This window comes from Neisseria lactamica (assembly GCF_901482445.1).
Taxonomy (GTDB): domain Bacteria; phylum Pseudomonadota; class Gammaproteobacteria; order Burkholderiales; family Neisseriaceae; genus Neisseria; species Neisseria lactamica.
This window is the reverse complement of record NZ_LR590477.1, coordinates 691,483-749,153: the sequence shown is the minus strand read 5'-3', so window position 1 is coordinate 749,153 and position 57,671 is coordinate 691,483. Positions and strand designations below refer to the sequence as shown.

Sequence of the window (57,671 nt, the reverse complement as noted above, 5' to 3'; positions counted from 1 at the left end):
ATTGTATATTTTTATACAGGTTTTATGGGATTATTGGTTTTTTTACAGAAATATCAAATTGTTCATATTTCTAACTTTAATGAATTAATGGATTGGCTCATGCTGTTATTTGTATTGCTCGGTGTATATAGTGTGATTTCTACAGTTTTTTTAACTATTTGCCCCTATTGCCACAGATTTCAAAAACAGTTTAATGGGAAAGTAATCAGCGTCGATAATCAAGAAATAGCTTGCAATCAAGGAGTAGTTCCATTTATTCATTATTGTAATCGATGCAATGCCCCACTTTCACCAAAAGCAGTAACAGATTATTATGAAAATAAAGCCTGAACGTACATGGTAGATGGTGCTTACACCCACGCGTTCCTTGCTTTGCTTTTTACTTATTTTCAGGCAGCCTTAAAACCACTTACACTTACTTTTTTGTTTGGCTGTGTTTTAGTAATCTGTTTATTTCAATTATTTGCAAGGGAAAAGACAATTATTTTCCGGTTAGGAATAAACCTATCCTGTTGAATACCTTGAAGCCAAGTATGTCTATCAACACTATATTAAAACACAGCCAAAATAAAAAAAGCCGCCGGATTAAATTCCGGCGGCTTTTTTTCATATTGCCGTTAGGCGATGGAAGCCTCAACAAAGGCAGTCAGCTGGCCTTTTGCCAATGCGCCGACTTTGGTGGCGACGACTTCGCCGTTTTTGAATACCATCAGGGTCGGAATGCCGCGCACGCCGAAACGGGACGGGGTGGCTTCGTTGTCGTCGATGTTGATTTTGACTACTTTCAGACGGCCTTCAAATTCGGCGGCAATGTCGTCCAAAATCGGGGCAATCATTTTGCATGGGCCGCACCAAGGAGCCCAAAAGTCCAGCAGGACGGGAAGGTCGGATTTCAAAACATCTTGCTCGAAGGCGGCATCGCCGGTGTGTACGATCAATTCGCTGCTCATTATTTTTCCTTTTCGGTTGGGATTGGCACGATAGCGTGCAGGATAGGGCTTGGGCATAAAAATTTCAAGTGGGCGGGCGGGATAATAGTTTTTCTGTACCGCCCCAATCGCCTTTGCAAATTCTAAAAAAACGGTTCGGACAGTATTTTATTTCTGAAAATTACTTTTATTATCAAAATGTAAGGAATACGTTTGAGGCTGTACATAAACGCGCGGGCGGTGTATGCTCCGTTTAAATAGATTCTTAAAGTATGAATGTTCAAAACCAAACCCGAAACCCTATAAAAGGAACACTGCGATGACTGATTTTTCCGTTTGGGAAACTGCTCCCTTTGGTGCGACTGTTGATCATATCCTGCAACGCTACCACAATGTACACCGTGCACAATTTGAAGAATTGGTGCCGCTGGCGCAAAAAGTGGCCCAAGTTCATGCCGATACCTTTCCGGCGGAAATTGCCGAGCTGCTTGCCTATATGCAGAACGAACTGCTGATGCATATGATGAAAGAGGAAAGGATGCTGTTTCCGATGATTAATCAGGGTGTCGGCCGGGGTGCGGCGATGCCCATCAGCGTGATGATGCACGAACATGAAGAACACGACCGCACCATCGCACGGCTCAAAGAGCTGACCGATAATTTCCAAGCGCCCGAAGGAGCCTGCGGAAGCTGGACACGGCTTTACGCTTTGACCAAAGAAATGGTGGACGACTTGAACGACCACATTCATTTGGAAAACGATATTCTGTTTGCCCGCGTACTTGCTTCTTAAGGGACGCGTCCGGATATTTCAATGCCGTCTGAAATACGGTTTTCCGTTTCAGACGGTATTTCCACGTTTCAGCCCAACAATTCGGGCGGAATGCGGCACACGGGAATCGGGTTGATTTTGTGCTGCATGGCGCGGTGAAGCCGCGTATAGATTTCCAGAACTTCGCGCTGCCACCCTTCAAAATCTTCGGGTTTGCGCGTGCCGTACACGCCCATTGCCCACTCCAGTTCGGGATAGCTTGCGCCCATCTGTTCCTCGTCGGTGCGTTCCGTATCCCACAGGCCGTCGGTTGGTGGGGCTTTTTGAATCGCCTCGTCCACGCCCAATGCTTCGGCAAGCCGGTAAACCTGTGTTTTGGTCAGGTCGGCAATCGGGCTGATGTCCACGCCGCCGTCGCCGTATTTAGTAAAAAATCCCACGCCGAAATCTTCAATTTTATTACCTGTCCCTGTAACCAGCAGTCCGTGTATCTGCCCGTAGTAGTACAGGGTCAGCATACGCAGGCGGCTTCTGGCGTTGGCGAGGGAAAGCGGCTGATTGTCAAATGCCGTCTGATGAATGCCGACGGTTTGCTCAAAGGTCTGGAAGGTGTCGGTCAGATCGACCGTTTGCGCGCTTACATTGGCATATTGCCGTTGCAGATTGCGGATGTGCAGCCTTGCCCGCTCAAGCTGGTCGGGGTGTTGGCGTATCGGCATATCCAGAAGCAGCGTGGTGCGACCGGTGCGGGCGGCGAGTGCGGAGACGACGGCGGAATCGATGCCGCCGGAAACGCCCACGACAAACCCTTTTGCATTTGCCTGAGCGGCGTATTCGTCCAACCATCGGGCGATATGTGTGATAACTGCCTGCGTATCCATTTTTCCTCCTGTCGAAAATATCCGCATCATAGCTTGTCGGCGGTTCAATTTGAATAGATTGCAGGCAGGTTGATGAATATTTTTCCCATTCCCCGCTTAAAAAAGTCATATGGGAAAAGGCGGGCGGCAAGATGGCGCGTGTTATAATATTGTTGACAATTTAGGCGGCTCGATGCCGCCTTAGGCTTCAAAACATATTTATATTTTTTACTATTTGATTGATTCGATGTCTGATTTTTTTCATTCTGACGTATTGTCCGTTTCTGAGTTGAACGCATTTGCCAAAAGTCTTTTGGAAAACCACCTTGCCGGTTTGTGGATTGCCGGCGAAGTGTCCAACCTGACCCGCGCCGCCAGCGGACATTATTATTTCTCGCTCAAAGACAGCCGCGCGCAGGTGCGTTGCGCGATGTTCAAAGGTGCGGCGGCGCGTTTGGCGAAGCCTTTGAAAGAAGGCGACCATATCGAAGTGTCGGGCAAAATCAGCATTTACGAGGCGCGGGGCGAATTTCAGATTACGGTGAACGAGGTACGGCTCAAAGGTTTGGGGCAGCTTTACGAAGCCTATGAGCGGTTGAAGGCGCAGTTGCAGGCGGAAGGCGCGTTTGCGGCGGAACGCAAAAAACCTTTGCCCGTCCGTCCGCAATGCATCGGCATCGTCACCAGCTTAGCGGCGGCGGCTTTACGCGATGTCGTGACCACCTTAAACCGCCGCGCGCCCGAAATCCCCGTTATCGTTTATCCGACACCCGTTCAAGGCACAGGCAGCGAGTTACAAATCGCACAAGCGATTAAAACCGCATCGCAACGCGCCGAATGCGACGTGTTGATTGTCTGTCGCGGCGGTGGCAGCATTGAAGACTTGTGGGCGTTTAACGAAGAACCGGTCGTACGCGCAATCGAAGCCTGCGCGATTCCGATCGTCAGCGGCGTAGGCCACGAAACCGATTTCACGCTCGCCGATTTCGTCGCCGACGTTCGCGCACCGACACCGACCGGCGCGGCAGAGTTGGTCAGCCCCAACCGTCAAGAATCTCTACATCGCCTCGCCCAAGCCCAAGGCCGTCTGAAAACCGTTTTGGAACAACGCTATTTCGATGCCAGCCAAAAACTCGACTGGCTTGTGCGGCAAATCCGTCATCCGCGCCAAAAACTCGACGAACAGCACACCTACATTCACAAACTGGCGCAAACCCTGTCTTACTCGATGACGCAAAACGTCCGCGCCCACACCGCCCGTTTCGAACGCCAAACCCAAGCCCTGCAACATTGCCGCCCCGATATTTCCGTTTACCGGCAAGACATCGAGCGTTTTCAGACGACCTTGTCGCACGCCTTCCGCCAGCTGCTCGCCCGGCACCGCCAAAGCCTGACCGCCCAAGCCTCCCTGCTCGAAGCCGTTTCGCCGCAGCACATTCTGGAACGCGGCTTTTCCGTCGTCAAAAATACACGCGGACAAGTCATCCGCAACGCCGATGTTTTGAAGCAGGGGCAGAAGCTGCACATTACCTTTGCCGACGGCGAAACCGATGTGCGCGTAAGCAAAGAACAAGGGCAGCAGGATTTGTTTGATTGTATTTAAACCCAATCGGAAAAACCGCTCCCCCGCCGCCGTCATTCCCGCGAAAGCGGGAATCCGGAAGCGAAAAGTGGTGGGAATGTATTAGAAATGACTGAAACTCAAAAAACCGGATTCCCGCCTACGTGGGAATGACGATTGATACGTTTCGATAATTTATTGAAGATGGCTGAAATTCAAAGTTACAGAAATTTATAAACAAAAAACAGCAACCCGCCGCCGTCATTCCCGCGAAAGCGGGAATCCAGTCCCTTGATCTTAAGATAATCTTTAATTCGTCATTCCTGAAAAAGCGGGAATCCAGAAGCGGAAAGCCGCAGGAATTTATTGGAAAAAACAGAAACCTCTCCGCACACCCGAAATGTTTCAGACGGCGCATCTTGGGGAGGATAAAAACCCGACCCGATATTTTTTTATAATTTTTAATAAGTTCCATTGAGAAAATGAATTTTTATTTTTCAACTGACAGAAAGAGGATGTTATGAAGTTTTTAGACCGTGAGGCAAGCATTGCCAAGCCAGGTTTCAACCGTTGGCTCGTACCCCCCGCAGCATTGGCGGTGCACCTTGCCATCGGGCAGATTTACGCCTATTCCGTATTCAACGCGCCGCTGACCAAACTTATCGGCATAACCGAATCGGCGGCCGGAGATTGGAAGTTGACGACCGTAGGTTGGATTTTCAGTATCGCACTCGCGATGCTGGGCGCGTCGGCCGCCCTGTTCGGCACATGGATGGAACGGGTAGGGCCGCGCAAAGCCATATTTGCCGCCGCCTGCTGTTTCAGCCTGGGCTTCTTCGTATCCGCATTCGGCGTGAGTACGCACAACCTCTTCCTGCTCTATTTGGGCAACGGCGTCATCGGCGGCGTAGGCTTGGGTTTGGGCTACATCGGGCCGGTTTCCACACTGATGAAATGGTTTCCCGACAAGCCGGGTATGGCGACCGGTTTGGCAATTATGGGTTTCGGCGGCGGCGCAATGCTGGCCTCACCGCTTTCCGTATCACTGATGAACGCCTTTTCAAACGCCGCTTCGGTCGGGGTTGTTGAAACCTTTGCCGTATTGGGTCTGCTTTACCTCGTACTGATGATGTTCGGCGCGTTTACCATCCGCGTACCTGCCGACGGCTGGAAACCTGAAGGCTATACCGCGCCGAAAACGCAAAACAAGCTGGTCAGCAGCAATCATGTCAACGTGTCCCAAGCCATGAAAACGCCGCAGTTTTGGCTGTTGTTCTGGGTATTGTGCCTGAACGTAACCGCCGGCATCGGCGTATTGGGTCAGGCATCCGTGATGATTCAGGAACTCTTTTCCGAAACTTCCGTAGGCAGGCAGGCGGCAGTCGGCGCAGGTGCGGCGGCAGGCTTCGTCAGCCTCCTGAGCCTGTTTAATATGGGCGGACGCTTTTTGTGGTCGAGCGTTTCCGACAAAATCGGACGCAAAAACACCTACACCATCTTCTTCGTACTCGGCTCGCTGCTGTATTTCGCCGTTCCCTCCATCGGCGAGGGCGGCAGCAAAGCCCTGTTCATCATCGGCTTCTGCGTGATTATTTCCATGTACGGCGGCGGATTTGCCGCCATTCCCGCCTACCTGAAAGACCTGTTCGGCACCTATCAGGTCGGCGCGATTCACGGGCGCATCCTGCTGGCCTGGTCAACCGCCGCCGTCATCGGTCCGGTACTGGTCAATTACATACGCCAAAGCCAAATCGACAGCGGCATACCGGCGGCACAGGCATACGGCGTAACCATGTACATTATGGCGTGCCTGCTGATTATCGGTTTGTTGTGCAACCTCGCCGTCAAATCCGTACACGAAAAACACCACGAAAAAGACATCAAGACAGCCGCACACAGCGGCAACCCCGATGACGAAACCGCCATATCCGACGCTTACCTTGTGGGCGAAAAAGTTTCCGGCGGCGGCATATCGGTCTGGTGGCGTTGGGCATTGGCCATCATACCGCTCGCCTACGGCGTGGTGATGGTCTTTGTCAAAGCACTTGATTTATTTTCCTAAAAATCAGCACAAAAATGCCGTCTGAAGGGTGTTTCCTTTCAGACGGCATTTTTAGCCGATTAAAATAGGAAATACTTAATATCGCCATTCCCGCGAAAGCGGGAATCCGGAAGAGGGAGGCTGCGGGAATTTATCCGAAATGACTGAAACTCAAAAAATCGGATTCCCGCCTGCGCGGGAATGACGATTTATACCTTATCCGAACAGCTCCGAATGCGTGCCCAGTCTAAACAGGCAGATTTCATCGCCATCCTGTCTGTATATCAGCAGCATATCAGGTTTGATATGGCATTCCCGATAGCCGTAATAGTTGCCGGTAAGGCTATGGTCTTTGTACTTCTCGGGTATCGGCTCGCCGTTTATCAGGCAGCCTGCAACGGTTATCCAGTCGTTGCCTAGCAAAATTTGCCACTGCTTTTTTGCATCTCTTTTGAACTGGTTGGCTGGAACAAGCTCAAACCGGCTCATTCTTCAAACTCCTGAATGTCTTTCTCCATCTCTTCAAGGCTTGAATAGGCTTTCAGCCTGCCTGCTTTCCAGTCTGCTTCTGCTTCTTCAATCGCTCTGCGGGTCGCGATATTGGGTATTCTTGCGTTGTGCTCAAACGAAAGCGGGATAGTCTGCGTTGCCGCTATCTGGTTAAAAAACAGTTTAACCGCCTGTGCGGGAGTCATGCCATAGCTTTCAATCACAGGGAATGCCCGCTCTTTCAGGCTCTCGTCCATTCGGATGTTGAAATTGATTGCGCCCATCTGATTTATCTCCATAAAAGTAAAACAATAATAAAACTTATGCTTTATTTATGCAAGATTATTCTTAACTCTGCGAGGTGTTGCAGCACGCTTTCCTTTATTTCCAATTTAAAAATCAGAATAAAATGAAACAAAGATATTAGAAATAAGTGAAATCTGTTCTGCCGTTTTATCCACGACTTTCGTGCGCTCAAATTACGCCAACAATTGAGATTTTGAAAATTGCGGTTTGTCCGTATCAACAGAAACTAATAGTTCCAGCATAGTATAAGCCTCATAAAAACAGTGGCGAGATTAATTTCACAAATCTCTACACATTTGATGATTATACATATTCAGCCCGTTTATCAATCAAATCACAAAACACAGCCTTTCAAAAAACAAACCGATTGCAGGCAATCCGGCCGATATCCGGTTTCCTCAAACCTATTTAATATTTTGATAAAAAAACGATTTTATCGTATCCATTAAACTATTCTCCCGCAGTTCGAATTCCGTGCCGCCGCATTCGGTGCATTTTACCGGCGGCGGCAGAACCGCGTCGGATCCCATCGTCCCGTAATACTTGCAACCGCATCGGCAACACGTCCAAGAAGAATCCCATTTAGGTGCAAAAGCCATTTCAAATTTCCCTTACAAACGGATAAAACAGCCTGCCCCAATCCTTGCCGGCGTGTTCCTGCATCACCGTCAGAATCAGGGGCAGCAGTGCGTTCAAGATATTGCACGCATCCTTGAGCTGGTTGCGGTTGGCACTGCTTCCGAAGGTTGCGCCGCCGTGCATCATCTGGTTTCTCAGCGTATAGAGGCGATCGAATAAAACCAGCAGCACCGTAGCCGTATCCTGTGCCGCCAGGGCGGCATTCAGTTTTTTGCGCGCGCGCTCGAAATTATCTTTCCAAGACGCTTCCGGAACCTTTCCGTTGTGGAAGTCCCAAAACGGCTGGAACACAAAGCGGTTGTCCAGAAGCGAACGGATTGCGCCGGAAAACTCCTTCCAGACCAGGCCGTAAATGCGCCTGTCCGCATCCAGCGCGCACACGTCGTTTAAAAACACCTGAAAATCATTGCGGTCGGCAGACATCGTCCGCCCGTCGATTTCCCGCGCGTAGGCGGCATTGAAGGCAACCCAAAAACACTGGAACGCCATATCCGCATCGTCTGCCGCCAACCGTTCCCGCGCCTTGTCCAGCCAGCTCAAAGAACGGTGGACGCGCAGGCGGAAGGCTTCGGAATACCCGTCGCGGCGGGTTTTATAGAGGGTTTTCACATCGTCCATACGGAAGCTCCTGTCAAAAAGTGTTTACGGCCGTCGGCGTATCGGGCAAGTGCATCATATAGTGGATTAACAAAAACCACTACGGCGTTGCCTCGCCTTGCCGTACTATCTGTACTGTCTGCGGCTTCGTCGCCTTGTCCTGATTTTTGTTAATCCACTATACCAAGCCGCAAGCCGTTTGCCCAAGCATTCGAAATGCCGTCTGAAAAACCGTTCAGACGGCATGGCGCAGGCATCAGTTGAGCATCAGTTCCTGCAGGCAGTCTTGGGCGATGTTTGCCGCATCGGGTGCGGTGCACACCTCGATTTTATCCGGTGCGACCGCACGGGCGAACACTTTTTTCCCTGCCTCTGCCGCAGGAAACTCGATTTTTTTAATTTTCAGCTCGGTATGGCCTTCTTCCATATTGCCGCCGTATGCGAGGTTCGATTGCGTGTGGAAAAGGTTGAAAATACCTTTTTCCGACACCACGCCGATTTCCTTCCATTCCTGGTAGGCATCGCTGCGGTTGATGCCCGCTTGGAATTTGCGGCGGCGGATTTTGCCGACATAGTGGGCAAACGGCGCTTCTCCGCCGTCGTTTGCGTCGGCGGTATGGCTGATGACCTTTACTTTGTCCGCATCGCAAATCCGCAAAATACCTAAGGCAACCCCCGTTTTGGCGGTCAATGCCGATTCATCGTTACCTTCCGCGTCCAGCGGGCGGTAAGCAGTCATTTGCGGCGGCGCATCTGTGAAAATGCGTTTGATCGATTCCTGCGTACGCTGCCAGCGTTCTTCGGCAAGTGCGTCCCTGGTTTCGTCGGTGGACAGCCCGAATGCATCGGTAACGCGCCTGCTGCGGCTGGAATTGCCCGCCAGCAGGATATGGACGTGTTCCGGCATCCGGTCGTTAAAGGCTTTTTTCATTGCGGCGAAGAAGCTCTCGATACCGTGTGCGATACGGTTGTCCAAGTAGCGGTCGAGTTCGTCGACTGGCAGGCGCAGGGTGCAGTTGGTACGGTTGCCGTCGCGGTCGATCAGGTCGATGCTTTCCGTACCTGTTTCGCTGATTTCGCCCTTTTCCCAGTAGGCGCGCAGCTTCAACATCAGCATCAGCGTATTCGTGCCTGCCGCCTGAGTTTTTTCCAACAGCATTTCCGAGCCGGCGAAATCTTCCGCATCGAGCGGCCGGGTAAAGGAAATGCGCTTGTCGCGGCAGATGTCCAGATTGTTGCGGAACACGATATACGCCAAGTTTTCCAAGAGGTTTTCGCCGCCCAGGAATTTATCGCCCGCCGCTTCGAGGTGTTCGAAGATTTCCTCAAGCCCCAAATTTTCCTCTTCCTCATTTGCCCAGCGGTAGTAGCCGTAGTCGAAGTCGGTCGTGCCTCCGCCGAAGTCGAACACGGCATAGGCGATGCCGTCGTCGGTCGGTTCGATATTGTGGGCGTGCATGGCGACGGCGACATAAGCCGCAGGCTCGGTTGCGCATTCCTCGACTTTGAAGCCTTCCATCACTTCCGTATTTTCCGCGAGCGGCTGCGGCAGGCTGCGGAGCAGGCCGCGCCGGAAGGAGGCGAGGATTTTTTCTTTTACGTCTTTCGGATAGGCGACGGGGAAGGTCATGTAATAATTTAAGAAAATGCCCCGGCTGCGCCAGTTGATGTTCAGCCCCAAGAACCACGCATACAGCTCGATGGGGTCGAATACGTCGTCTCCGCTGACCGCCAGCATCTGCCCTTTGACCGGATTGCGTAAAGACAAAGGCGCAAACTCATGCTCGAAACCTTTTGCCTGATCGGTAATCCGCAGGCGGAAGTCGCGGTCTTGGCGCAAGGCCCACTGCTTGATTTTGCCCAATACCGAGCCGACCACGCGCGGATTGCCGTCGTTGTGGCGGAAATTGAGCTGCGCCTCGTGCGAGCAGCGCACGTCGTCCCAGCGCACCAGCGGCTGATAGGCGGTTTCCCGCCATGCCTTCAAAAACGCCTGAAAATCGATAAATTCCAAAACCGTGGGGTTTTCGTAGTGTTCGGCGCGCGGCGCGGCGTAGAAATCGTCCACGCCGATGCGCAGCAGTTTGGCGCGGTTGTTGTCGTCGGTGTAGGAAACGACGGTGCTGCTCGTGCCGAAGTCGATGCCGACGTTGCCCGGGCGGATGTCGATTTTGGGATCGCGCGCGCGCAGTTTCAGCTTGTCCTGCTGCTCGTCATCCAAGCCGTGCGCCTCCCACAAGCCCTTGTTGACATCGCTGAACCAGTTGTCTTCGAGCTTGGGCAGGCGGCAGCGGCCGTAATCGATATCGGCAAGGACTTGTTTCAAAGAAGGCGGCAGCCCGGGCAGCCGCTTTAGGAGTTCGATGCGGTCGCCATCGGTCGGAACCAGTTGCATGCCTTTTTCGTGCAGATAGCAGATAAAGGCGGGCAGATAGGTGGCGACTTTGGTGTTGACGGCGGCGATGTGGCCGGAGGATGCGTCATAGTTCCCTATTGTGTCGTAATACAAATCCGTAATCCAATGTTCGGAGCGGTTTAAACAATGCCAGTAGTCAGACCCAAACAGCCTGTAATTATCTCCTTGCCGCCAAGGGTTGAACTTGCGAGCAAGACGGGTAAAGTGCTTAAGCTCCGTATCATTTGGAATACGCCATTCTTGGGAAGACAATATCTGATATATCTTGACGATCTTTTGTGCCCGGTCTTTGCTGTAAATTGGCTTATTCATATTCGTGTACCACACGGATAGGGTTTGGGTATCCAGCAGCAGGTCGCAGTTTGCCAGGGCGTTTTGGGCGGAAATGTCGGCACCGGCAGGCAGGATGGCGCACATCCGGTGTTGCCTTATGCTGTCGCAGAGGGCTTTGATACTTTTCGCGTATCGGTTTTGCCGCTTGGCAAGGTGGTTCTCCAAGGCGGAGAAATAATGATTTGGGTGCATTGCTTTGATTTCCTGTAAAGTACCCGAGGCTTCGTCTTGCCACGGGTCGGTTGTTTCAATGGTTTCGGACGGTTCTTCAGACTCGAGGATTAGGATGACATCGCCTTCGGAGACTTTGTCGCCGACTTTGACTTTCACTTCTTTGACCACGCCTGCCGCATCGGCAGTTACGTCCATCGTAGCTTTGTCGGTTTCCAATGTAATCAGGGTGTCGTCAACGGCAATAGTGTCGCCCGCTTTGACTTCTACGGCGATGATGTCGACGTTTTCATGACCGCCGATATCGGGGACTATGATGGTATTCATTTCGCCCCCCCCTTTGAAGCTTTCGGTTTGTTTGCCTGTTTCTGTTGCGTGGAAGGCTGGAAGTTCGACAGAACAGCAGCCGCAAATGAACTATTCATACTTCCTGTACTTGACCAAAAACCCATATCTGTTTCCTTTCATTTTTGACGGCCCGCAAGCGGTTTTTAACCGGCGGACCGTAAGGTTTCAAACGGTATCCCGCAGGGCGGGACGCTGCCTATTTTGTGGCAACCAGCGCCTGACGGCTGACGATGCCGCCGGCGTTGACGAGGGCGGGCAGCCATTGTTCGGCGACGGTGTCGCCGGTCGGTGTTGCGCGGGTGTGTTCTTTCATATTGAACGCCGTGCCGGCGGCGATGTTTTTCAATGAGGCGAGGTTGTAGCCTTCGGTATAGGAGAGGTTGTGGATGTCGATGCAGCCCTTCAGGATGGCCAGCTCGCTTTCCGTGGCGGCGCGCCTTTGGGCGTCGCAGCGTTTTTTGAGGTCGTCCCAGACGCGCTCGACCTGCTTCCATTGGGAAACGATGGCGACGGTACGGACCAGCTTGGGCAGTTTTTCTATGTCGGCATATTTGCCCAACAAGCCCTGCTCCAATGCGGCATCATGCTCCAGCGCCATTTGGAACCTGATTTGTTCTTCGATTTTGTCCAGCATTTGTTTTTTTGCTTCTTCGGCGGCTTTCCCTCCTCCGGCGCGGGCGCGTTCCTGCGCTTCCTGCAGGGCGCGTTCGAGTCGGGCAGTGTGTTCGGCGTGCTGCGCTTGGGCGGCGTGAAGCTGCCGCTCCAGTTGTTCGGCGCGCTGTTTTTCTTCTTTCAGGGCGCGTTCGAGTTCGGCGGCGTGTTCGGCGTGCCGCGCTTGGGCGGTGTGAAGCTGCCGCTCCGCTTGTTCGGCATGCGCGCCGTTTTCAGACGGCATACCGGCGCGTCCTTCGGGGCGGTCGAGCTTGTTGTTGATACTGCTCAATAGTTTGATGATTTCGGGCAGACATTCTTTGATTTTCATAACTGTCTCCTATTTCGGTCGGGCTTATTCGAAGAAAAAACGCATTTCGGGGCGGATGTTCAGGTTTGAGGGCAGCTCTGCACAAAATTCGCGCAGCCTCTCCTGTTCTTGAACGGGCATGGCCTGCAGGCGTTTTTTCATTTGGGCGACGGTGTGGTTGTCGGGTTCGGGGAAGGGCGAGGGGACCTCGGGCAGGTTGTACCTTCCGGCCAGCAGCGCAAGGTCGGAAGGTTTGACGCTGTTCCAGAAGTTGCGGTACAGCACGGGCAGGTAGGTGGCCAGTTGTTCCATACTCGGACGGTCGAGCAGGGCGAGCTGTGCTTTGAGGCGGTTGATTTCGGCTTCAAGGACATGGCGTTCGCCGCCGAGTTTCTCCATGGCTTCTTTTATCTTTTCCTGTTCTTCATGATGGCGGGCCAGGTCGCGCTCGTGCTCTTTGAGCAGGGCTTCGTCTTGATAGCGCAGGCTGCCTTCGACGGTCGGAATCAGTACGCTTGCCAGCCATTGGGTGTCGTGGTGGGCGGTTTCGCCTTTTTTGAGCGGTTTGACGAGGACGGCGCGCTCTTTTGCCGATTGCCATAAAACCAGCTGCCAGCTTTCGTTGCCGAGTTTGCCGAAGGTTTCGGGCAGGCCGCGCGCGTAACCCGGCCGGTCGGCAACGATAAAGAAATCCACTTCTTTCAGATTGTCGGAAGAGTTGAGGTATTCGTTGATTTTTTCGACGATTTCGGCGGCGGTCTTGTTCTTGAGACTGTTGCGCCCTTCCCGGAAAACGGGGTAAACGCGCCAGACGGATTGTTCTTGTTCAAATACCTGTATTTCGTCTTGTACGATAATCAGGGCGAAGCTTTTTTTCATATTGCATCCTTGTCGGAAATGCCGGCATATTGCGCCGGCCTGGTTTCGATATCGGCGGCAATGCCGTCTGAAGGTTGAAGTACCCTTTCAGACGGCATACTCCGTCAGTATTTTTTAGGAGAAATTTTTCAGGTAGTTTGAGTAGTTGTCCCCGGCTTCGAGGATTCTCGTTTCGATCACTGAATCGGAATCGGGCGAACCGCTGGCTTTTTCGTGCAGAATCAGCTGTTCTTCCATGTCCATGCTGTCTGCGCCGTCGAGTTTGCGGTCGAAGTAGTCTGCGACCCTGTCCATGCTGAGGTTGCCGCTTTTGAGCCAGCCGAGCATACGCTCGCCCGTAAAGAAGCCGGAATCGCCGGCGGCAAGTATCATCATGCGCCCCGCCGTACCCGTTTGCAGGTCGAATTTTTCCTCAATGCCGCGCGCAACGACGGATATGCCCGCCCATTGCTTGTCTTTCATGGAAATCTCTTTGCTGCGCTCGGGGTCGAGCTTGAAGTTTTGAATGGCGGCAAGGTATTCGTCGTATTTCTCGAATTTTTCGGGAACGATGCCCGCCGCTTCCGCCTGGATGGCGCGGTCTCCGATATCGGGGATATCCTGCTTCTGGGCAACAATGCCCAATGCCTGGCCGATGGTTTTGGCTACCTGGCAGACGATGTCGATGGCGGAAGAGATGATGGAAAGGCTGGTGCCTAAACCTCTGGCAAATGAACCGGCGACAGAGCATACGCTGCTGACGGCTGAACAAACGGAAGACCAAAAACCCATATGAATACTCCTTTTAAGTGTTGTTTGAGATAGTAGGCCGCGCGAGGCGGATGCCGTCTGAAAATCAGACCTGACGCTTTTCAGACGGCATTTGTAGCCGACGGCGGTTTTGCTTTAAATCAGGCTGCATTTGCCCAAAGTTTTTGTTACGGCGTTGCGCAACTTGCTGTCCGGTGCGATGCGGTCGGTCAAGCTGCCGGCATCGGTTTCAAGTATGCCGATGAGGGTATCCAGCGCGGTTTGCAGTTGGGCAAAGTTTTTTTGCCCGTTCAAAATGCCGGTCGGCTGCGCGTCTTTCATGACGGCGGCGATAAGCTGTGCCGTCGTTTGCCGATCCAAAGCCGTTTCCTGCCGCATCTGCGCAATCTGTACGGCAAGGCGGCCGGCGATTTTTTGCGCCATCGTTTTGCCGGGTTCGTAGAACCGGCCGTTGTTGCCGTCTGCAAGCTGTGCGACAGATACCAGCATATTGGCAAGCCGACGGGCATATGACACGGCGCGTGCAAAGGCTTCTGGCGTGTGCAGCAGGTTCAGGCGGCGGACGGACGGAAAGAGGCGTTCGGATTGGAGCCAAAGCTGCTCCTGTCCGATTTTTTGGATTTCGCCTTCTTCAATCTCTTCGGCAACGGTGTTGACGAGCTGGTCGATTTGCGCGCGTACGGGGGCATGCCATCCGCCGCTGTAAATGACGGTTTCGCCGGGTGCGAGCAGGGGCAGGAAATCTTTCTGTTCGTCATTCAGACTCATGGTGTCGCCGATGCTGCTGCGGTCGTCGGCGGCAAAAAGGCGGTGGATAATCTTGGTATTGGTGTTTTTCAATACGTCTGATACCAGCTTGTTGGGAATCTGGTCGGCTATCACCAGGCATTCGCCGTATTTGCGGACTTCTGCCAAAAGGTTGGCAAACATTTCTACACCGAGTTTTTTGGAGCCGTCCGCGCCGGGTTCGGGCTTGGAGAGGAGGCGGTGCGCTTCTTCGACGAGGGTAATGTGCCTGAAGCGGTTGTCGGTACGGTGGCGCTGTTTCATGCATTCCGCCAAACGTCCGATAATCAGCCCCATGAAGAAGGCTTTGTCTTCTTCGTCTTTGAGTTCGTCCAATTCGATGACGACTTTCTGGTCGAGCAGCTTGTCGAAATCGAGGGAGCGGGGCGTGTTGATCATGGTGCCGCGTATGCCCTTGGTCAGGCTTTCAAGGCGGGAAACCAGCGAGCCTCTGTATTTTTCTTCAAATTCTTTGCCCATGCCGGCGGCTTTGATGACGTTGTCGAGTTCGGCAATCATTTCGCTGAAGGTCGGCCAGACGCTTTCTTCGGTGTTCCAAGGATCGTCAACCAGGTAGTTGGTGTTGTTGGCAATGTCCCAGCCTTTGAGCTGATACGACCGGATAATCGCGGTTTCTATGATGAAGGGCATGGAGGCCTCCATAGGGAATACTGCGGCCATCGTGGCTTTGAGCATGCTGATGTGTCCGGTCAGGTTTTGGTGTTTGGATACCAGCTCGAAAGGATTGAGGCGGAATGTGGTCAGGTCTTCCCGTCCGAGGCTGTAATACTGCACGCCTTCTACTTGCCGGTTGAGGGCGCGGTATTCGGTTTTCGCCGGTTCGATGACGGTAAAGGGGAAGCCTGTTTCCAAAAGCAGCTTCATGCAGGTGGTGGTTTTGCCTGCACCGGTTACGCCGGTTACGAAGACGTGTTTGTTTAATGCGTCGGTCGGGATTTCGACGGGTTTGCTTTCGAGTATCCTGCCTTCTTGTTTGACCTTGCCGAGTTTGACGGTCGGGGTGTCTTTGCCGCCGTCTACGGTATTGACGGCAAACGACACGCTTTTGCGCAGCTTGATGCCGGGCAGCTCGATACAGGGCAGGCCGGTCAGCAGCGCCAGCTCACGGGTGTTGAGCCATGTGGCGCAGGCAAGCGTGCCGCCGTCCTGTTTGGGTATGCTGTGTACGGTGGTGCTGTCTGCCTGTTCTTGGAGGTATTTGCCGTCTGAAAACCGGCGGATCTGCAAAATGTCTTCAAAAGCGGGGTGTTTCAGGGTTTCCAGCCTGTGGACGCGCAAGGGGGTAAAGGCGGCTTTCGAGCCTTGGAAAATCGCCAGTACGCTGCGGGACAGCCGTTCGTAGGTGTCGCTGTCTTCGGAGCAGAGGTAAACGGCGGCGCGGAACATGCCTTTGCTCAAGCCCAAACGGAAGCGTTCGATCTGGGTGTCGTTCAGGTGGCTTTGAATCTGCTCGTAATGTTTGTTGACGTTTTCGCGGGTCAGCGAGAACGATGTGCCTTGGTTGCGGGTGTCGCTGGTGGACTCGCTGATGCCTTTGTTGGTGGAGGTGGAGGTGCCGCTGTTTGTGCCTGTCTGTATGCTTGAGTTTGTTCCTTTGGTGTCGCTTATTCCGCTGTTGGAACTGCTGCTTGATGTGCCTGAGCTTGTCCCCTTACTCTCGGAAACCCCCTTGGTTTCGCTTCGGCTTTCCCCTTTGTTTTCTCCATGGGTTACGCCTTCGGATGTCCCTTTGGTAATGCCCCTGCTGCTGCCTTCGTTTTCCGATTGTTGCAGCGAGTATTTGGTTTTTGCGGACAGGCGGGTGGAGAGGTCGTAGATGTCGGACAGGGTTTTGTAAACGGCGGATTCGCTGCCCGGTTCGGCAACGACAACCATCTGCCATGTGCTGCTGCCCATGGTGTTGACCAGGCGTTCAATGCTTTGAAAGTCTTCGCCCTCAACGAGGTTGTTTTCTTCATTGAAGGACGGTACGCCGGTTACGATGCCGACGTTGCCTGCTTTGGCAAACAGCGCGGGGAAGCCGCCGTCGTCTTTGACGTTTTCTAATACCGCACCTAAAAAGTTGCCTTCAAAAGACTGTTTCAGCATTTTGGCATCGTCGGCAACATCGTTGCCGCGTTTTCCCGCCACGCCGATAAAGAGGTCTATGCCTTCGGGTTTGCCGGAAAGGATATAGACGATGGCGTTTTCTTTGTTGGCAAGGTTGGACAATACGTTTGCCATCGCCATGCGGTATTGTTCGGCCTTCCCTTCGGTGATTTCTTTGACCCGGTAAAAGCGGTAACCCATCCGGTCTGCGGGGAGGCCGGCCTCGGTGCTGATTCGGGAAAGGTCGGGAAATTGCGCGTCGGCAGAGGTAACTGCGTTTTGCAGTGAGTCGGATAGGGTTTTCAGGTTGCTCATAAAAGTTTCCTTTGCGGTTTGCTTTGAAAGTTACTTCCAAATCCGGTTGTTGATTTTGACTGCTGAATAAGTTAAGCCCGGTGTGGGGGCGGATATGGGTGCAAGGTTTTTTAATATTTGCGGCGTTTTGGGCCGGGGATTCTTCCGCCGGACATAATTTCTTCCTTTTGATTAGTTGTTTAAATAATCACGCAGTCTTTGTTCCAGCTTTTGCTGCAATTCAATCGGCGACACAATTTTCGCCATCGGTATCCAATATTGCACAATCGGTACGATTTCATTTTCGTGAATGTTTTTACACGCGAGCAATAGGCCGCCGTCGTCTAAGCGGCGTACGGTTTCTTGATTGGGCAACAGGTTGCGGCGCAGGAAATAGGGTGCGGCCCGGGCGGTAACTTGCACAATCACTTCGCTTAATTGGTTGCCGTGTGAAATGCTGTCGTTTTCTCTAATGGCTGCCTGAAAAACCGGATTGGGGGTAAAGGTTGTGCTGTCGGCTTCGATGCCGGACATTTGGGTGAAGCAGAAGGTTTTCTGCCGTCCGGCTTCGCAGTCGATGCCGATAAGGTACCAGATGCCGTTGCGGTTGATGAGGGCGTAGGGTTCGAGCGTGTAGTATTTGCCGCTTTCCTGCCCGGCTTTGCGGTAGTTGAAATGCAGTTTGCGGTTTTGGGCAACGGCGTTGCGGACAGTGTCGAATTCATGCTGCTTGCCTTTAATGTCTTCGTATTGGAAGCCTTTTATTTGTACGCTTTGGGTGAGATGGTCTTGATAAAATTCGCGGTCGATTTGGGGCAATAAGTCTTGAATGCTGCAGAAGTTGGCGAAGCGTTCGATGTCTTCGGGATAGAGGTGTCCGAGTTTGCTTTTGTCGAGGCTGTAATAACGCGCGCCTTGTTCGTTCCAGGCGAGAAAGCCCAGGCGTTCGTTGAGGTCGCGCTGGATGGTGCGGACGTTGGTTTGAAATTCTTGGGCAAGCTGCCGGATGTCGAGCCTTTCGCCGGTGTTGAGTTTGTGGAGGATGCGGCTCAGACGGTAGGCGAGCTGTTCGTGTTTGGTGCTCATGTTTCAGGAAATCAATGTTGTCGATTGGGCAAATTATATGGGACGGGAATGCGCGGTTGTGTCGCACTCCGGCAGCCGCTTATTATTTTTTGTAAAGATTATACCGTTTTTTTGTTATTTTTAAAGAATTTTATTCTTATTTAAGAATTTAAAGCCGTTCTTTAAAGAGGGCGAATATCGGATATTTGCCTTTTTGGAGTGTGGGCGGATATGGTGAAATCTCCTATCAATCAGACGGTCGGACGGGCGATGGCGAAATGGCGCAAGGTAAGCGGTTTGACGCAGGCGCAGTTGGCGGAGCGTTTGAATTTGAGTCTGGATGCGGTGTCTCGGTTGGAAAGGGGGAATATTGCGCTGACGGTGGAGCGGTTGGTGGAGTTGGCGGAGATTTTCGGTTGTGAAACGGCTGATTTGCTGGGGGAAGGCAGTACGCGCGTGCGCGATCAGGCAGTCCGGCTGGAATCTTTATTGGGACGTTTGGACGAGGAGGAGCGGGTCGGCCTGTTGGATTTGGTTGGGAAAATGGTGGATTGGAAGAGGGGTTAAGCAGTTTATGGGGATGCCGTCTGAAACAGCAGGTGTTTCAGACGGCATTTTTGTGTTTTGGCGGGTTTAGGCTTTTTTGCGGCGGCGTTCGCCCGGCAGCAGCATATCCGCCCATTTGAGGATGTTGGCGACTTCGGCGGGGTTGAGTTCGTAGAACTGTCCGCGTTTGAGGCGGTTGGGCAGTCCGATGGGGCCGAAGCCGACGCGCACGAGGCGGCTGACGGTGAGACCTTGGCTTTCGAATATGCGGCGCACTTCGCGGTTGCGGCCTTCTTTAATCACGACGTTGTACCATTTGTTTGCGCCTTCGCCGCCTTGTTCGTAGATGCGTTCGACTTTTGCCAAGCCGTCTTCGAGCATCACGCCTTCTTCGGTGAGGCTGCGCATTTGTTCGGTGGTCAGCCCGCCCAGTACGCGCACGGCGTATTCACGTTCAACTTCGAAGCTGGGGTGGGCGAAACGTTGGACGAGTTCGCCGGAGGTGGTCAGGATGAGCAGGCCGCTGGTGTTGATGTCCAAGCGTCCGATGGCGACCCAGCGGCTGCTGGCGGCCTGCGGCAGGCGGTCGAAGATACTGACGCGGCCTTGCGGATCGTCGCGGGAAACGATTTCGCCTTCTTGTTTGTAATACAGGATGATGCGCGGCAGGCGGTCTGCCCATTTGAGCTTGATGATACTGCCTTTGACGGTAACGTGGTCGTCGGGGGTAACTTTGTCGCCCAGTTGCGCGGTTTTGCCGTTGACCGTTACCCAGCCGTTGTTGATCCATTCTTCCATTTCGCGGCGCGAGCCGACGCCGGACGCGGCAAGCACTTTTTGCAGGCGTTCGGGTTCAAAATGTGAAAGGTCGCTGCGGCGTTCTTTCAAATCGCGCGCGTGTTCCATAATTTTTTGGTTGGGATTGCGGACGACGAGTTTTTTGGCTTTGGCGGCGCGCTGTTTGAGGACGTTTTGAGGCTTGATGCCGTCTGAAGCTTTTTGTCCGTAAGCTTGGGCGGCGGTTTTGCCCGTTTCGCCTTTGGGACGGGCTTTGCTTTTGAAAGGTTTGGCGGTTTTCTTGGCAGACGGGGCTGCGCCGTCGCGCCATTGGCGTTTGCTGGTGGGCTGTTTGGACATCATTTTTCCTAACTCGCCTGATAAGGCGGTTCTTCTGCGGCGTGTGCGGCAGGACGGGTTGATAAAATGCCGCCCTCGGTCGGACGGTTCGATATTGTACCTTATGCGGCGTGTTTGCGGATGAAATCGTTGTTGCGGCTTGGGGTCGGGGCAAAGTTTGTGCAACGGTTGAAATCGGTTTGCGTGCGGGAGTAGAATCTTTCAAATGATAAGAGGAGCGGTAAATGGATTTGCACAATATTCGGGAAGATTACAGCAAACGGGAATTGTCGGAAGCCGATTGCGCCGATAATCCGATCGAGCAGTTCGAGCGGTGGTTGGACGAGGCGGTACGCGCACAGGTCAACGAGCCGACGGCGGTCAATGTGGCGGCGGTCGACGGACGCGGCAGACCCAACAGCCGTATGGTGCTGCTGAAGGAAGTTAATTCTGAAGGTTTTGTTTTCTTTACGAATTATCACAGTCGCAAGGGGCGTTCGCTGGATGCCCGTCCATTTGCGGCGATGACGTTTTTCTGGCCGGAGCTGGAGCGTCAGGTGCGCGTGGAAGGGCGTGTTGAAAGGCTGGCGGAGAAGTTGTCGGACGAATATTTTGAGAGCCGCCCGTATCAGAGCCGTTTGGGTGCGTGGGCAAGCGCGCAGAGCGAGGTAATTCCGAACAAGGCGGTATTGGTGGCAAAGGCGGCGGCGGTCGGACTCAAACATCCTCTGCACGTTCCCCGTCCGCCGCATTGGGGCGGCTATATTGTGATTCCCGATTTGCTTGAGTTTTGGCAGGGCAGGCCGAGCAGGCTGCACGACCGCATCCAATACCGTTTGCTGGACGGCGGCTGGATACGCGAGCGGCTGTCGCCTTGAACGGGAAAAACATATGCCGTCTGAAAACCGGAATCGGGCTTCAGACGGCATTTTTTATGGGGAAAATACGGACGGGAAGTTTTTTGTGTTCCGAACGGAAAGCCCGAATCCTCTTTTGAGGTTATCTAAAACAAGATTTAATTCAGTCATAAGCTTCTCATGATGAAAAATGTAAACATGGTTTTCTATAACTTATTCTATTAATTATGTATTCAATAAACTCAAATCATCATTTGTTGGAATAGTAAGGTGATTTTCATTATTTCTAAATTCCCCATTAACATATTCTGAGAATGCACATGTTTTGCAGCAATAAACTAATCTATTAGTCTCGATTTCCTTCCATAAATCAAAACCATAGGTGCCATGGCAAATATTACATTCCATATCTGGTTCTTGAATAATAAATAAATTCTCTAAAAAATTTTGTAGCGATTGATAAATATATGAATTTTTTCTTTGCATGGAAATATCTATTTGCCGTTTAAGAGCTTTTAAATCGTAAAAACTAATTAGTGATTTTTTTATTGGATAATTAGGGATATCTAAAATTTCTATATTCATAAATTTAGAAATATTTGAACGGTGATCTAAAAATTCTTTCTCTAAACTAGGATAATCATGTAACCATTTAAGAATTAAAGTTGCGAGTAAGATATGATCTACATTATTACCTATACCCTCTATTTTTTCTTTTAAAGAAAGTATTATTTTTTTTTGCATAATTACTGCCTTTTACTATACCGGGGAATTATGATGCGGACGGCGTGAATGCGTCGGAGAAAAACAAGTTTTCCGGCAGCTTATGCTGTTGCACAAACAGATTCTTTGCCTGTTCGGTCATAGCCGGAGAGCCGCAGGCAAATACTTCGTATTCCGACAGGTCGGGGTGGTCTTGTGCCGCGATGTCTTGTACGTGGCCTTTTCTTCCCTGCCAGCCCTCTCCGGGGCGGGACAATACGGGGGTGAAGCAGGCGTTTTTCAGACGGTCTGCCAACGCTTGCGCTTCTTCGAGCGCGTACAAATCATCTTGATGACGCGCGCCCCAGTAGAAATGGACGGCGCGGCTGCTGTCTTGGCGGACAAGGTCGAGCAGGATGCTGCGGATGGGGGCATAGCCTGTGCCGGTTGCCAGCAGGATGACGGGTTTGCCGCTGTCTTCCTGCAAGGTAAACGAACCGAGCGGGCCTTTAACGCGGACGATGCCTTTTTCTTTGACTTTGGGTTCGCTGCCGAAAATCATTTCCGAGCAGACACCGTTTTCGCGCCTGCGGATGTGCAGTTCCAAAATGCCTTCTTGGTCGGGCGAATTGGCGATGGAGTAGCTGCGGCTGACGTTGCCCGGCAGCAGTAAATCAATGTATTGCCCGGCATAGAAGGCAAACGGCGGGGCTTTGGGCAGGGCAAGTTTCAGGAGGGCGACATCGTGTTTGAAAATAATACTTTCGATGCGTGCGGGCAGGGTGCGGACGGGTAGGGCATCGGCTTTGTAGCCGGGGATGTTGATGCTGATATCGCTTTGCGCGGTGGTGCGGCACATCAAAATCTTGCCTTGCGCTTTTTCTGCTTCGGATAAAGCCTGTTCCGAGTGTCCGCCCATTTGAATATCGCCGCTGACCAGTTCGGCTTTGCATTGTCCGCAGACACCGTTTTTGCAGGAATGGGGCAGATTAAGGTTTTGTCGGGCGGCGGCGGCTAAAACGGTTTCTCCTTCGCCGGTGGTAAAGGTGGTTTGGTCGGGCAGGGTAACGGTGTGGTTCATGGAATATTGTTTTTTATGCTGTTTTAATGTGGTCAGACTGTGAAAATGCCGTCTGAACGTCGGATCTGGGTTTCAGACGGCATCTTGCTTATTAGGCAAGTTTGGCTTTAATCAGTTCTTGAACTTGCGCGGGATTGGCTTTGCCTTTGCTGGCCTTCATCACTTGTCCCACAATCGCATTCAGGGCTTTTTCGTTGCCGGATTTGAATTGTTCTACGGCTTTGGCGTTGTTTGCCAGCACTTCGTCCACCATGGCTTCAACTGCGCCGGTATCGGTCATCTGCTGCAAGCCGTGTTTTTCGATGATTTCGGCAATAGTGGCTTCGGATTCCGCCCACATAGCCTCAAAGGCTTTTTTCGCCAGTTTGCCGCTTAATGTGCCGTCGGCGATTTTGCCCACCAGCGCGGCGAGGCGCGGGGCGGTAATCGGGCTGTCGGCAAGTTCTAGGCCGGCTTTGTTCAGTGCGGCGGCGAGTTCGCCGTTCATCCAGTTGGCAGTCGGCTTGCCTTGTCCGCTCTCTTTGGCGGCTTCTTCAAAATAGGCGGCCTGTGCGCGGCTTGCGGTGAGCAGGCGCGCGTCGTAGTCGCTCACACCGTAATCCGCCACGAAACGCGCTGCCATTTCTTTCGGCAACTCGGGCATTTCTGCTTTGGCTTTTTGCATTTGGGCGTCTGAAATGATGACGGGCAGCAAATCAGGGTCGGGGAAGTAGCGGTAGTCGTGCGCATCTTCTTTCAGGCGCATTACGCGGGTTTCGCCTTTTTCGGGATCGAACAGCATCGTCGCCTGCTGTACTTTGCCGCCGTCTTCCAAAATCTCGATTTGCGCTTCCACTTCGTAATTAATCGCCTGCTCCAAGAAGCGGAAGGAATTGAGGTTTTTAATCTCGCGGCGCGTGCCGAAATCTTCTTGACCTTTCGGGCGCACGGATACGTTGGCATCGACGCGGAACGAACCTTCCGCCATATTGCCGTCGCAAATGTCCAGCCAGGTTACCAAGCTGTGCAAGGCTTTGGCGTAGGCAACGGCTTCGGCGGCGGAGCGCAATTCCGGTTCGGATACGACTTCCAATAAAGGCGTGCCGGCGCGATTCAGGTCGATACCGGTCGCGCCGTTCAAGCCTTCATGCACGGACTTGCCCGCGTCTTCTTCCATATGGGCGCGGGTTACGTTGATGGTTTTCATATCGTCACCGACCACGATTTCCAATTTGCCGTGTTCGACAATCGGCAAATCCAACTGGCTGATTTGATAGCCTTTTGGTAAGTCGGGATAGAAGTAGTTTTTGCGGTCGAACACGTTTTTCCGGTTGATTTTCGCATCTAAAGCCAAACCCAATTTGATGGCTTTCTCAACGACTTCGCGGTTCATCACAGGCAAAACTCCCGGCAGCGCGCATTCTACCACGCTGGCGTGCGCGTTGGGTTCTGCGCCGAATGCGGTCGATGCGCCGCTGAAGATTTTGGATTTGGTGTTCAATTGGACGTGGATTTCCAAGCCGATTACGGTTTCCCAGGTCATAAGAGGTTCTTTCTCTAAAATATCAATTCGATAGTCTTCGCGTCAGGCTGTCCGGCGGGGCGGTTTTTCCGTTTGGATGCCGTCTGAAATGCTGCGTGCTTTTGTTTTCAGACTGTCCTTCATCTCTGCAACCATGTTGTCCAGCATTTCATAACGCTTGCGGTACATCGAGCGTTTTTTGCTTTCGATGTCGGCAAGGTCTTTGCGGGCGGGGGTTTGGGGGAGATGCCAGTAGCCGTCCCGTTCCAAACTTGCGCCGTATTCCTGCCAGAATGCGTCGTAATTCATTTTGACGCGCTTTTTAAGTTTCCAGCGTAATTTGACCTGATGTTTTTGTGCAATGCCTATCGCGCCGTCTAATTTTAATGCGGCGGCGAAATATTGCAGTGCGGTTACCATCAGTTGTTGGGGACGCAGGCCGTGGAGTTGTTTGGTGATGCGGCGGACGGTGTCTTTGGCCTCTTCGCCCGAAGGCCCTTGTACGGAGGCTGTCAGCAGGTGTGTGCCGACAAAGGCGAAGGTCGCCATATACAGCCGGTTGCCTGCTTCGTCGCGCAAAGATAAAGACCACGCGCCTTCTTCGACGCAGTTGTCGTTGCGGTTGAGCCACAAGCTGATGCCGTCTGAAAGGTGCGCCAAGACCAAATGGAAGCGGTAGTCTTCCATTTGGTGCAGGATGTCTGTGCCGAACAGTTTTTCCGCTATGAGAAAATCTGCCGTCATCGCATCTAAACGGCGTTTGCAGTTAAAACGCCTGTCAACAAATTCGCGCAGCAGCGGATAGGCATTTTGCGGGCAGTGAAGGAACAGCCCCTGACGGATAGGGGAGGCGTTGACAAACTGCTCGAAGGCGTAAATTTCTTTTTTTCCGAAAAATTTTCGCAATGTGTATTTTAAATGTTGCAGCCGATATAAAGGCGCATAGCTGTAAACGGTGCGAAAATCGGGGAAAGTAAAGGTGCGGTTCTGCTTCATTCGGGTCGTTTGCCGTGCCAATCGCTGTTGAGTTGGATTTGATGCGCCGCACCGAGGATTTTGGCTTCGGCGAAGTAGTTGCCGATAAGCTGTACACCGATGGGCAGTCCGCCGCCGCTGAAACCTGCGGGCAGGGTCAATGCGGGCAGTCCTGCGAGGTTGACGGCGATGGTATAGATATCGCTCAAGTAGGTTTCAACCGGCGAAGCATCCGCTCCGATTTTGGGGGCGGCAGTGGGTGCGGTCGGCGCGAGGATGAGGTCGCACCGTGCAAATGCCGTCTGAAAGTCATCGGCAACGAGACGGCGCAGTTTTTGGGCTTTGAGATAGTAGGCATCGTAGTAGCCGTGCGACAGTACATAAGTGCCGATCATGATGCGGCGTTTGACTTCGCTGCCGAAACCTTCGGCGCGGGTTTTGCCGTACATTTCTTCCAAATCGCCGAATTGGGCGGCACGGTGTCCGTAACGTACGCCGTCGTAACGTGAAAGGTTGGTGCCGGCTTCCGCCGAAGCGAGGACGTAGTAGGCGGGAATGGACAGCTTGGTTTGCGGCAGGGAAACTTCGACCAATTCCGCGCCTTGGGTTTTCAGCAAATCAATGGTGTTTTGCAATGCCGTCTGAACATCGGCACTGTTGCCTTCGCCGAAATATTCTTTGGGCAGGCCGATTTTCAAACCTTTGAGCGGTTGGTTCAAATCGCGGGTGTAGCCTTCTTTTTCACGTTCGAGACTGGTGGAGTCTTTGGGGTCGAAACCTGCCATCGCGTTCAACAGAATCGCGCAGTCTTCGGCGGTTTGCGCCATCGGGCCGGCCTGGTCGAAGCTGGAGGCGTAGGCGACCATACCGAAGCGGGAAACCGTGCCGTATGTGGGTTTGATACCGGTGATGCCGCAGTGCGATGCGGGTTGGCGGATGGAGCCGCCTGTGTCCGAACCGAGCGCGGCAGGGGCGAGGCGTGCGGCAACGACGGCTGCCGAACCGCCGGACGAACCGCCGGGGACGTGTTCGGGATTCCATGGGTTTTTGGTCGCGCCGTAGAACGAGTTTTCATTGGTCGAACCCATAGCGAACTCGTCCATATTGGTGCGTCCGAGCGTTACCATACCTTCGTCGAGCAGGTTTTGGACGACGGTGGCGGTGTAGGGGGAGATGAAGTTGTCGAGCATTTTGGACGCGCACGCGCTGCGCCAGCCGGTTTGGCAGAAAATATCTTTGTAGGCGACGGGCACGCCGGTAAGCGCGGAGGCGTTGCCCTGCGCGATACGTTCGTCGGCGGCGCGGGCTTCGGCGAGGGTTTTTTCGGGGTTCAGCGTGATGTAGCCGTTGAGGGCGGGATTTTTTTCGGCGATGGCGGCGAGGTATTCGTTTGCCAGTTCGACGGCGGAAATCTGTTTGGACTGCAACAGGCTGCCCGCCTGTTTCAATGTGTATTGTGTCATAAATCTTCCATCCCTAAAGGGTTTCAGGCGGTATTTCTGATGCCGTCTGAAGCGTATTCGGATTATTCTTCGATAACTTGCGGTACGATGTACAGGCGGTTGCGTACTTCCGGAGCGACCGCCTGATATTCGGCGGCGCGGTCGGTTTCGGTTACTTCGTCTTCGCGCAGGCGCAGGGCGGCCTCGTGCGGGTGCGCCATCGGTTCGATGCCGTCTGTGTTAATGGTTTGCATCTGTTCGACTATAGCGAAAATGTCGTTCAATTCCTGAAGGGACTTTTCTTTTTCTTCCGCAGTCAGGTGCAGTCGGGAGAGTCGGGCGATTTTGTCTACGTCGGCAAGTGTCAGTGCCATGAAAAGCATCCTTGTCTGATGGTAAAGATACCGTCGTTCGGGTATGATGGGGTGTATTGCTTGAATTTTTAATTATAACGGAAAAATCCGTTGCGGCGGCAATTTGCAGCATCGGATGCCTGCCGCACGGGTTTGAAGGAGGGGAAATAATGGGATTGGGTATGGAAATCGGCAAGCTGATTGTGGCTTTTTTGGCGCTGATCAATCCGTTTAGCGCGTTGTCGCTTTACCTTGACCTGACCAACGGGCACAGTACGAAGGAGCGCAGGAAGGTCGCGCGGACGGCCGCCGTCGCCGTGTTTGCCGTGATTGCGGTATTTGCGCTGATCGGCGGTGCGCTGTTGAAGGTTTTGGGCATCAGCGTCGGTTCGTTTCAGGTCGGCGGCGGGATTTTGGTGCTGTTGATTGCTATTTCGATGATGAACGGCAACGACAATCCCGCCAAGCAGAATCTCGGCGCGCAACCGGAAACGGGGCAGGCGCGCCCCGCCCGCAATGCCGGGGCGATTGCCGTCGTGCCCATCGCCATACCGATTACCATCGGCCCGGGCGGTATTTCGACCGTGATTATTTATGCATCGGCGGCTAAAACATACGGCGACATCGCGCTGATTATCGCGGCCGGTTTGGTGGTCAGTGCGATTTGTTATGCCATTTTAATCGTTGCCGGGAAGGTCAGCCGCCGGCTGGGAACGACGGGGCTGACGATTTTAAACCGCATTATGGGTATGATGCTGGCGGCGGTATCGGTGGAGATTATTGTGTCGGGACTGAAAACGATATTCCCGCAACTGGCAGGTTGATTCGATGTTTCACAGTGTCAATGTATTTACGGGCGAAACGCTTTACCGCCGCCCCGCCCAAGATTATGCGGAGTTTGAACGGCAACTGGCGGATTTGAAAATGCGCGGCAGGGCGTTCGCGCAATTGGGCGTAACCGAGCGTGCCGCGCGTCTGCAAAAATTTGCCGACCGTTTGGAGGCGGAGAAAGAGCGTTTTGCGGAAATGGTGTGCGAAGAAGTCGGACGCTGCCTGCACGAATGCCGTGCGGAAATCGGCAAGTCTATCGAGCTGATACGCTATTACGCCCGCCTCGCCCCCGAACTGCTTGCCCACAAAACCATTGCGACGCAGGCGAGTTTGAGTCAGGTAAGGTTTGAGCCTTTGGGCGTGGTGTTTGCCGTTATGCCGTGGAATTACCCCGTCTGGCAGGTATTGCGCTTTGCCGTACCTGCCGTTTGCGCGGGCAATGCGTGCGCCGTCAAACCCGCGCCCAGCGTGGCACGCGTCAGTCAGGCGTTGTTCGATTTGGTTTCAGACGGCATTCCTTTGGCAGGCGCGTGGCTGGATGAGGCAGACACGTTCAAGGCGATTAAAGATACCGATGCGATGGCGTTTACCGGTTCGACGCATACGGGGCGCATCCTTGCGGCACATGCGGGCGCAAACCTCAAGAAAACCGTCTTGGAGCTCGGCGGCAGCAACGCCTTTATCGTGATGCCCGATGCCGATTTGGAACGCGCCGCCGCAGAAGCCTGTTATTCCCGTTTCCGCGATGCGGGGCAATCGTGCAACGCCGCCAAACGCATCATCGTAACCGAAGCCGCAGCCGATCGTTTTATCCCGCTGTTTCTTGCCGAATGCGCCAAATTGAAAATGGGCGACCCCAAACATCCCGATACCACGCTTGCACCGCTGCACCGCGAAGATTTGCGGAACCGGGTTCACGGGCAGGTTGAAGATGCTGTTTCAAACGGCGCGGTATGCCTGGCCGGGGGCAAAGTCCCACAGGGGCCGGGATGGTTCTACCCCGCGACGGTTTTAGACAGGGTAAATCCTGCCTGCCGGGTTTGGCACGAAGAAGTATTCGGGCCGGCCGCCCTGATTTTGCGTGCTGCAAACGAAGAACACGCCATCGCGCTCGCCAACGATTCCCCGTTCGGGCTCGGTGCCTGCATTTATACCGCCGATACCGAACGCGCCTGGCGGTTTGCCGAAAAAATACAGGCGGGATCGGTGTTTATCAACCGCCATACCAGCAGCGATTTGCGCCTGCCTTTCGGCGGAGTCAAAGATTCCGGTTACGGGCGCGAATTGTCCGAATTCGGGCTGTACGAGTTCGTCAACGTCAAAACCTACTGGCAGAAATAAACAAACCCCGTGCCGCTTCAGACGGCATCGGGGTTTTGATAGATGGGTCAACGGCAGTATTTGTTTACGGCGTTATTGTATTTCCGGATCAAATCATCCTTGTTTTTCGCATTTGAGTTTCCTACCGCCTTCAGGTTCATTTTTGAAATCCGGCAGTTTTCTTCTTTGTTCTGCCGTTCGGTTTCGGCAATTTTTTTCTTTTCTTCCTCAAGCTGCCGGTTTTTCTCGGCAGTGTCGGGATTGTTTTCCTGTGCCGCGCCGTCTGTACGCTTCCCTGCGGCGGCTTGGACGGGTTTGACCGCCGGTTTGGTTTGGCGCGTCCGCAGGTTGAGGATTTGGCTCTGGTCGGGATGAAGGTGTTTCGGTACATCCGAATAGCTGTTGCCGCCGCCGTCCTTCCAAGTAAAGACGGCGGCTTCGGCAGGCGGGACGGGCAGGAAAGAGGCGAGGGCAAATGTGATGACGGATAAAGAAAAGTTCATTAGGGTTTCCTTGATGGTTGGCTGCCGGGCAGAATCAGGGCCGGCTCCGGCGGTGTCTTTTCCGGGTTCGGGTCAAAGCAAAGAAGAAACTCCGCCTTATATGGTGCTTTATATATTGGGGTAAAACAGATTCCCAAAAATATCATTGGAATATGCTTATGCTACCGTATATTTCGACAAAGAAAAAGAAAATTGCAGTCCGGCGCGTATAAAATCCGATGGGCGCGTGCTTCTGCCTTTGGTGTTGAATCGGTTGAATCTGCGGTATTTTGATATTTTTATAGTGGATTAACAAAAATCAGGACAAGGCGACGAAGCCGCAGACAGTACAAATAGTACGGAACCGATTCACTTGGTGCTTCAGCACCTTAGAGAATCGTTCTCTTTGAGCTAAGGCGAGGCAACGCCGTACTGGTTTTTGTTAATCCACTATAATTGATGAAATGCCGTCCGAAAGCTTTGAAAAGGGTTCAGACGGCATTTTGTTCAAACCGGTTTATTTGCGTTGCAATACGGCGGCGAAGAAGCCGTCGGTTTGGTGTTTTGCCGAATCGAGGCGCAGGTATTTGCCGGTATCCAAATCGATTTTCAAACCGGCAAGCAGTTCGGCGCAGTTGACGGGTTCAAACTCGGGATGTTCGGACAGGAAACGTTCGACTTGCAGCTCGTTTTCTTCCGGCAGCACGCTGCAAGTGGCGTACACCAAGCGTCCTTGCGTTTTCACCAGTTTGGAGGCGGCATCGAGGATGCTGTGTTGCTGTTCCAAAAGGTTGGCGACGGTCTCGGAGGATTGGCGGTATTTGAGGTCGGGATTGCGGCGTAAAGTACCCAAACCGGAGCATGGCGCGTCCACCAATACACGGTCGGCTTTGCCTGCTAGTCGTGCGATACGGCTGTCGTGTTCGCTGCCGATGCGTTCGGGGTGGATATTGGTCAGTCCGGCGCGGGTCATACGCGGTTTGAGGTTGGCAAGGCGTTTTTCGGCGATGTCGAAGGCGTAGATTCTGCCTTTGTTCGCCATTTGCGCGCCGACGGCGAGGGTTTTGCCGCCTGCGCCGGCACAGAAATCGACGATGATTTCGCCGCGTTTCGCGCCCACCAATAAGGCAAGCAGCTGGCTGCCTTCGTCTTGGACTTCCAGCGTGCCGTCCAAAAACAGTTCGTGTTTGTTAAACGCGATTTTGTTTTTCAGGCGGATGCCCCAAGGAGAATAAGGCGTGGCCTCTGCATCGGCACTTTCGGCTTGCAACAATGGCAGCACTTTATCGCGTTTGCCTTTCAAGGTATTGACGCGGATGTCGAGCGGCGCGGCTTGGTTGATGCTGCGGCCGAAGGCGAGGATTTCTTCTTCGCGCCAATGCTGTTGCAGCTGTTCCACCAGCCATTGCGGCAATTCTGCGGCGGTATTCAGGCCGTCTGAAAATTCGGTTTTACGGGCTTTCAAATTGCCGAGGAACTCTGTTTCTTCTTCATCAAGCAGGTCTTTGATTTGGCTGATGTTGGTACTTCTGCCGAGAACCAGTGCGGCGAGTGCGGCTTTGCGCGGCTGCGCGTGCGGACGGCGCAGGGCGGTACTGATTTTTTGATAGTGGCGCAGCGCGGCGAAGGCGGTTTCGGCGATTTCGTGACGGTCTTGGCGGCCGAGCTTTTTGTGTTCGCGGAAATAGGCGGAGAGGACGGCATCGGCAGGCTGTTTGAAAGTCAGCATTTCAGCCAAAACTTTGGCGGTATGGTCGAGTTGTGCGGCGTTCATCATTAATGGGTTCTCTTAAAGTGGGGAAATGGTTTCAGACGGCCTTCATGATGCGTTCGATTTCGTGCCAAAAGCCGTCCGGCCGACATTCCAAAACGGCAATCAAGCCTTGGTCGATACGGCGGATTTCGGTTTCGTTCAATGTTTCGGTTTTGGCGACACGCGCAGGCGCGAGATAGGCCATGCGGTCGAGCAGGTGATAGCGCGCTTCTCGGCGTTCAAACCCGTATTCCGCCCAATCTTGAATATAGATACTGCGCCAGCCGTATGGATTAAGCGGCGGCTCAAAGGCGTTGAAACCTTGCGGAAAAAATCCGATGCCGCGCACGATGGAAACGGGTTTTACGTCAAGCGGCAAACCGTGCCGCCGCAAGGTTCGGATGCCGTCTGAAGTGCGGAACAGGGCAAGTTGGGCAGACAGCTTGGCGGCTTTTCCCAACAGCGTGTCTTTGGGGTCGAGTCCGCGCATGTCTTCGGGTTTGCCCGTGCCGCCGTAATATTTGCAGGTCAGTTCGATGTGGCAGGGCTTGCCGTTAAGTCTTGCCAAAAAATCCGCCGCGCCTTGCGTATTGCCGTCCGAACCGGAAACCGCCAGGTTGTGCGCAAGCAGTTCGGCGTGCGGCGCGTTGGCAAACCAAAAAGCCAGCAGTTCTTCAGCGTAAATGCCCAAGCGGTGTCCGAACGGGGCGCGTCGGGCGAGGTAATCCTTCAGCGGTGCGGGATCGGCATCCAATGCCAAAAGGTAGCGGAAACCGTGTTCCCCCAATAGTTCGCGCACGCCCAATTCGCAGCCGCTTTGCCACAAAGGCGGCGCAGTCAGCAGCGAGGCGAGGTCGCGGACGGGGCGGGCGGTGAGTTTCCACCATAATGCGTCTAGGGCGTAATTCATTGTTTTCCCGTATTCTGCCTGACCGGAAATGCCGTCTGAAAAACGGATTCAGACGGCATGCGCTTAGGATTGCCCGTCTTTCAGACGCTGTTGCAGCGTATTGAAAAAACCGCGCAGGATATCGATATCTTCGGTTTGCGTGTTGGCGCGTCCGAACAGGCTCTGCATACGGCGCATCAGGCGTTCGCCGTTGCGGCGGTTGAAAAAGCCGATGTCGTCCATCACGCTTTCCATGTGGGCGACCATACCTTTGATTTGTTCGTGGGTGGCGGCGTGGTCTTCCTGTTGCAGGTGGGTCATCGGCGAACCGGTCTGGCTGAAGATTTCGTAACACACGACCTGCACGGCTTGGGCGAGGTTGAGCGAGAAATAGTCGGGATTGCCGTTGATGGTCATCAGCCGGTTGCAGGCTCGGACTTCTTCGATGCTCAAGCCGAAAGTTTCGTTGCCGAAGACGAGCGCGACTTGTTCCCCGCGTTGCGCCGCCTGCAATAATTCGGGCACTAAATCGCGCGGCGTTTGCAGCGGCGCGGTAATTTCGCGGCGGCGGCTGGTCAGGGCGCAGGCGATGGCGGTGTCGGCGAGGGCTTCGTCCAGTGTGGCGACGATTTCGGCGTTGTGCAATACGTCCGCCGCGCCCGAAGCGAGGATGAAACTTTCTTCCGGTAATTTAAACGATTGCGGATATTCCGGATCGAATACGGGCGGATTTTCCGTCATCGGCGTTGCCATCAGATTGGGGGCGACGATGGTCAGCCTGTGCAGCCCCATCGTTTTCATCGCGCGCGCGGCGGAGCCGATATTGGCGGGATGGCCGGTGCGTGTGAGGATGATGCGGATGTTGTCCAGATAAGCGGGCAGAGCGGGTTTTTCGGAAGCCATATTTTGTTTTCTGTTTGTACGGGAATCAGGTATAATGCGCCATCTTTTTGTTTTCAGACGACCTTTTCTTATGCCGTCTGAAATGTTCTTTAACAGCGTCGGAAACGATTAACAGCCTCTTGTGTGCCTTGTTCGGCGCATTGGGGCGTATTTTACCCGAATTAGGAAGAAAACCATGAATCCGTTTTTAAATACCGCTTTCAAAGCCGCCCGTAAAGCAGGGCAAATGATGATACGCGCCGCCGGCAATTTGGATGCCGTCAAAGTAGACAGCAAAGCATTCAACGACTTCGTTTCCGATGTTGACCGCAGCTCCGAGATGATTTTGGTGGAAACGCTCAAAGAAGCCTATCCGCATCACAAAATCACTTGCGAAGAAAGCGGCTCCCACGGTAAAGCCGCAGCCGAGTACGAATGGATTATCGATCCGCTCGACGGCACAACCAACTTCCTCCACGGCCATCCTCAATACGCTATCTCTATGGCGCTCCTGCACAAAGGCGTGTTGCAAGAAGCTTTGGTGTACGCACCTGAGCGCAACGACGTATACATGGCATCCCGAGGCAAAGGCGCGTTGCTCAACGACCGCCGCATCCGCGTTTCCAACCGCATCGAATTGAACCGCTGCCTGATCGGTACCGGCTTCCCCGTTGTCGATCAAAGCATGATGGACAAGTATCTGGCGATTTTGAAAGATTTCTTGTCAAAAACCGCCGGCGGCCGTCGTGAAGGCGCGGCTTCTTTGGATTTGTGTGCTGTGGCGGCCGGCCGTTTTGACGGCTTTTTCGAGTTCAACCTCAAACCGTGGGATATTGCCGCCGGTGCATTGATTGTCCAAGAAGCAGGCGGTATCGTTACCGATATGTCGGGTGAGGACGCTTGGTTGGAAAGCGGCGATATTGTCGCCGCCAATCCCAAAGTGCTGGCGCAAATGTTGAAAATCATTTCCGCACACGTTTAAATTTCAGCCCTCTCCCGGGAATGCGGGAAAACGGGCGGGTATGCCGTCTGAAGTATCGTGCCGATATTTCAGACGGCATTTTTGTTGGTAATAGGAGCAGGAAGGTGGAAACGGCTAAATGCCCAAAACTGCCGAGGATGGAAACCCATATCTGATTAAACGGAGAATCCTGTGCGATTTGTTTATAGTGGATTAACAAAAACCAGTACGGCGTTGCCTCGCCTTGCCGTACTATCTGTACTGTCTGTGGCTTCGTCGCCTTGTCCTGATTTAAATTTAATCCACTATATTTCCCTTTCAGTCGTTTAAAGGCGGTTTGATGGATGCCAAACCGGCTGTGGCGGAAAACAGACACCGGAGTATAAAAATAAACCGAGTTTTAACAGACAGATAACTTTGCCCCATAAAATTTTTTAGGAATAGTTTTGATTATCAAATATAATTTTCGCCCGAAATATCCGATAAGTTTGTTTATTTTTATCTTTATTCCCAAATACTTAAAAAAGAAAGCGTTTTTATGAACAAAAAACTTGCCTTAATGCCGCTGTTGATTTTGAGCGCGTTTTCGTCTGCCGCCGACAATACTCCGCAGCAGGGCGAACTCGGACAGGTTCATGTCCGTGCCGATGCCAAGCGCGTCAAAGCCGCTCGTTCTTACTCCATTGCCAGCGACGGCGACTTGCGCGACCGCGTGAACTTGGGTTTGTTGGGTAAGGCCAACGCCTTTACCGCGCCGATTACCGTCGTCAATTACGACGAACAAGCCCTCAACAACACCGAAGCGCGTACTTTGGTGGATGCCGTAGCGAAAAAAGACGCTTCCGTTTGGCAGTTCGGCGGCGAAAGCAACACGCTGACCGGTCTGTATTTTAGAGGTTATCAGCTTGACTCGCGCCAATTCAGCGTCAACGGTTTGGCAGGGATGTACGGCACGCAAGGCACGGCCAGCGTGCAAGTTGGTTCCGCACAACTGATTAAAGGCGCGTCCACCGCCGTAAACGGTATGGACCCCGAAGGCGCGGTCTCCGGTTCCGTCAACATCGAAACCAAAAAAGCCGCCGATGAAGGCAACCGCAAAATCGGTTTGGGCCGGTTCAGCAACAACCGCGCCCAAGGCACGTTCGACTTAGGGCAACGCTTCGGCGAAAACAAAGAGTTCGGTGTGCGTGCCAACGGCAAACTGCGCCACGGCGACACCCCGCGCCACGGTTACAGCGAAGACAACAAAGAATTTGCGGTAAATGCCGACTATCGCGGCGAAAAACTGCGCGTGGCGTTCGATTCCATCTACGCGAAACGCAAAACCAACGGCGGCCGCGCGCGTATGCAGGACATCCAAAACGCCGGCGGACGCTTGTTTGACGCGCCCGATGGTAAAACCAACCTGCTGCCTTCTTGGAACTGGCAAAACACCGTTGGCGAAACCAATATGCTGACCTTTGAATGGGATGCGTTTGACAATGCCCAAATTACCGGCGGCATCGGCTACAACAAAGCACGTTATTACGGCACGCTGATTTCCCCGACCGTTTGCGGTACAAGCGGCGCAAGCAGCCAAACCGAAACCTGCACGGCTGCCAACCAATACCACACCGGCACGGCGCGCCTGACCGACCAATATTTCCGCACATTGAGTATGAACCTGACCGCACGCGGCGAATTTGAAACCGGTCCGGTAACACATAACTGGAGTACGGCTTTCGACCGCGTTATCCGCCAGCGGAAAACCATAAACGGCAGCGGGAACGGCACTAGCAAGATAGAAGTGAAGGCAAACGAAAATATTGCGAATCAATTGGCATCGTTCAAAGCCGACTATCCCAATTCTTGGGCGAAAACCGCCAACTTGGATGCCAATATCAAAGTTAACAGTCTGGCTTTGTCCGACACCTTGGGCTTCGTGGATAACAAATACCGCCTGACTTTGGGCGGACGTTTCCAAGCGGTTGAATACACCGACAAGAAAAAATCGCAGAGCGGTAATGCCAAACGCTTCAGTCCGATGCTGATGGCGGCGTGGGTGCCGCAACCCGATTTGGTCGTGTACGGCAACTACATGGAAGACCTTGAGCCTGCCGATATCAAAACCGATGATTCCGGCGAAACGACAATGGCGAAACCGCGTGTCAGCCGTCAGTTTGAAGTGGGTGTGCGCAAAAACTGGGGCGATTTTGTAACGACGCTGAACGCATTTCAAATCAAACGCCCGGGTTATTGGAGGGGTAATACTGTTAAGAGCGGCAGCGGCACAGGCGGCGCGGCAGGCAGTACGGGCGGCAGCACAACCGGCAGTGCGGGCAGCAATTCCGATTTTGCCCGCTATAAAGCCCAAGGCGGTACGGCAGGCGACGAGCAAGGAATGGAACGCAGCCGCGGTATCGAGTTCAACGCATACGCCAACCTGTTAAACAAAACCCTGCGTCCGACTTTGGGTTTGATGTATCTGCAATCGACCGTGAAGAATTATCCGAATTCGCGCGATATGCTGGTTAACGGCGTACAAGTCGCCAATCCGCGCGTGATTGCCAAAGCGGGCGTGGAATGGGATGCACCATTTGCCAAAGGCTTGACCTTGAACGGCAACGTTTCGTATTTCGGCAAGTCTTACCAAGACACGAAAAAACAATATGCCTTCCCATCCTACACCTTGGTTGACGTAGGCGCGCGCTACAAAACCAAGCTGGGCAAAAATACTTTGACCGTCAGCAGCTCGGTGGAAAACCTGTTCAACAAAAACTATTGGCAGGTACAGCGCGGACAATTCGACCGCAGCTTCGCCGTCGTCGGTATGCCGCGTACTTACTGGCTGAAGGCGGAATTGGATTTCTAAGCTGCCTCCGTTTCCGAAAATGCCGTCCGAACAGGTTTCAGACGGCATTTCTTTTAAAGAGATATGGCGGGATACGCTTAAATAATGCTATTCTAGCGTCTTTGAAACCTGCTTGTTTGAAGTGATGAAAAAACCTTTGATTTCAGTTGCGGCAGCATTGCTCGGCGTTGCTTTGGGTACACCTTATTATTTGGGTGTCAAAGCCGAAGAAAGCCTGACGCAGCAGCAAAAAATATTGCAGGAAACGGGCTTCCTGACCGTCGAATCGCACCAATATGAGCGCGGCTGGTTTACCTCTACGGAAACGACGGTCATCCGTCTGAAACCCGAGTTGCTGCATAATGCGCAGAAATATCTGCCGGATAATTTGAAAACAGTGTTGGAACAGCCGGTTACGCTGGTAAACCATATCACGCACGGTCCTTTTGCCGGCGGATTCGGCACGCAGGCGCACATTGAAACCGAGTTCAAATACGCGCCTGAAACGGAAAAAGTTTTGGAACGCTTTTTTGGGAAACAAGCCCCGGTTTCCCTTGCCAATACCGTTTATTTCAACGGCAGCGGCAAGATGGAAGTCAGTGTTCCCGCCTTCGATTATGAAGAACTGTCGGGCATCAGGCTGCACTGGGAAGGCCTGACGGGGAAAACGGTTTACCAAAAAGGTTTCAAAAGCTACCGAAACGGCTATGATGCCCCCTTGTTTAAAATCAAGCTGGCAGATAAAGGCGATGCCGCGTTTGAAAAAGTGCATTTCGATTCGGAAACTTCAGACGGCATCAATCCGCTTGCTTTAGGCAGCAGCAATCTGACCTTGGAAAAATTCTCCCTAGAATGGAAAGAGGGTGTCGATTACAACGTCAAGTTAAACGAACTGGTCAATCTCGTTACCGATTTGCAGATTGGCGCGTTTATCAATCCCAACGGCAGTATCGCACCTTCCAAAATCGAAGTTGGCAAACTGGCTTTTTCAACCAAGACCGGGGAATCGGGCTCATTTATCAACAGTGAAGGGCAGTTCCGTTTTGACACGCTGGTTTACGGCGATGAAAAATATGGCCCGCTGGATATCCATATCGCTGCCGAACATCTCGATGCTTCTTCCTTAACCGTATTGAAACGCAAGTTTGCACAAATTTCTGCCAAAAAAATGACTGAAGAACAAATCCGCAATGATTTGATTACTGCAGTCAAAGGCGAGGCTTCCGGATTATTTACCCATGACCCGGTGCTAAATATCAAAACTTTCCGTTTCACGCTGCCGTCGGGAAAAATCGATGTGGGCGGGAAAATTATGTTTAAAGATATGAAGAAGGAAGATTTGAACCAATTGGGTTTGATGCTGAAGAAAACTGAGGCGGACATCAGAATGAGTATTCCTCAAAAAATGTTGGAAGATTTGGCAGTCAGCCAAGCGGGCAATATTTTCAGCGTCAATGCCGAAGATGAGGCGGAAGGCAGGGCAAGTCTTGACGACATCAACGAGACTTTGCGCCTGATGGTGGACAGTACGGTTCAAAGTATGGCGCGGGAAAAATACCTCACTTTAGACGGCAATCAGATTGATACGGTCATTTCCCTGAAAAACAACACCCTGAAGTTAAACGGTAAAACGCTGCAAAATGAACCCGATTCCGATTTTGACGAGGGCGGCGGGGTTTCCGGCCAACCGCATTAATGCCGTTTATGCCCAATGCCGTCTGAACGTTCAGACGGCATTTTTGCCGGTTTTGAAACGGGATGTGTTTCATATTTAAATACCGTTATTGCCCCTAATCCGATGCCCGGGCGCGTTTCCGATGTTCAGATATGAAACGCAGACGGGACGGGGGATGAGTGAAAGCCGGTTAAAATTTGCGGTGGGAAAGCATAAGGGGGAAACAAAAATGCCGTCTGAAGGGTTCAGACGGCATTTGTTCGGATAAACCTTATCGGCTGCTTAGAGCGTCAGGTTTATTTTTTCTTTTGAGCCGGCAGGTCGGTACAAGTGCCCAAAGCCACTTCCGCAGCCATACCGATGGATTCGCCCAAAGTGGGGTGCGGATGGATGGTTTTGCCGATGTCGGCCGCATCACAGCCCATTTCGATGGCGAGGCAGACTTCGCCGATCATATCGCCGCCGTTGGGGCCGACGATGCCGCCGCCGATAACCCGTCTGGTTTCGGCATCGAAAATCAGCTTGGTAAAGCCGTTGTCGCAACCGTTGGCAATCGCACGGCCGGAAGCCGCCCACGGGAAGCTGGCTTTGGTGATTTTGCGGCCGGAGGCTTTGGCGGACAACTCGGTTTCGCCCACCCACGCCACTTCGGGAGAAGTGTAGGCAACGCCCGGAATCACGCGCGCGTCGAAGTAGGCTTTGTGGCCGGCGCAGTTTTCGGCGGCAACGTGTCCTTCGTGAACGGCTTTGTGCGCCAACATCGGCTGACCGACGATGTCGCCGATGGCGTAGATGTGCGGCACATTGGTACGCATTTGTTTGTCCACTTCGATGAAGCCGCGATCGGTTACGGCAACGCCTGCTTTTTCCGCGCTGATGAGTTTGCCGTTGGGCGCGCGGCCGGCGGCAACCAGTACGGCATCGTAACGTTGCGGCTCTTTAGGCGCATTTGCACCTTCAAAGGTAACGTAAACGCCGTCTTCTTTCGGCTCGACTGCAACGGTTTTGGTGTTGACCATAATGTTGTCAAAACGGTATTCGTTTTGTTTTTGCCATACTTTCACCAAGTCGCGGTCTGCGCCTTGCATCAGGCCGTCCATCATTTCAACCACATCCAAACGCGAACCCAGCGTGCTGTAAACCGTACCCATCTCGAGGCCGATAATGCCGCCGCCGATAATCAGCAGTTTGCCCGGTACTTCTTTCAGTGCCAGTGCGCCGCTGGAATCGATGATGCGCGGATCTTCAGGGATAAACGGCAGTTTGGTAACGCGGCTGCCTGCTGCAATGATACAGTTTTTGAAGGCAACGATTTTTTTCTCGCCGGTAGGGGCTGCTTGTTCGTACACGTCGCCGGCAGTCAGCGACACTTCCATGTGGTGCGGATCCAAGAATTGCCCGTCGCCTTGGATAACGTCCACTTTACGGCCTTTCGCCATACCTGCCAAACCGCCGGTGAGGCGGGAAACCACGCCGTTTTTGTAGGCGCGCAGCATATCGATGTCGAGTTCAGGCTCGGGGTATTTGATACCGTTGGCAGCCAAGTGGCGCACTTCGTCGATAACAGCGGCATTGTGCAACAGGGCTTTGGAAGGGATACAGCCGACGTTCAGGCAAACGCCTCCCAAAGTTTTGTAACGCTCGACGATGGCGACTTTCAAGCCTTCATCGGCAGCAGCGAATGCGGCAGAATAACCGCCGGGGCCGCCGCCCAATACGACCACGTCGTACTCGGCATCGGCAGAACCGCCGAATTGCGCGGCTTGCGGAGCAGGAGCGGCAGCTTTAGGGGCTTCTTGCGCCGGGGCGGCAGCCGCTTCGGCTTTAGGAGCGGCAGCCGCGCCCTCGGCTTCAACGACGACAATCAAACCGCCTTCGGAGATTTTGTCGCCCACTTTGACTTTCACTTCTTTGACCACGCCCGCAACTTCGGCAGGCACGTCCATCGTCGCTTTGTCGGTTTCCAAAGTAATCAGGGTATCGTCCACAGCAATGGTATCGCCCACATTTACTTCAACCGCGATAATATCTACATTTTCGTGTCCGCCAATGTCGGGCACTTTCAATTCAACTAAGCTCATGTCTCATCTTTCTGAATGATGTTCAAACTTCCTTTTCAGACGGCACAGACCGCTATGCCGTCTGAAGCCGGTCGGGTTACAGGGTAATGCGGCGGAAGTCTTTCAACAGGTTGGCCAGGAATACGGTGAAGCGCATACCGGCCGCGCCGTCGATGACACGGTGGTCAAAGGACAGGCTCAACGGGCACATCAGGCGCGGGGCGAACTCTTTGCCGTTCCAAACCGGTTTGATTTGGGATTTGCACACGCCCAAGATGGCGACTTCGGGAGCGTTCACAATCGGCGTGAAGCCTGTGCCGCCAATGCCGCCCAAGCTGGAAATGGTAAAGCACGCGCCCTGCATTTCTTGCGGTTTGAGCTTGCCTTCGCGGGCTTTTTTGGACAATTCGGTCAGCTCTTGGCTGATTTGTTTCAAGCCTTTTTGATCCACGTCTTTGATGACGGGAACAACCAAGCCGTTCGGCGTATCGGCTGCGAAACCGATGTTGAAGTAGTTTTTCAGCACCAGGTTGTCGCCGTCCAGTGAGGCGTTGAATTCGGGGAAGGCTTTCAGCGCGGAAACGGAGGCTTTGATAATGAACGCCAACGGGGACAGTTTCACGCCTTCGCGTTCCCATTCTTTGTTCAACTGTTTGCGGAATTCTTCCAATTCGGTCATGTCCGCTTCTTCGTGTACGGTAACGTGAGGAATCACAACCCAGTTGCGGGACAGATTTTGACCGGAGATTTTCTTAATGCGGGACAATTCTTTAACTTCGACATTACCGAATTTGGAGAAGTCCACTTTAGGCCACGGCAGCAAGTCCAGACCGCCGCCCAAAGACGTGCCGGCTGCGGCAGGTTTCGCCGCACCGCCCTGCATAACGGATTTCACAAAGGCTTTGATGTCGTCGCCCACGATACAGCCTTTCAAGCCGGTACCTTTGACTTGGCCCAAATCCACGCCCAATTCGCGCGCCAGTTTGCGTGCGGAAGGACCCGCGTGTGCTTTGGCGAAAGCGGCTTCGTCGATTTTGGCGGCAGGAGCGGCAGGTGCAGGTGCAGCGACTAGTGCGGCAGAAGCTGGAGCGGCAGCAGGCGCGGCAGCCGGTGCAGGTGCGGCAGCTTGGGCAGGAGCCGGTGCGGCGGCAGAGCCGGCGGTTTCTACTTCGATAATGGCAGAGCCTTCGGATACTTTGTCGCCGACTTTCAGGAATACGGCTTTAACGACACCGGCAGCGGTACAAGGTACGTCCATCGTCGCTTTGTCGGTTTCCAAAGTAATCAGCGTGTCGTCTTCGGCAACGGTATCGCCAACTTTAATTTCGACGGCGATTACATCTACATCGGTATGGCCGCCGATGTCGGGGACGGCTACTTGGACGGCCGCACCGCCTGCGGCAGCGGGTGCGGCAGCAGGCGCGGGTTGCGCTTCAGCAGCCGGAGCGGCTTCGGCAGCGGTGGCACCGGTTTCAACGGTCAGAATCACGCCGCCTTCGGAGATTTTGTCGCCGACTTTGACTCTCACTTCTTTCACGACGCCGGCCGCATCGGCAGGTACGTCCATCGTGGCTTTATCGGTTTCCAAGGTAATCAGGGTGTCGTCAACGGCGATGGTGTCGCCCGCTTTGACTTCTACGGCGATGATGTCGACGTTTTCATGACCGCCGATATCGGGGACTTTGATTTCTACGATACTCATTTGAGTTCCTTTAATCTTTTTCAGTTGGATGCCGTCTGAAAACTGCTTCGCACGGCATCGGTACGGTTTGTTCAAACCATTCGGGCATTCGGTTTTCAGACGGCCTGATGTCGGAATGGGGCAAACAGGCCGTCTGAAGCATCAATCAGCGTTTCCAGCTAGGGGCTGAGTCGGCTTTGATGCCGTATTTTTCGATGGCTTGCTGAACGGTCTCTTTGCTGACTTTGCCTTGTTCCGCCAATGCGGCCAATGCGGCAACGGCAACGTTGTAGCGGTCCACTTCGAAGAAGCTGCGCAGGTTGGCGCGGCTGTCGGAGCGACCGAAGCCGTCAGTACCCAAAACGTGGTAATCGTTCGGGATATAGGCGCGGATACGGTCGGCATAGCTGCGGATGTAGTCGGTAGCGGCAATCACCGGACCGTCATGACCTTGCAGTTGGGAAGTAACGAAAGGTACTTTTTCGGCTTCCAGCGGATGCAGGCGGTTGAAGCGTTCCACCTCGACAGCGTCGCGGTGCAGCAGGTTGAAGGACGGGCAAGACCAGATATCTGCTTCTACGCCGAAGTCGGCTTTCAGCAATTCGGCACCGGCAATGACTTCTTGCAGGATGGTACCGGAACCCATCAATTGGACTTTCTTGTCGCCTTTGCCGCCGGCTTTCAGCAGGTACATACCTTTCAAGATGTCTTGTTCTGCACCTTCGGGCATATCCGGATGGGTGTAGTTCTCGTTCATCAGGGTGATGTAGTAGAACACGTCTTCGTGGTTGGCATACATACGGCGCAGACCGTCTTGTACGATGACGGCGACTTCGTATTGGAAGGTCGGATCGTAAGTGACGCAGTTCGGAATCAGATCCGCTTGAACATGGCTGTGGCCGTCTTCGTGTTGCAGGCCTTCGCCGTTCAGCGTCGTACGGCCGGCAGTGCCGCCCAACAGGAAGCCGCGCGCGTGCATATCGCCCGCCGCCCAAGCCAAGTCGCCGACACGTTGGAAACCGAACATAGAATAATAGATATAGAACGGAATCATCGCGAAGTCGCTGTTGGCGTAGCTGGTCGCAGCTGCAATCCAGTCGGCCATCGCGCCCGGTTCGTTAATACCTTCTTGCAGGATTTGACCGTCGACGGATTCTTTGTAGAACATCAGTTGGTCTTTATCTTGAGGGGTATATTGCTGACCTTTCGGATTCCAAATACCGTATTGGCGGAACATGCCTTCCATACCGAAAGTACGGCTTTCGTCGGGAACGATAGGTACGACGCGTTTGCCGATTTTTTTGTCTTTCAGCAGAGTGGACAGGATGCGGACGAATGCCATAGTGGTCGAGAACTCGCGTTCACCGCTGGATTTGAGTTGAGTTTCAAATGCGGACAGTTCGGGTACTTCCAAAACTTCTTGGGTAGGTTTGCGTTGGGGCAGGTAGCCGCCCAAAGATTCGCGGCGCGCGTGCAGGTATTTGTATTCTTCGCTGTCGGGAGCAAAAGTCAGGTAAGGCAGGTCACCGCTGTCGATTTGCTCGTCGGTAACAGGAATGTCAAAGCGGTCGCGGAATTGTTTCAGAGACGCTTTGTCCATTTTTTTGGCTTGGTGGGCAACGTTTTGACCTTCGCCGGATGCGCCCATACCGTAACCTTTAATGGTTTTCGCCAAAATTACGGTAGGTTTGCCGTCGGCATGGTTCGCTGCGCGGTCGTAGGCGTTGTACACTTTTTGCGGGTCGTGGCCGCCACGGTTCAATGCCCAAATTTCGTCATCGGTCATATCGGCAACCAATGCTTTCAGTTCGGGCGTATTGAAGAAGTGTTCGCGCACATACGCGCCGTCTTTGGATTTGTAAGTTTGGTAGTCGCCGTCCAAACATTCTTCCATACGTTGGCGCAGGATGCCGTCTTTGTCTTTCGCCAAGAGGCGGTCCCAGCGGCGGCCCCAAATGACTTTGACGACATTCCAGCCGGCACCGGCAAAGTTGCCTTCCAATTCTTGGATGATTTTGCCGTTGCCGCGTACCGGGCCGTCCAAACGTTGCAGGTTGCAGTTGATGACGAAAATCAGGTTGTCCAAGCCTTCGCGTGCGGCAAGGGCGATTGCGCCCTGGCTTTCGGGTTCGTCCATTTCGCCGTCGCCGCAGAAACACCATACTTTACGGCCTTTGGTTTTGGCCAGACCGCGAGATTCCAAGTATTTCAGGAAACGGGCTTGGTAAATCGCCATCAATGGGCCAAGACCCATAGATACGGTCGGGAATTGCCAAAAGTCGGGCAGCAGGTGGGGGTGGGGGTAGGAAGGCAGGCCTTTGCCGGCAACTTCTTGGCGGAAATTATTTAATTGGTCTTCGGTCAGACGGCCTTCGACAAAGGCGCGGGCATAGATGCCGGGGGAGGCGTGTCCTTGAAAAAATACCAAATCGCCTTCTTCGCCTTCGCCCTTGGCTTTCCAAAAGTGGTTGAAGCCGACTTCGTACATTGTGGCGGCAGATTGGAAAGATGCGATGTGCCCACCCAGTTCCAAATCTTTCTTACCGGCGCGCAATACGATGGCGGCGGCGTTCCAGCGCACGAATGCGCGGATGCGGTGTTCGATGTTTTGGTCGCCAGGAATGCCTTTTTCGTTTTCAACCGAAACGGTATTCAAATACGGGGTGGTCGTGCCGTGGGGCATACGGACACCTTTGTCGCGGCAGTATTTGACCAGTTTTTCCAAGAGGTATTGAGCGCGTTCGCCGCCTTCGTATTCGAGGACGGAGCTTAACGCATCCAGCCATTCTTGGGTTTCAATGGGGTCAACATCGTGTAATTGGGTGGACATAGTACCTATCCTTTATGTTGAGTGTTAAATCGGCAGGGCGTGTACGGCTTGCCCCTTTATTTTCGTTAGTGAAAAACAATAAGCAAAAAACGAAAATTTCCAAACCAGACCGAAACGGGATAATTAATCCTAATGTTTTCAAAAAATTATAGAAGCCTTGAAAACAAGGGGATATTTGTAAAAATGTCCGGCCTGTTGCAGGTGAAATCCTATCAGCAATCAAGCCTGCCGGCAAATAAGCGTGCCTTTGAAGCCGGGTTGCGCTTTTGCCGAATGTTTGTCCGGCAGGAAAACTTGTTTTATTGTGAAAATATTTTGACTTATTTTGATTGTATTTTTTCGGAATCGCGTGAAATCAGATAATCCGTTCTCTGCCGGCAAGGTTGCCGCCGATGAAAAATCTATGCACAGGCTTTGTGGATAATCGTGTTGATAAATTTGGCGTAAGGTTAAAAAAGTCTTACACAACAAATGTGCGCTTATTTTGATGAAAAAATAGGCATATTTAAATATATTAAAATCAAATAGTTATGTTAATTATGGTGTTTTTCGTATGTTCTGCACCGGCCCTGCTTGCGCGCCTCCGGTTGAGGAATGCCGCCGAATTTGCGGCGGGCGGTGCAAAACCTGCTTTTTTCGCGTTACAATCTGCACCCGACTTACTTTTGAATCTGCCTGTTTGGAAAAATACTTTTATGAAAGCCAGCCAATTCTTTATCTCTACTTTAAAAGAAGCCCCTGCCGAAGCCGCGCTTGCCAGCCACAAGCTGATGATTCGCGCCGGTCTGATTAAAGCCAACGCGTCCGGCCTTTATACTTGGATGCCGATGGGGTTGCGCGTGTTGCGTAAAGTCGAAAACGTCGTGCGAGAAGAAATGGCGCGCGCGGGCAGCGTGGAGCTGCTGATGCCGGTGGTGCAGCCTGCCGAGCTGTGGCAGGAATCCGGCCGCTGGAAGTTTTACGGTAAAGAACTGCTGCGCCTGAAAGACCGCCACGACCGCGATTTCTGTATGGGGCCGACTTGCGAAGAAGTGATTGCCGACATCGTGCGTAAAGAAGTCAACAGCTACAAACAACTGCCGAAAAACTTTTACCACATCCAAACCAAATTCCGCGACGAAGTGCGCCCGCGCTTCGGTGTGATGCGCGCGCGCGAGTTTGTCATGAAAGACGCTTATTCCTTCCACGCCGACTATGCCTCGCTTCAGACGACCTATCAAGATATGTACGATGCTTACTGCCGTATCTTTACCCGTCTGGGTTTGGCGTTCCGCCCTGTTGCCGCAGACACCGGCAGCATCGGCGGTACGGGTTCGCACGAATTCCAAGTATTGGCTGAAAGCGGCGAAGATGTGATTGCATACAGCGACACTTCCGATTACGCCGCCAATATCGAGTTAGCGCCGACCTTGCCGCTCAAAGGCGAACGCGCAGCCGCTCAGGCAGAACTCGTCAAAGTACACACGCCGAACGTCAAAACCATTGATTCATTGGTTGATTTCCTCAGTATTCCGATTGAAAAAACACTGAAATCCATCGTGGTTGAAGGCGAAAACGAAGGCGAACTTATCCTGCTGCTGTTACGCGGCGACCATGAATTTAACGACATCAAAGCCGAGAAACTCGCAGGCGTGAAATCGCCGCTGACGATGGCAAGCCCTGCCGCTATTGTCGAACAGTTCGGCGCAAACGGCGGCTCGCTGGGTCCGGTCAGCTTTGCGGGCAAAGTCTATGCCGATTTCGCTACCGAAAAAGGCGCGGACTGGGTCATCGGCGCGAACGAAGACGGCTACCACTATACCGGCTTCAATTTCGGCCGCGACGCTGCCGAACCTGAGTTTGTCGATTTGCGCAACGTCGTCGAAGGCGACGAAAGCCCCGACGGGCAAGCCCGTCTGAAACTGGCGCGCGGCATTGAAGTCGGACACGTCTTCCAGTTGCGTGACAAATATACTAAAGCGATGAATGTCAGCTTCTTGGACAACAACGGCAAATCGCAAATTATGGAAATGGGCTGCTACGGCATCGGCATCACCCGCGTCGTTGCCGCCGCCATCGAGCAGAACAACGACGAAAAAGGCATCATCTGGACCAAAGCGATGGCGCCGTTTGAAGTCGTCATCGTGCCGATGAACTACAAAAAATCAGACACCGTGCGCGAAGCCGCCGACAAAATCTACGCCGAACTGCTGGCGGCAGGCGCGGATGTATTGCTGGACGACCGCGACGAACGTGCGGGCGTGCTGCTGAACGACTCCGAATTGTTGGGCATCCCGCACCGCATCGTCATCGGCGACCGCGCCTTGAAAGAAGGCAATGTCGAATACGCCGAACGCCGCGAAAACGAAGCGCAGGCAGTTGCAATCGGAGAAATTGTTGCGCGTGTAACAGCTTCATTAAATGCGTAAGCTTGCCCGGATGCCGTCTGAACGTGGTTTCAGACGGCATTTTTACAGCCGCCCCCATTATTCCGGCGCAGGCGGGAAGCCGGAAATTTGAGCGGGGCGGAATCAAATGTTTCCGGAAAATCAAATCCCGCAATTCCCGCGCGTTTATCCGGTATATCCGTCCAACTCATCAAGAATAGAGTTATCGGCAGAAATTTCACCACAATTCCCGATATAATGTTTAGTGAGTACATAGCTATAAAACATACTGTCCCCGGTGCCTGCGAACAAATCATATAAGGTTAAATGTTCATATTTTGTACTATCGCTATTTTTCGTTAAAACATAGTCAATCCCTTCTTGAATAAAGCCAATAAGCGATAACTTTGATTCTATATAGTTCATTTGTACTTTCTAAAAAACAACTTATCGTAGGCGGAAAATGTAATTAAATCAACGTAAAATTCAACTCATTCGTGGAGTCCGGTCATGATAAAAAACACAAACAGAAATTTTCCTTCAATTGGCACAACCAGATGAAAAAAGTGTCAGCCGTTGGACATTAAGGGAAGAAATGCTTAAAAATGGTTTAAGGCATTGGAAACGTTGGTAGTTTTTGCGAAGGCTGTTATCAATACAAACCCGTAGCGTACAGAAAACGTTTTTTCGGACTCTAAGAGGCAGGGCATGGATATATGCAAAAAATTTGGGCTGAATATTAGAAAATTCAGAATAGAAAACCGGCTGGCGTAAGCTAGATTAGCTAACATTTCAGGGGTGCAGCGAAACTATATCAGCGACGTAGAATTAGGCAAACGGAGCATTTCACTGAAAAATATTGAAGTTTTGTCTGTTTCTCTGAATGTTGGAATTACTGAACTATTTAAATTTGAAGAATAAAATGGACTTTAATCAAGCTCTTGAATTGCTGGAAAATATGCTGAAAGAAAGAACCGATAACGGCTCGTATTCTTGGGGCAAAAAGCAAGGAAATTTATCAGACAGGAAAACAGATTTTATCTATAAAATAAGAAGTTATTCGGCTCTTTTAGAAAAATGCCAATCTGAAAATCTAGACCGGCCATTGACCGAATACGCAAAAAATAGATGGCTTAATTTCAAATCCGCACAAGCCATTGAAGCCATGTTTTCACAGCATCATTCTGTAAGAAAAGAAGCGGATCAATATCATCAATCTATTGATTTTTATATAAATAACATTAACTTTGACCATAAAACTTCGCAGTTTCCAAGGGGTTTCGGCCATAATCTTGAATACGCCCTGAAAAATAAAAAAGAAATCATAGAATGGCTATACAAAAACCAAAGTACAGAAAGAAGAATGCACTTTGAAAACCGCCTGTTTGTGATTTTATACGACACTAAAAACAAGCAACACTGGAAATTAAAAAGCGATTTAAGGGGGATTTACACTAAAATCACAGATTATCTTGATAATTTTGACCAAAATGCTTTAATCGCTTTAGATCAAGGATTGTTAAAAGATGGAAAACCAAGCAATAAAATCATTTATAGCGATGTAATTTGGTATGTTAAATAATCTCCTGCCATTAAATAATCATTTAAACGCTCTCTTTGACAGCAAAAGCCCGGTCTTTTTTATATTTTTTATAAAAAATAACTGTTTACGCCTTACATGACAAAGGTTTGAGCGGTTTGGGGGAGAACCTCAAAATTTTGCTTTGGAAATTTCAAAACCGAAAATACTGTTATGGATTTGAAAATTCAAATCCGTGATGGACACCGGGCAAGGCTCGTTTATGTTTTATAAAGAGACATTTTCTAGGAAAAACAGACGGCGGCAGGCGTTGCCTGTTTTTGTTTGCCCGGTTTGAAAGGAAGGTAATATGGCTTCGGTATTTTTAGAAGGAAAGGCGGTCGGAGTGGGCAATATTTTCTGCATCGGCAGGAACTATGCCGCCCATATCGAAGAGTTAAAAAACGAAATACCGTCCGAACCCGTGGTATTTATGAAGCCGTCAGGCAGCATTTTGAATAGCGGCGGCACAATCTTGCTGCCCGAATTCAGCAGGGATGTACAGTTTGAGTGCGAACTCGTGCTGCTGGTCGGTAAGGATTCAGACGGTATGGGCGAGGGTGAAGATATTTTGGAATGCGTGGCGGGGTACGGCGTGGGTTTGGATTTGACCGCGCGGGACATCCAATGCCGTCTGAAGGCGCAGGGGCTGCCCTGGCTGAAGGCAAAAGGGTTCAGGCATTCCGCGTGCGTGTCGGATTTTGCGGCGGCAGACAGAATCGGCGATCCCGAGAAGGTGTTGTTTTCATTAAAACAAAACGGCGTATTGAAACAGCGCGGGGATACCGGTTTGATGATTTACCCGATTCGGGAAATTTTACACAAGCTGGCGGCGGATTACGGTTTGGGGAAAGGGGATTTGGTGTTTACCGGAACGCCCTCCGGCGTGGGCGCAATCGGTGCGGGGGACAATTTGGCATTGGAGCTGGACGGCTTGGTGCGCGCCTGTTTTACGGTAGGGCGTTAACCGCGCCGCCTAACCGTCCCGTCCGTTGAAATATTCCGCCGCGCCGCCCTCGAAAAAACTTTGCAGGATGGCTTGCGCCGCTGCTTGGTCGAGAACGGATTTCCTTTTTTTGCCGAAAACCCGCGCTTCCGAAAGCAGGCTTTCCGCATAGACGGACGAGAGGCGTTCGTCCACCCAATAAACGGGAAGCCCGAACCTGCCGTGCAGCCTGCGTCCGAACTTGCGGGACAGATGCGTCATTTCATGTTCTGTGCCGTCGGTATGGACAGGCAGTCCGACGACAAAATAACGCGGCTGCCATTCTTGAACCAGCTTGGCGATTGCCGCGAACTTTTCATCGTTGCTGCTGCCGGTAACGGTGCTCAAAGGATGGGATAGCCCTAATTCCGCATCGCCTTGCGCCACACCGATGCGCGCTTCGCCGAAGTCGAACGCCAATGCCGTTCCTTTTGGGGCTTTATGCATGTCCCGCCTTTCCGTGTAAAGCCAGGGGGTCGATGCCGAGTTTGGCAAAGGCGGCGGCGTAACGGTGTTCGTAGGGGATGTCGAACAGGATATGTTCGTCGGCGGGAACGGTCAGCCACGCATTGTCGGCAAGTTCGCGTTCGAGCTGCCCTTTGCCCCAGTTTGAATGTCCGATGCTGATTAATGCCTTATCGACCGCGCCCTCGCGGGACATATTTTCAATCACGTCGCGGGAGGAAGTTAGCGCGATGCCGTCTGAAACCGCGATGCTGTGCTGCCAGTTCCCGACCGGCGTGTGGACGACGTAACCGCGCTCGACCTGCACCGGGCCGCCCATCATCACGCTGTCGTGCCGCATTCGGAGGGGGATGTTCTTGCCCGTGGCGGAGAAAATCATGTCCATCGTAATCGGGGAAGGTTTGTTGATGGCGATGCCTACGGCACCGTCTTCGTCATGCCTGCAGACATAGACGACGGATTGTTTGAAAAAAGTATCTTCCATACCGGGCATGGCGATGAGGAAATGATTGGAAAGGTTCATCGTATTTCCTTTTCGGTTGAAGCCCCGCCACTCGGACATCTGTCCTTCGGGGCGGTAGAATCAGACTTTATTTGGGAGGGGTGTAACCCCTTCCGAATCAGGACGACACATAGGGTGACGCTTTATGTGTCGTCCTGTGTGTCGAAACATATCAGCGTTTGTCGGGATTTTCTATCGGGTTGGAAATAATGCAGACGCCGGCAATCGTTTTGCCGGAAATGCCTGCTTGGGGCATATCGGTTTGCAGGCTGCCGCCGAAACAGGAAACCGCGCTTAAGGAATTTTTCGGAGAACCTTGGACGATTTTATCGCTGTAAACCAAATAAGCGAAGGCTTTGCGTTTTGGGTCGTAATAACGGACAATCTGCCGGCTCTTGAACGCGAAGCTCGTGCCGCGCTTGAAAACTTCTTTCGGTTTGCGTACGGCGGTTTCGTCAAAAGAAATCGAAGATGCCGTCTGAACGCACGAAACCGATGCGTCGGACGCGTCCTCTTCCAAATTGACCGTTTCCTTCAAGCCGCCTTTTTTTGCATACGAAATATAACAGGCAATGCCTCGGACGTCGGGATCGTCGAATCCCTCCACTTCGATACGGTCGTTTTTTCCCAGCATATTGAAAACGGTACTTGCCCGTCCGATTTTATCGGTTTCATTATCGCCGCAGGCTGCCAATAAAAAAACGGCCGGCAAAAGGAAGAGTTTGTTCATGAGGCTATCAGGTTATTAAAATGACGCTCGGGGCAATATAAGGCTGTTCGTGCCGATTGCAAGCGTCCGCGCAAAGAAGCGGCAAGATTGGGCAAACGGCATTTTCAGACGGCATAACTGACAGTATAATCCAAACGTCCGGCCGCTTCCGCGCGGCCTTCAGCATTATCCAACTTTTTTCCGAAAGCCGAACCATGCAATACAAACCCCTCCTGCTCGCCCTGATGCTTGTCTTTTCAGCCCCCGCCGTTGCCGCCGGCGACACGGCGCACAACCGTTCCGCCGAAGTAAAAAAACAGGCGAAAAATAAAAAGGAACAGCTTAAAGCCGCCGGCGGCAAACAGGACAAAGGCAAAAATGCCGCCGCGAAAGCCAAAAGGGCGGATGACGAAAAGCCGTCAAAAAACAACGCTGAAGCAGGAAAATCCGCCGGAAGCCGGAAAGCGGCGGAAAAAGGGGCGGCGGCAGAACGTAAAAAGGTGCGCGGAAAACCGGTGTCCGAACCCGCCGGAAAAAACGTCAAAACGCAGCCCAAAGACCCGTCCGGCAAAAAAAGGACGAAAGGGCGGGACAATACGCGCAGGGACGGCGAAAATGCGGGAAAAGGCAGTAAAGCCGCCGATAAAGATACCGGTGCTGCAGACAGGGACGGGAAAAGCCGTACCGGCAAGGACGGAAAAGCGGCAAAACAAGACAAAAGGCAGGCGGGCAGGCAAACCCTAACCGATTCCGACGAATTGAAAGCCGCCGTTTCCGCTGCCACCAACGATGTCGAAAACAAAAAAACCCTGCTCAAACAGGGCGAGGGGCTGCTAATCCGCGTCAGCACCTCGCTCGAACAGCTTCAGGAGGAACGCATCCGTCAGGAACGCATCCGCCGGGCGCGCGGCAGCCTGGCTTCCGTCAACCGCAAACAGCGCGAGGCTTGGGACAAGTTTCAAAAACTCAATGCCGATTTGAACCGTTTGAAAACGGAAGTTGCCGGCGCGGAGGCGCAGATTTCCCGCTTCGTGTCGGGCAGTTATAAGAACAGCCAGCCCAATGCGGTCGCCCTGTTCCTGAAAAACGCCGAACCGGGTCAGAAAAACCGCTTTTTGCGTTATACGCGTTATGTGAACGATTCAAATCGCAAAGTCGTCAAAGATTTGGAAAAACAGCAGAAGGCTTTGGCGGCGCAAGAGCAGAAAATCAACAACGAGTTGGCGTATTTGAAAAAGATTCAGGCAAACGTCCAATCACTCCTGAAAAAACAAGGTGTGAGCGATGCGGCGGAACAGGCCGAGAGCCGCAGGCAAAACGCCAAAATCGCCAAAGATGCCAAAAAGATGATGGAGCAGAAAGAAAACGAGCGGCAACTGAACCATCTTTTGAGCAGTTTGGAGCAGAAAAAAGCCGAACGCCGCATCCGGGATGCCGAAGCCAAAAGAAAGGCGGCGGAAGCCAGACTGGCGGCGGCCGAAAAAGCCGGGCAAGAGGCGGCGCGGCGCGGGGCAATGTCCAACCTGACCGCCGAAGACAGGAGCATCCAAGCCCCTCCGGCGACGGGTATCGGCAGCGCCGACAGTTTCAGCCGTATGCAGGGACGCTTGAAAAAACCGGTTGACGGCGTGCCGACGGGCTTGTTCGGGCAGAGCCGGAGCGGCGGCGATGTTTGGAAAGGCGTATTCTATTCCACTGCACCGGCACCGGTTGAAAGCATTGCGGCAGGAACGGTGAGTTATGCGGACGAATTGGACGGCTACGGCAAGGTGGTCGTGGTCGATCACGGCGATAACTACATCAGTATTTATGCCGGTTTGGGCGAAATTTCCGCCATCAAGGGGCAGCCGGTCTCTGCGGGAAGCAAAATCGGCACGAGCGGGTCGCTGCCGGACGGTGAAGAAGGGCTTTACCTGCAAATACGTTATCAAGGCCGGGTGTTGAACCCTTCGAGCTGGATACGTTGATCGGGAAAATAAAAAGGCAGGTTTTGCGCGGATTGTCCGGCGCGGCGCATCCCGTTGCAAACCCTGCCGTTTTCAATACGTTTTCAATGGCTGTGTTTCCGTTTTCGGGAAATCAAGAGAGAAAGTTAAAGAAGAATGTCGAAACCTGTTTTTAAGAAAATCGCACTTTATACCCTGGGCGCAATCAGCGGCGTGGCCGTCAGTCTGGCGGTGCAGGGTTTTGCCGCCGATAAGGACGGGCGGGATAACGAAGTCCTGCCGGTCCAATCCATCCGCACGATGGCGGAGGTTTACGGTCAGATTAAGGCAAACTACTATCAGGACAAACCCGATGCCGATTTGTTTGAAGGTGCGATGAAGGGTATGGTGGCCGGTTTGGACCCGCATTCCGAATATATGGATAAAAAAGGTTATGCGGAAATGAAGGAATCGACCAGCGGCGAATTTGGCGGCTTGGGGATGGAAATCGGGCAGGAAGACGGTTTTGTCAAAGTGGTTTCGCCGATTGAGGATACGCCTGCGGAACGGGCGGGGGTGAAAAGCGGCGATTTCATTGTGAAAATCGATAATGTTTCGACGCGGGGGATGACGGTCAGCGAAGCGGTGAAGAAAATGCGGGGCAAGCCGGGGACGAAGATTACTTTGACGCTGTCGCGTAAAAATGCCGACAAGCCGGTCGTTGTCAATCTGACGCGTGCCATCATTAAAGTGAAAAGCGTCCGCCATCATCTGCTCGAGCCGGATTACGGCTATATCCGCGTCTCCCAGTTCCAAGAGCGGACGGTTGAAGCTGTGAACGCGGCGGCAAAAGCACTGGTCAAGGAAAATAAAGGGAAGCCGCTCAAAGGGCTGGTGTTGGATTTGCGCGACGACCCCGGCGGGCTTTTGACCGGCGCGGTCGGCGTGTCGGCGGCGTTTCTGCCGTCTGAAGCGGTCGTCGTCAGCACCAAAGGACGCGACGGCAAAGACGGCATGGTACTGAAAGCCGTTCCCGAGGATTATGTGTACGGTATGGGCGGCGATCCTTTGGCGGGCATTCCTGCCGAGTTGAAAACCATACCGATGACGGTTCTGATTAATTCGGGTTCGGCTTCCGCGTCGGAGATTGTCGCAGGTGCATTGCAGGACCATAAACGCGCGGTCATCGTCGGTACGCAGAGCTTCGGCAAGGGTTCGGTTCAGACTTTGATTCCCTTGTCCAACGGCAGCGCGGTCAAGCTGACAACGGCACTGTATTATACGCCGAACGATCGTTCCATTCAGGCGCAGGGGATTGTTCCGGATGTCGAGGTGAAGGATAAGGAACGCATTTTTGAAAGCCGCGAGGCGGATTTGGTCGGACACATCGGCAATCCATTGGGCGGCGAGGATGTGAACAGTGAAACCCTTGCCGTGCCGCTTGAAAAAGATGCGGATAAGCCCGCTGCAAAAGAAAAAGGCAAAAAGAAAAAGGACGAGGATTTGTCTTCAAGGCGGATTCCCAATCCTGCCAAAGACGAGCAGTTGCGGAAGGCTTTGGATTTGGTCAAGTCGCCCGAACAGTGGCAGAAGTCTTTGGGGCTGGCGGCGAAAAAGCCGGTTTCAAATAAAGACAAAAAAGATAAGAAGTAGGTTTTGACGATGCCGTCTGAAAGGGTTTCAGACGGCATATTATGTTTGAGAGGACAGGTTATGACTGATTTTTTACCGGAATTTGAACCGTTTGCAGAGAAAATAGCAGCCACGGCAAAACCCGTCGTGCGTTTTTCTTTGAAGAAAGAGACAGTAGAACTGTGGGACAGCAAGGTCGGCGGCAGACCTTATCTGCCGGAGGGTATGGAATATCCCCAAAACGCCCAAGGACAACCGCTTTCCTTGTTGGCGCAAATCAACTTTGCCCAAATGCCGCATCTGCCGGACTATCCGACCGAAGGCATCGTCCAGTTCTTTGTCGACGGTTACGACGATTTGTCGGGCATGGATTTCGACGACTTGCGCGCCCAAAAGGGATTCCGTGTTTTGTACCATCGGGAAGTGCGGCAGGAAGGTTTGCGTTCGGATGTTCCGGTATATTCCGATTTTGGGGATTTCGGAGTCGGTCTGCCGTTTGGTGCAGAGGAAGAATTCCGCATGGTTTTTTCCGAACCGGAGACGCAATATCTGTCTTTCGACGATTACCGTTTCGATCGGACTTTTCCGGAAATGCGCAAGCTGATTCTCGAAAGGGTTACGGATACGGGTAACAACGATTGGCGGCTTTACGAGAACTATCGGGAAGCCTCCAATCAGGCGGGACACTGTATTGGCGGTTATCCCTGCTTTGCCCAATACGATCCGCGCGACGGCAGTTTGGAAGGCTATGAACTGCTGTTCCAATTGGAAAGCCAATATGATGAGAACGAAGGAATAGACATCATGTGGGGCGATATGGGCATCGGCAATTTCTTTATCGCGCCCGAAGATTTGGAAAAATGCGATTTCTCCAAAACGGCATTCACTTGGGATTGCGGTTGAGTTCAGATGGCATACGGTCGGGAGTGTCTTTTATTCCATGCCGTCTGAAAGACGTTTCCGACCCATCCCTACTACACGCTTTGTCCGCAAACGTATCACAGGCAAGATTATGGAAGTCATCCGATACCCCGATTCCCCCTTCAAACTCCACCAACCTTTCCCGCCCGCAGGCGACCAGCCCACCGCCATTGCCGGCCTGCTCGAAGGGCTTTCAGACGGCCTTGCCTATCAAACCCTGCTCGGCGTAACCGGTTCGGGCAAAACCTACACGATGGCGAACGTCATCGCCCGAAGCGGCCGCCCCGCCATCATCATGGCGCACAACAAAACCCTTGCCGCCCAGCTCTATGCCGAAATGCGTGAGTTTTTCCCCGAAAACGCGGTGGAATATTTCGTCTCCTACTACGACTATTACCAGCCCGAAGCCTATGTGCCCAGCCGCGACCTGTTCATCGAAAAAGACAGCGCGATCAACGAACACATCGAACAGATGCGCCTTTCTGCCACCAAAAACCTGATGACGCGCAACGACGTGATTATCGTCGCCACCGTGTCCGCCATTTACGGTATCGGCGACCCGACCGAGTATCAACAAATGGTGTTGTCCGTCAAAGAAGGCGACACCATCGAGCAGCGCGACATCATCGCCACGCTCGTTTCCATGCAGTACGAACGCGGCGATTTGGACTTCAAACGTGGCAGCTTCCGCGTGCGCGGCGACGTGATTGACGTGTACCCCGCCGAAAGCTCCGAAAACGCCTTGCGTATCAGCCTGTTCGACGACGAAATCGACCGCCTCGATATGTTCGACCCGCTTTCAGGCAGCCTTATCCAACGCGTCGGCCGCTACACCGTCTTCCCGTCCAGCCACTACGTTACCCCGCGCGACACCGTCTTGCGCGCCTGCGAATCCATCAAAGAAGAATTGCGCGAACGCATCGAGTTTTTCACCCGCGAACAACGCCCTGTTGAGCAACAACGCATCGAACAACGCACCCGTTTCGACCTCGAAATGCTTTACGAAATGGGCTTCTGCAAAGGCATCGAAAACTACTCCCGCCACTTCTCCGGCAAAAAAGAAGGCGAACCGCCGCCCACGCTGATGGACTACCTGCCCGACAACGCCATCATGTTTATCGACGAAAGCCACGTTACCGTCACCCAAATCGGCGGCATGTACAAAGGCGACGCATCGCGCAAACAAAACCTCGTCGATTACGGCTTCCGCCTCCCTTCCGCCCGCGACAACCGCCCGCTCAAATTCCACGAATTTGAAAAAGTCATGCCGCAAACTGTCTTCGTTTCCGCCACTCCCGCCAAATACGAAGAAGAACACGCCGGACAAGTGGTCGAACAAGTCGTCCGCCCCACAGGGCTGGTCGATCCCAAAATCATCATCCGTCCCGTCGTCACCCAAGTCGACGATTTAATGAGCGAAATCAACGACCGTATCCAAAAAGGCGAACGCGTCCTCGTTACCACCCTCACCAAACGCATGGCAGAGCAACTCACCGACTATTACAGCGAACTCG

The 57,671-nt window shown here is 52.8% G+C and carries 48 protein-coding genes and 1 pseudogene (2 of these 49 only partly in view); 20 read left to right on the top strand and 29 right to left on the bottom strand.

Going from position 1 to position 57,671, the window contains the following annotated elements:
* Positions 1–330 carry the 3' portion of a hypothetical protein gene (locus tag FGL10_RS04005; RefSeq protein ID WP_003707763.1) on the top strand. Its footprint begins 105 nt before the window's first position, so only the last 330 of its 435 coding nucleotides appear in the window; its start codon lies beyond the left edge, outside the window; it ends in the stop codon at positions 328–330.
* 287 nt (positions 331–617) lie between these two features.
* Here the strand turns inward: FGL10_RS04005 and trxA are convergent, their stop codons facing one another.
* Entirely contained in the window at positions 618–950 is a 333-nt protein-coding gene (trxA, locus tag FGL10_RS04000) for a thioredoxin TrxA (protein WP_002247584.1), read from the bottom strand.
* Positions 951–1,248: 298 nt separating this feature from the next.
* On the opposite strand from trxA, the gene dnrN reads away from it, so the two are divergent.
* Positions 1,249–1,722 carry an iron-sulfur cluster repair protein DnrN gene (gene dnrN, locus FGL10_RS03990; RefSeq protein WP_003707771.1) on the top strand — a complete coding sequence of 158 codons (474 nt, stop codon included), beginning with the start codon at positions 1,249–1,251 and terminating at the stop codon, positions 1,720–1,722.
* 68 nt (positions 1,723–1,790) lie between these two features.
* On the opposite strand, the gene nadE is transcribed toward dnrN, so the two are convergent.
* On the bottom strand, positions 1,791–2,612 hold the full coding sequence (gene nadE, locus FGL10_RS03985; RefSeq protein ID WP_003707772.1) for an NAD(+) synthase: 822 nt from the start codon (positions 2,610–2,612) through the stop codon (positions 1,791–1,793).
* A 196-nt stretch (positions 2,613–2,808) separates the two neighbouring features.
* Between nadE and xseA the strand changes: the two genes are divergently transcribed.
* Complete coding sequence (gene xseA / locus FGL10_RS03975) at positions 2,809–4,164, top strand: exodeoxyribonuclease VII large subunit (RefSeq protein ID WP_003707774.1); 1,356 nt, start codon at positions 2,809–2,811, stop codon at positions 4,162–4,164.
* Positions 4,165–4,642: 478 nt separating this feature from the next.
* On the top strand, positions 4,643–6,184 hold the full coding sequence (locus FGL10_RS03965) for an L-lactate MFS transporter (protein ID WP_003707780.1): 1,542 nt from the start codon (positions 4,643–4,645) through the stop codon (positions 6,182–6,184).
* Positions 6,185–6,379: 195 nt separating this feature from the next.
* Here FGL10_RS03965 and FGL10_RS03960 read toward each other — a convergent pair whose 3' ends face one another.
* The 9 genes and pseudogenes from FGL10_RS03960 to FGL10_RS03920 form a co-directional block, all read right to left on the bottom strand.
* Complete coding sequence (locus FGL10_RS03960) at positions 6,380–6,652, bottom strand: type II toxin-antitoxin system YafQ family toxin (RefSeq protein ID WP_003707782.1); 273 nt, start codon at positions 6,650–6,652, stop codon at positions 6,380–6,382.
* Positions 6,649–6,936 carry a type II toxin-antitoxin system RelB/DinJ family antitoxin gene (locus FGL10_RS03955; protein WP_036469338.1) on the bottom strand — a complete coding sequence of 96 codons (288 nt, stop codon included), beginning with the start codon at positions 6,934–6,936 and terminating at the stop codon, positions 6,649–6,651. The genes FGL10_RS03960 and FGL10_RS03955 overlap by 4 nt, the downstream gene beginning before the upstream one ends.
* 622 nt (positions 6,937–7,558) lie before the next feature.
* Positions 7,559–8,215 carry a HEPN domain-containing protein gene (locus tag FGL10_RS03950; RefSeq protein WP_003707789.1) on the bottom strand — a complete coding sequence of 219 codons (657 nt, stop codon included), beginning with the start codon at positions 8,213–8,215 and terminating at the stop codon, positions 7,559–7,561.
* 2,998 nt (positions 8,216–11,213) lie between these two features.
* Positions 11,214–11,441, bottom strand: a pseudogene (locus FGL10_RS12475) (biotin/lipoyl-containing protein); the annotation flags it as partial.
* Between the two features lie 217 nt (positions 11,442–11,658).
* Positions 11,659–12,444, bottom strand: coding sequence for a hypothetical protein (locus FGL10_RS03940; RefSeq protein ID WP_003707795.1), 786 nt, complete (start codon positions 12,442–12,444; stop codon positions 11,659–11,661).
* 24 nt (positions 12,445–12,468) lie between these two features.
* Positions 12,469–13,302, bottom strand: coding sequence for a hypothetical protein (locus FGL10_RS03935; protein WP_003707797.1), 834 nt, complete (start codon positions 13,300–13,302; stop codon positions 12,469–12,471).
* Positions 13,303–13,416: 114 nt separating this feature from the next.
* Positions 13,417–14,073, bottom strand: coding sequence for a hypothetical protein (locus FGL10_RS03930; RefSeq protein WP_013449045.1), 657 nt, complete (start codon positions 14,071–14,073; stop codon positions 13,417–13,419).
* Positions 14,074–14,187: 114 nt separating this feature from the next.
* Positions 14,188–17,262, bottom strand: coding sequence for an ATP-binding protein (locus FGL10_RS03925; protein ID WP_003707803.1), 3,075 nt, complete (start codon positions 17,260–17,262; stop codon positions 14,188–14,190).
* Positions 17,263–17,433: 171 nt separating this feature from the next.
* Entirely contained in the window at positions 17,434–18,327 is an 894-nt protein-coding gene (locus tag FGL10_RS03920; RefSeq protein WP_013449043.1) for a helix-turn-helix transcriptional regulator, read from the bottom strand.
* Between the two features lie 210 nt (positions 18,328–18,537).
* On the opposite strand from FGL10_RS03920, the gene relB reads away from it, so the two are divergent.
* A complete protein-coding gene (gene relB, locus FGL10_RS03915; RefSeq protein WP_003707811.1) occupies positions 18,538–18,873 on the top strand; it encodes a type II toxin-antitoxin system RelB family anti-toxin in 336 nt (111 codons plus the stop codon).
* Between the two features lie 66 nt (positions 18,874–18,939).
* Here relB and FGL10_RS03910 read toward each other — a convergent pair whose 3' ends face one another.
* Positions 18,940–19,989, bottom strand: coding sequence for a pseudouridine synthase (locus FGL10_RS03910; protein ID WP_036469306.1), 1,050 nt, complete (start codon positions 19,987–19,989; stop codon positions 18,940–18,942).
* 224 nt (positions 19,990–20,213) lie between these two features.
* Here FGL10_RS03910 and pdxH point away from each other — a divergent pair, with 224 nt between their 5' ends.
* Positions 20,214–20,846, top strand: a complete 633-nt coding sequence (gene pdxH / locus FGL10_RS03905; protein WP_003707815.1) for a pyridoxamine 5'-phosphate oxidase — start codon at positions 20,214–20,216, stop codon at positions 20,844–20,846.
* 204 nt (positions 20,847–21,050) lie between these two features.
* On the opposite strand, the gene FGL10_RS03900 is transcribed toward pdxH, so the two are convergent.
* The 6 genes from FGL10_RS03900 to gatC form a co-directional block, all read right to left on the bottom strand.
* A complete protein-coding gene (locus FGL10_RS03900) occupies positions 21,051–21,569 on the bottom strand; it encodes a hypothetical protein (protein ID WP_003707818.1) in 519 nt (172 codons plus the stop codon).
* Between the two features lie 28 nt (positions 21,570–21,597).
* Positions 21,598–22,608: a 2Fe-2S iron-sulfur cluster-binding protein gene (locus tag FGL10_RS03895; RefSeq protein ID WP_003707819.1), complete on the bottom strand. Its 1,011-nt coding sequence runs from the start codon at positions 22,606–22,608 to the stop codon at positions 21,598–21,600.
* A 91-nt stretch (positions 22,609–22,699) separates the two neighbouring features.
* Positions 22,700–24,130: an Asp-tRNA(Asn)/Glu-tRNA(Gln) amidotransferase subunit GatB gene (gatB, locus tag FGL10_RS03890; RefSeq protein WP_003707821.1), complete on the bottom strand. Its 1,431-nt coding sequence runs from the start codon at positions 24,128–24,130 to the stop codon at positions 22,700–22,702.
* A 42-nt stretch (positions 24,131–24,172) separates the two neighbouring features.
* Positions 24,173–25,105: a VirK/YbjX family protein gene (locus FGL10_RS03885; RefSeq protein WP_036475089.1), complete on the bottom strand. Its 933-nt coding sequence runs from the start codon at positions 25,103–25,105 to the stop codon at positions 24,173–24,175.
* Positions 25,102–26,547, bottom strand: a complete 1,446-nt coding sequence (gatA, locus tag FGL10_RS03880) for an Asp-tRNA(Asn)/Glu-tRNA(Gln) amidotransferase subunit GatA (RefSeq protein ID WP_003707825.1) — start codon at positions 26,545–26,547, stop codon at positions 25,102–25,104. The genes FGL10_RS03885 and gatA overlap by 4 nt, the downstream gene beginning before the upstream one ends.
* A gap of 62 nt (positions 26,548–26,609) precedes the next feature.
* Positions 26,610–26,900: an Asp-tRNA(Asn)/Glu-tRNA(Gln) amidotransferase subunit GatC gene (gene gatC / locus FGL10_RS03875; RefSeq protein ID WP_036469311.1), complete on the bottom strand. Its 291-nt coding sequence runs from the start codon at positions 26,898–26,900 to the stop codon at positions 26,610–26,612.
* 149 nt (positions 26,901–27,049) lie between these two features.
* Here gatC and FGL10_RS03870 point away from each other — a divergent pair, with 149 nt between their 5' ends.
* Positions 27,050–27,703, top strand: a complete 654-nt coding sequence (locus FGL10_RS03870; RefSeq protein WP_036469314.1) for a MarC family protein — start codon at positions 27,050–27,052, stop codon at positions 27,701–27,703.
* A gap of 4 nt (positions 27,704–27,707) precedes the next feature.
* Positions 27,708–29,051, top strand: coding sequence for an aldehyde dehydrogenase family protein (locus tag FGL10_RS03865; protein WP_003707832.1), 1,344 nt, complete (start codon positions 27,708–27,710; stop codon positions 29,049–29,051).
* A gap of 47 nt (positions 29,052–29,098) precedes the next feature.
* On the opposite strand, the gene FGL10_RS03860 is transcribed toward FGL10_RS03865, so the two are convergent.
* The 4 genes from FGL10_RS03860 to FGL10_RS03840 form a co-directional block, all read right to left on the bottom strand.
* Positions 29,099–29,533, bottom strand: a complete 435-nt coding sequence (locus tag FGL10_RS03860) for a DUF4124 domain-containing protein (RefSeq protein ID WP_003707833.1) — start codon at positions 29,531–29,533, stop codon at positions 29,099–29,101.
* Positions 29,534–30,029: 496 nt separating this feature from the next.
* Positions 30,030–31,286, bottom strand: a complete 1,257-nt coding sequence (locus tag FGL10_RS03850; RefSeq protein ID WP_036469339.1) for an RsmB/NOP family class I SAM-dependent RNA methyltransferase — start codon at positions 31,284–31,286, stop codon at positions 30,030–30,032.
* 34 nt (positions 31,287–31,320) lie between these two features.
* On the bottom strand, positions 31,321–32,175 hold the full coding sequence (locus FGL10_RS03845) for a DUF1853 family protein (RefSeq protein WP_003707839.1): 855 nt from the start codon (positions 32,173–32,175) through the stop codon (positions 31,321–31,323).
* A gap of 63 nt (positions 32,176–32,238) precedes the next feature.
* Positions 32,239–33,057, bottom strand: a complete 819-nt coding sequence (locus FGL10_RS03840; RefSeq protein ID WP_036475087.1) for an RNA methyltransferase — start codon at positions 33,055–33,057, stop codon at positions 32,239–32,241.
* A gap of 175 nt (positions 33,058–33,232) precedes the next feature.
* Here FGL10_RS03840 and FGL10_RS03835 point away from each other — a divergent pair, with 175 nt between their 5' ends.
* The 3 genes from FGL10_RS03835 (at position 33,233) to FGL10_RS03820 (ending at position 38,523) form a co-directional block, all read left to right on the top strand.
* The gene (locus FGL10_RS03835) at positions 33,233–34,018 is read left to right on the top strand and encodes an inositol monophosphatase family protein (RefSeq protein ID WP_003707844.1); all 786 of its coding nucleotides are present in this window, start codon (positions 33,233–33,235) and stop codon (positions 34,016–34,018) included.
* Between the two features lie 517 nt (positions 34,019–34,535).
* Positions 34,536–36,848 (top strand): TonB-dependent receptor, encoded by a 2,313-nt coding sequence (locus FGL10_RS03825; RefSeq protein ID WP_036475085.1) that lies wholly within the window; start codon positions 34,536–34,538, stop codon positions 36,846–36,848.
* A gap of 124 nt (positions 36,849–36,972) precedes the next feature.
* Positions 36,973–38,523, top strand: a complete 1,551-nt coding sequence (locus FGL10_RS03820) for a YdgA family protein (RefSeq protein WP_003707855.1) — start codon at positions 36,973–36,975, stop codon at positions 38,521–38,523.
* Positions 38,524–38,798: 275 nt separating this feature from the next.
* On the opposite strand, the gene lpdA is transcribed toward FGL10_RS03820, so the two are convergent.
* The 3 genes from lpdA to aceE form a co-directional block, all read right to left on the bottom strand.
* Positions 38,799–40,583 (bottom strand): dihydrolipoyl dehydrogenase, encoded by a 1,785-nt coding sequence (lpdA, locus tag FGL10_RS03815; RefSeq protein ID WP_003707861.1) that lies wholly within the window; start codon positions 40,581–40,583, stop codon positions 38,799–38,801.
* 76 nt (positions 40,584–40,659) lie between these two features.
* Positions 40,660–42,264: a dihydrolipoyllysine-residue acetyltransferase gene (aceF, locus tag FGL10_RS03810; RefSeq protein WP_036475083.1), complete on the bottom strand. Its 1,605-nt coding sequence runs from the start codon at positions 42,262–42,264 to the stop codon at positions 40,660–40,662.
* A 145-nt stretch (positions 42,265–42,409) separates the two neighbouring features.
* Entirely contained in the window at positions 42,410–45,073 is a 2,664-nt protein-coding gene (gene aceE, locus FGL10_RS03805; RefSeq protein WP_003710133.1) for a pyruvate dehydrogenase (acetyl-transferring), homodimeric type, read from the bottom strand.
* A 183-nt stretch (positions 45,074–45,256) separates the two neighbouring features.
* On the opposite strand from aceE, the gene FGL10_RS12015 reads away from it, so the two are divergent.
* Together FGL10_RS12015 and FGL10_RS03795 are read left to right on the top strand one after the other, a co-directional pair.
* Positions 45,257–45,436, top strand: coding sequence for a hypothetical protein (locus FGL10_RS12015; protein WP_151208300.1), 180 nt, complete (start codon positions 45,257–45,259; stop codon positions 45,434–45,436).
* A 332-nt stretch (positions 45,437–45,768) separates the two neighbouring features.
* Complete coding sequence (locus FGL10_RS03795; protein WP_036470059.1) at positions 45,769–47,481, top strand: proline--tRNA ligase; 1,713 nt, start codon at positions 45,769–45,771, stop codon at positions 47,479–47,481.
* Positions 47,482–47,625: 144 nt separating this feature from the next.
* Here FGL10_RS03795 and FGL10_RS03790 read toward each other — a convergent pair whose 3' ends face one another.
* The gene (locus FGL10_RS03790; protein WP_003710128.1) at positions 47,626–47,865 is read right to left on the bottom strand and encodes a hypothetical protein; all 240 of its coding nucleotides are present in this window, start codon (positions 47,863–47,865) and stop codon (positions 47,626–47,628) included.
* Positions 47,866–48,228: 363 nt separating this feature from the next.
* On the opposite strand from FGL10_RS03790, the gene FGL10_RS13020 reads away from it, so the two are divergent.
* The 3 genes from FGL10_RS13020 to FGL10_RS03775 all read left to right on the top strand — a co-directional run bounded on the left by FGL10_RS13020 (position 48,229) and on the right by FGL10_RS03775 (position 49,985).
* Positions 48,229–48,360, top strand: a complete 132-nt coding sequence (locus FGL10_RS13020; protein ID WP_080549659.1) for a helix-turn-helix domain-containing protein — start codon at positions 48,229–48,231, stop codon at positions 48,358–48,360.
* Between the two features lies 1 nt (position 48,361).
* The gene (locus tag FGL10_RS03780; RefSeq protein WP_013449023.1) at positions 48,362–49,021 is read left to right on the top strand and encodes a hypothetical protein; all 660 of its coding nucleotides are present in this window, start codon (positions 48,362–48,364) and stop codon (positions 49,019–49,021) included.
* A 307-nt stretch (positions 49,022–49,328) separates the two neighbouring features.
* Entirely contained in the window at positions 49,329–49,985 is a 657-nt protein-coding gene (locus FGL10_RS03775) for a fumarylacetoacetate hydrolase family protein (protein ID WP_003710125.1), read from the top strand.
* A 9-nt stretch (positions 49,986–49,994) separates the two neighbouring features.
* Here the strand turns inward: FGL10_RS03775 and ruvX are convergent, their stop codons facing one another.
* The 3 genes from ruvX to FGL10_RS03755 all read right to left on the bottom strand — a co-directional run bounded on the left by ruvX (position 49,995) and on the right by FGL10_RS03755 (position 51,700).
* Entirely contained in the window at positions 49,995–50,450 is a 456-nt protein-coding gene (gene ruvX, locus FGL10_RS03770; RefSeq protein ID WP_003710124.1) for a Holliday junction resolvase RuvX, read from the bottom strand.
* On the bottom strand, positions 50,443–50,991 hold the full coding sequence (locus FGL10_RS03765) for a YqgE/AlgH family protein (RefSeq protein WP_013449020.1): 549 nt from the start codon (positions 50,989–50,991) through the stop codon (positions 50,443–50,445). The genes ruvX and FGL10_RS03765 overlap by 8 nt, the downstream gene beginning before the upstream one ends.
* 151 nt (positions 50,992–51,142) lie before the next feature.
* Positions 51,143–51,700, bottom strand: coding sequence for a CreA family protein (locus tag FGL10_RS03755; protein ID WP_003710122.1), 558 nt, complete (start codon positions 51,698–51,700; stop codon positions 51,143–51,145).
* Between the two features lie 194 nt (positions 51,701–51,894).
* Between FGL10_RS03755 and FGL10_RS03750 the strand changes: the two genes are divergently transcribed.
* The 4 genes from FGL10_RS03750 to uvrB all read left to right on the top strand — a co-directional run.
* Positions 51,895–53,646 carry a murein hydrolase activator EnvC family protein gene (locus tag FGL10_RS03750; RefSeq protein WP_036470057.1) on the top strand — a complete coding sequence of 584 codons (1,752 nt, stop codon included), beginning with the start codon at positions 51,895–51,897 and terminating at the stop codon, positions 53,644–53,646.
* Between the two features lie 135 nt (positions 53,647–53,781).
* A complete protein-coding gene (locus FGL10_RS03745) occupies positions 53,782–55,257 on the top strand; it encodes a S41 family peptidase (protein ID WP_003710119.1) in 1,476 nt (491 codons plus the stop codon).
* A 60-nt stretch (positions 55,258–55,317) separates the two neighbouring features.
* Positions 55,318–56,139, top strand: coding sequence for a YwqG family protein (locus FGL10_RS03740; RefSeq protein WP_003710118.1), 822 nt, complete (start codon positions 55,318–55,320; stop codon positions 56,137–56,139).
* Positions 56,140–56,248: 109 nt separating this feature from the next.
* A protein-coding gene (gene uvrB / locus FGL10_RS03735) for an excinuclease ABC subunit UvrB (protein ID WP_003710117.1) crosses the window boundary here: on the top strand, positions 56,249–57,671 show its 5' portion. The gene runs 605 nt beyond the window's last position; the window shows 1,423 of its 2,028 coding nt (coding positions 1–1,423); it begins with the start codon at positions 56,249–56,251; the stop codon falls past the right edge of the window.

What these genes read in the sequence shown, in the direction of transcription:
- FGL10_RS03955 (WP_036469338.1), bottom strand. Translation starts at nt 6,936, where the DNA reads ATGGGCGCAATCAATTTCAACATCCGAATGGACGAGAGCCTGAAAGAG.
- FGL10_RS03850 (WP_036469339.1), bottom strand. Translation starts at nt 31,286, where the DNA reads ATGAACGCCGCACAACTCGACCATACCGCCAAAGTTTTGGCTGAAATG.
- FGL10_RS03775 (WP_003710125.1), top strand. Translation starts at nt 49,329, where the DNA reads ATGGCTTCGGTATTTTTAGAAGGAAAGGCGGTCGGAGTGGGCAATATT.
- FGL10_RS03745 (WP_003710119.1), top strand. Translation starts at nt 53,782, where the DNA reads ATGTCGAAACCTGTTTTTAAGAAAATCGCACTTTATACCCTGGGCGCA.
- FGL10_RS03960 (WP_003707782.1), bottom strand. Translation starts at nt 6,652, where the DNA reads ATGAGCCGGTTTGAGCTTGTTCCAGCCAACCAGTTCAAAAGAGATGCA.
- FGL10_RS03780 (WP_013449023.1), top strand. Translation starts at nt 48,362, where the DNA reads ATGGACTTTAATCAAGCTCTTGAATTGCTGGAAAATATGCTGAAAGAA.
- aceE (WP_003710133.1), bottom strand. Translation starts at nt 45,073, where the DNA reads ATGTCCACCCAATTACACGATGTTGACCCCATTGAAACCCAAGAATGG.
- FGL10_RS03925 (WP_003707803.1), bottom strand. Translation starts at nt 17,262, where the DNA reads ATGAGCAACCTGAAAACCCTATCCGACTCACTGCAAAACGCAGTTACC.
- FGL10_RS03950 (WP_003707789.1), bottom strand. Translation starts at nt 8,215, where the DNA reads ATGGACGATGTGAAAACCCTCTATAAAACCCGCCGCGACGGGTATTCC.
- relB (WP_003707811.1), top strand. Translation starts at nt 18,538, where the DNA reads ATGGTGAAATCTCCTATCAATCAGACGGTCGGACGGGCGATGGCGAAA.
- lpdA (WP_003707861.1), bottom strand. Translation starts at nt 40,583, where the DNA reads ATGAGCTTAGTTGAATTGAAAGTGCCCGACATTGGCGGACACGAAAAT.
- FGL10_RS03930 (WP_013449045.1), bottom strand. Translation starts at nt 14,073, where the DNA reads ATGGGTTTTTGGTCTTCCGTTTGTTCAGCCGTCAGCAGCGTATGCTCT.
- FGL10_RS03755 (WP_003710122.1), bottom strand. Translation starts at nt 51,700, where the DNA reads ATGAACAAACTCTTCCTTTTGCCGGCCGTTTTTTTATTGGCAGCCTGC.
- FGL10_RS03820 (WP_003707855.1), top strand. Translation starts at nt 36,973, where the DNA reads ATGAAAAAACCTTTGATTTCAGTTGCGGCAGCATTGCTCGGCGTTGCT.
- FGL10_RS03870 (WP_036469314.1), top strand. Translation starts at nt 27,050, where the DNA reads ATGGGATTGGGTATGGAAATCGGCAAGCTGATTGTGGCTTTTTTGGCG.
- aceF (WP_036475083.1), bottom strand. Translation starts at nt 42,264, where the DNA reads ATGAGTATCGTAGAAATCAAAGTCCCCGATATCGGCGGTCATGAAAAC.
- FGL10_RS03750 (WP_036470057.1), top strand. Translation starts at nt 51,895, where the DNA reads ATGCAATACAAACCCCTCCTGCTCGCCCTGATGCTTGTCTTTTCAGCC.
- FGL10_RS03895 (WP_003707819.1), bottom strand. Translation starts at nt 22,608, where the DNA reads ATGAACCACACCGTTACCCTGCCCGACCAAACCACCTTTACCACCGGC.
- FGL10_RS03790 (WP_003710128.1), bottom strand. Translation starts at nt 47,865, where the DNA reads ATGAACTATATAGAATCAAAGTTATCGCTTATTGGCTTTATTCAAGAA.
- FGL10_RS03765 (WP_013449020.1), bottom strand. Translation starts at nt 50,991, where the DNA reads ATGAACCTTTCCAATCATTTCCTCATCGCCATGCCCGGTATGGAAGAT.
- FGL10_RS03860 (WP_003707833.1), bottom strand. Translation starts at nt 29,533, where the DNA reads ATGAACTTTTCTTTATCCGTCATCACATTTGCCCTCGCCTCTTTCCTG.
- ruvX (WP_003710124.1), bottom strand. Translation starts at nt 50,450, where the DNA reads ATGCATAAAGCCCCAAAAGGAACGGCATTGGCGTTCGACTTCGGCGAA.
- FGL10_RS03920 (WP_013449043.1), bottom strand. Translation starts at nt 18,327, where the DNA reads ATGAGCACCAAACACGAACAGCTCGCCTACCGTCTGAGCCGCATCCTC.
- xseA (WP_003707774.1), top strand. Translation starts at nt 2,809, where the DNA reads ATGTCTGATTTTTTTCATTCTGACGTATTGTCCGTTTCTGAGTTGAAC.
- nadE (WP_003707772.1), bottom strand. Translation starts at nt 2,612, where the DNA reads ATGATGCGGATATTTTCGACAGGAGGAAAAATGGATACGCAGGCAGTT.
- FGL10_RS03885 (WP_036475089.1), bottom strand. Translation starts at nt 25,105, where the DNA reads ATGAAGCAGAACCGCACCTTTACTTTCCCCGATTTTCGCACCGTTTAC.
- pdxH (WP_003707815.1), top strand. Translation starts at nt 20,214, where the DNA reads ATGGATTTGCACAATATTCGGGAAGATTACAGCAAACGGGAATTGTCG.
- FGL10_RS03795 (WP_036470059.1), top strand. Translation starts at nt 45,769, where the DNA reads ATGAAAGCCAGCCAATTCTTTATCTCTACTTTAAAAGAAGCCCCTGCC.
- FGL10_RS03910 (WP_036469306.1), bottom strand. Translation starts at nt 19,989, where the DNA reads ATGTCCAAACAGCCCACCAGCAAACGCCAATGGCGCGACGGCGCAGCC.
- FGL10_RS03900 (WP_003707818.1), bottom strand. Translation starts at nt 21,569, where the DNA reads ATGCAAAAAAAAATAATACTTTCTTTAAAAGAAAAAATAGAGGGTATA.
- gatC (WP_036469311.1), bottom strand. Translation starts at nt 26,900, where the DNA reads ATGGCACTGACACTTGCCGACGTAGACAAAATCGCCCGACTCTCCCGA.
- FGL10_RS03865 (WP_003707832.1), top strand. Translation starts at nt 27,708, where the DNA reads ATGTTTCACAGTGTCAATGTATTTACGGGCGAAACGCTTTACCGCCGC.
- FGL10_RS03940 (WP_003707795.1), bottom strand. Translation starts at nt 12,444, where the DNA reads ATGAAAATCAAAGAATGTCTGCCCGAAATCATCAAACTATTGAGCAGT.
- FGL10_RS03935 (WP_003707797.1), bottom strand. Translation starts at nt 13,302, where the DNA reads ATGAAAAAAAGCTTCGCCCTGATTATCGTACAAGACGAAATACAGGTA.
- FGL10_RS12015 (WP_151208300.1), top strand. Translation starts at nt 45,257, where the DNA reads ATGTCCGGCCTGTTGCAGGTGAAATCCTATCAGCAATCAAGCCTGCCG.
- FGL10_RS03835 (WP_003707844.1), top strand. Translation starts at nt 33,233, where the DNA reads ATGAATCCGTTTTTAAATACCGCTTTCAAAGCCGCCCGTAAAGCAGGG.
- FGL10_RS03825 (WP_036475085.1), top strand. Translation starts at nt 34,536, where the DNA reads ATGAACAAAAAACTTGCCTTAATGCCGCTGTTGATTTTGAGCGCGTTT.
- FGL10_RS03965 (WP_003707780.1), top strand. Translation starts at nt 4,643, where the DNA reads ATGAAGTTTTTAGACCGTGAGGCAAGCATTGCCAAGCCAGGTTTCAAC.
- FGL10_RS03740 (WP_003710118.1), top strand. Translation starts at nt 55,318, where the DNA reads ATGACTGATTTTTTACCGGAATTTGAACCGTTTGCAGAGAAAATAGCA.
- gatB (WP_003707821.1), bottom strand. Translation starts at nt 24,130, where the DNA reads ATGACCTGGGAAACCGTAATCGGCTTGGAAATCCACGTCCAATTGAAC.
- dnrN (WP_003707771.1), top strand. Translation starts at nt 1,249, where the DNA reads ATGACTGATTTTTCCGTTTGGGAAACTGCTCCCTTTGGTGCGACTGTT.
- gatA (WP_003707825.1), bottom strand. Translation starts at nt 26,547, where the DNA reads ATGACACAATACACATTGAAACAGGCGGGCAGCCTGTTGCAGTCCAAA.
- FGL10_RS03845 (WP_003707839.1), bottom strand. Translation starts at nt 32,175, where the DNA reads ATGAATTACGCCCTAGACGCATTATGGTGGAAACTCACCGCCCGCCCC.
- trxA (WP_002247584.1), bottom strand. Translation starts at nt 950, where the DNA reads ATGAGCAGCGAATTGATCGTACACACCGGCGATGCCGCCTTCGAGCAA.
- FGL10_RS03840 (WP_036475087.1), bottom strand. Translation starts at nt 33,057, where the DNA reads ATGGCTTCCGAAAAACCCGCTCTGCCCGCTTATCTGGACAACATCCGC.